This window comes from Lutimonas saemankumensis (assembly GCF_020171465.1).
GTDB lineage: Bacteria > Bacteroidota > Bacteroidia > Flavobacteriales > Flavobacteriaceae > Lutimonas > Lutimonas saemankumensis.
The window spans coordinates 115,344-173,014 of sequence record NZ_JAIUZR010000003.1 but is presented as its reverse complement, the minus strand read 5'-3'; the positions used below and the strand labels follow the sequence as shown (position 1 = coordinate 173,014).

Here is a 57,671-nt window from a genome sequence, read left to right as displayed (position 1 = left end):
TCTTATTTAGATTAATTACAAATTAGATATATCTGAGGCAAATGTAAAGTGAAATTTTGGTTCCACAATGGCTTATTTAGAATAATTTTAAATAAGATGACAAATATCATGTTTTGAGGGCCTCCCATCCAATTTATATTGAAAAAAAAACCTATTTTTAACAAATGTCAACACTTTCTAAAATTCTGGTTTTACTCCAGTTTTTATGTTTTTTTTATTTTGCCTTTTTCACGGAAATCCTGGTAAGTGGTTTTGGTTTATTTGTTCAGGTATTTGCGGCATCTTTATGTATTTGGGCCGTGATCGTAATGAAACCGGGTAGGTTCAATGTACAGCCCGAAGTAAAATCAAATGCCGTTTTTGTTTCCAATGGCCCTTATCGTATTATCAGAAACCCTATGTATTTGGGACTCATTCTATTTTTTGGCGTTATCGTATTTTATGAGCCTATTATTTTGAATCTATTGTTCTATCTGACTTTAGTAGCTGTATTCCTTCTTAAAATTAAACTGGAAGAACGGTTTCTGCTTAAAAATTTCGGACAGGTCTACAAAGAATATAAAACGAAGTCCTACCGGCTGGTTCCCTACCTCTACTTCATTCCCATACTGTTCACTATTTAATTAATCCATTAAACGGTATTCAGAAAATCATTATTTATGTATTTGATTTTTAAGGTTTTATATTTTCGCCTTTATTAGAAAAAGACACTAATGAATTAAATAATTACACCTCGGAATAAATTAATTGGTTATATTTACTTTGCTTAATCAAAAACATAATTATGAAAAATCTTTACACTTTACTGTTAGTTGCAGGCTTGTTTCTGGCAGTATCAGGCACAACATTTGCCCAGGAAAATCACGGAAATGTACTGAATGTATTTGTGAAATTTGGGGATAACTCGAGTATTTCTGCAAATTATGAATTTCAGGTCCACCCTGATATTACTGTTTCCCCTGAGGCCAGGATCTGGTTTAGTGGTAAAAACGACCTCGCCATTGGAGCCCGAGGTGATTATTATTTCGACAGATTGTTCAAACTCGCTGAGCCTTGGGACATCTGGGGTGGTGTGGATGCCGGATTTGTGGTATCAGGAGATGACAATAAAGATGATTTCAGCTTAAATCTTCACGCAGGTGCAGAGTATAAGTTCAACGATACTTGGGGACTTATCCTTGAAATTGGAGGAGGTACCACGGCTGCGGGTGGAATTGGTGTTGGAATCCATTTTTAGAACTTCTTAAGAAAACACAGAGGTCTTTATAAATCTTTAGAACCCTTTCAATTTTCTGAAAGGGTTTTTTTTGTTGATCTATCATTTTTTTAAATACTGTAAATTCTAGAATTTAATTAGTAAGTTTGAATCCCTTTAACAGGAATCAAATAAACATACTATTATGCAAATACTGGGTATTGACATAGGAGGAAGCGGAATCAAAGGTGCAATTGTTGATACAACAACCGGAGACCTGCTCACAGAAAAATTCAGATTGCCTACACCCAGGCCGGCCCTGCCAGGGGAAGTGGCCAAAGTGGTTCATCAAATCGTTGATCACTTCAACTGGAAAGGAGAGGTTGGCGCTGGTTTTCCCACACCTTTATCCCATGGTAAATGCTTAAGTGGAGGAAATTTACATCCGGACTGGAAAGGTGTTCAGGCAGATGAATTGTTTAGAAGTGTTACGGGTCTGGAATTTACCGTTATCAATGATGCTGATGCTGCTGCTGAAGCTGAAATGCATTTTGGTGCGGGAAAAGGCAAGGATGGCCTGGTTGCCGTGATCACCCTGGGTACGGGAATTGGTTCAGGCCTTTTCTTCAACGGAGCGTTAATTCCTAATTCTGAACTGGGCCATGTTACATATAAAGGAGAGCCTTTTGAAAAATATGCAGCCGATTCGATACGAAAAAAAGAAGACCTGAGTTATACAAAATGGGGGAAACGACTCAATAAATATTTCAAACATATTGAGTTGATCCTTTCACCGGATCTTTTCATTATTGGTGGGGGCGCCAGTAAAAAAATGGATAAGTTCAAAGATGAGATTAAGATCAGAACCCGGATTATTCCCGCAGAGAACAAAAATGAAGCCGGAATTATCGGTGCAGCGGTAGGTGCCTTTGACGAAGTCAAATAGTTCCAAAGTCTGATTTTTTAATAAAAAATATTCAAAGCTTCATTGAATGCGGTTTCAAAGCTAAGTGGATTGATACCTGTAGACACTTTATGTGTTGTAAAATAGGTCAGTAATTTTTCGGTGGGCATATTACCTGTCAATTCATCTTTAGCCATAGGACAACCACCATAACCTTTAATGGCGCCATCGAATCTTCTGCATCCCGCCTGAAACGCCGCATCAACCTTATCATGCCAATGGCCCGGATTCGTATGCAGATGCGCCCCGAATTCGATCTCCGGATATTTTGGTATAAGGTGTTTAAACAAATACCCGATCACCTCACCATCTGCTACCCCGATAGTGTCAGATAAAGAAAGGATTCTTACCCCCATGCCGGCAAGTGTATCTGTCCATTGAGCCACGATCTCAACATTCCAGGGATCCCCGTAAGGGTTTCCGAATCCCATAGATAAATAGGCCACGACTTCTTTCCGGTTTTTATCCGCCAGGTTAATTATAGACTCCAGGGTCCCTAAGGACTGATCTATGGTTTTCCCTGTATTTCTCATTTGAAAATTCTCCGAAATCGAAAAAGGAAAGCCCAGGTAATCGATCTCTTCAAAGTTACTTGCATCTTCAGCTCCACGTGTATTGGCAACTATGGCAAGTAATTTGGACGAGGTTTCAGATAGATCGAGCCTCGATAAAACATCTGCCGTATCGCGCATCTGGGGTATTGCTTTAGGAGAAACAAAACTTCCGAAATCGATCGTGTCAAAACCCACCTTCAATAAAGCGTTGATATATCTTGCCTTGGCGGCGGTAGGTATAAAATGACTTTTTATCCCCTGCATGGCATCTCTTGGACATTCTATGATCTTTACATCGCTCATCAAATCAAATATAATTAAAAATGAGAAAGGTCCGCAGGTGTTTGATCCCGCGAACCCTCCTATTTTCTGTAATGAAATAATATTTATTTCTCGATCAGCTGTCAGCCGCCATCAGGAACATCGGCTTCATTTCGAATCTATTATAATGAGGCCTTAAACGTTTAATATTGTAATATTTATCAACATTCACGATCTTTTTAGAGTTGGTTACCACATCTAAAGGTACATCGTCATATCGACCGTTCTTCAAAACCACCAGGCGGCCATGGAATCCTCCAAGAATCAGATCCAGAGCCAGGTTACCATAGGCCATTGGCACAATAGAGTCAACCGCATCCGGATCTCCTCCACGCACGAGATATCCCAGTTTCTGATTAATGATATTGATGGTTTTACCATGATTGTAATTGGCAGAAAGGGCCTTGATCTCAGAAGAAATAAGATCACCTATTCCCCCCAGTTTTGCATGTCCGAACATGTCCTTTTCAGAATCCTGGAACACCATTTCTCCTCCTTTAAACATGGCGCCTTCAGATACAAGGACCACGGAATATTTACTTGGGTTGTCATTTCTGTCCTGCACCAGAAGTTCGGTAAGATGATTGATGTCAAACTGGTATTCAGGTATCACACAGCGGTTTGCCGATCCGGCCATCGCCGGTAACATGGCGGTAAATCCTGCATAACGCCCAAACACTTCCATAACGAGGATTCTTTCATGTGATCCTGCCGATGTCCTGAGGTTATTGGTCATGTGTATGGTACGGGTCACACAGGTACTAAATCCTATACAGTAATCCGTACCAGGTACGTCGTTGTCCATGGTTTTGGGTATGGCAACAACCTTAACTCCTTCTTTATACAAACGTACCCCATAACTCAGGGTATCATCTCCACCAATTGGAATCAGGTAATCTACTCCCAGCCATTCCAGGTTCTTGATGATCTCCGGTGTCAGGTCATTAAAATCTTTATTATAGGAGTCCTTTAAATGCTCCGGAACATGTGCTTTTGGCATTTTACTCGGCTTCGTACGTGATGAATGTAAAAAAGTTCCTCCGGTACGGCCCGCTTTGTTGACGATATCATTGGTAAGGACCATATAACATTTGCTGTTATCAGCCTTTTTATCTCTTACCAGTTCGGTAATTCCAGCCCATCCGCGGCGCAGCCCAAGAACCTTATACCCTTCCCGATTGGCACGAATAGTAATTGCACGAATTGCAGGGTTCAGGCCGGGTACATCTCCCCCGCCGGTCAGAATAGCGATAACGCCTTTTATTTTTTTAGTATTTGCCATAAAACAATATTTAGAAATTAATGAACATAATTAACACTTAAAATCCACCATTTGCAATGCTGGATTTCAATAACTTAGTATAAAAAGTTTTCGTTAAATTTTAACTAAGGTAAATTTATGAAAACATTTAACACAAAAGCTGACAAATATTAGGAAAATAAAAATTCGGGAATCTTGCTATTTAAGCAAAAAAAAGCTGCCCCGGATGAGGCAGCTTTTCAAATTTTAGCTTCTTTCTATTACAAAGAAGCTGAGTACTCAAGAAGATCTACGATCTTGGTTGAATAACCGTATTCATTGTCATACCATGATACCACTTTTACAAAAGTATCGGTAAGGGCAATACCTGCTTTGGCATCAAAAACGGAAGTTCTTGGCTCACTCACGAAATCCTGAGAAACAACCAATTCTTCAGTATATCCAAGCACGCCTTTCAATTCGCCTTCAGAAGCATCTTTCATAGCTTTACAAACATCTTCGTAAGAAACGCTCTTTCCAAGGTTTACAGTAAGGTCAACCACAGAAACATCCATCGTAGGCACTCTGAAAGCCATACCTGTAAGTTTTCCGTTCAATGAAGGAATCACCTTACCAACAGCTTTTGCAGCTCCTGTTGAAGAAGGAATGATATTGTGAAGAGCAGCTCTACCACCTCTCCAGTCTTTCAATGAAGGGCCATCAACTGTTTTCTGAGTTGCCGTTGTAGCATGAATTGTAGTCATCAAACCGTCAGTGATCTCAAAATTATCATGAAGCACTTTGGCTATTGGAGCCAAACAGTTTGTTGTACATGAAGCATTTGAAAAGATTGCCTCATCAGCTGAAAGTTCCTTATGGTTCACACCCATTACATACATTGGTGCGTCAGCTGAAGGAGCGGAAATGATCACTTTTTTGGCACCTGCCTTTAAGTGAAGGCCTGCTTTTTCCTTAGTGGTGAACAATCCGGTAGCCTCTATAACATATTCAGCTCCGATCTCATCCCATTTTAAATCTTCTGGGTTACGTTCAGCACTAATTCTGACCTCATTTCCGTTAACAACTAATTTTCCATCCTTAACTTCAACTGTTCCGTCAAACTGTCCGTGTACGGAATCATATTTTAACATATAAGCCAGATAATCAACATCTAAAAGATCATTGATACCCACAACTTGAACATTTTCTCTCTGTGCGGCGATTCTGAAAGCAAGTCTTCCGATTCTTCCAAAACCATTAATTCCGATTTTTATCATTTCGTACTTATTTTAAAATTAAATTTATTTATACTGACATTATATCAGATATTCTCAATATTTCTGCTGGTATTTTATGATGCTCCTTTACCGCATTTTCAAGATCAACGGCTACCATTTGATTATTTTGGACACCAACCATTTTATTGGTGTGGTCGTCAATTAATAACTCTACTGCTTTTACACCCATTCTGCTGGCCAGCACACGATCAAAGCAACTTGGGGCTCCCCCACGCTGCATATGACCCAGAACAGAAACCCTGACGTCATACTGGGGCAAGTTCTTCTCTACGTAGTTTGCCAGTTCAAAAACATTTGAACCCGTCTTATCGCCTTCCGCTACCACTACAAGACTTGATGATTTTCCTGAACGTCTGCTCTTTTCAAGAGATTGTAACAAACGATCCAGCCCCATGTCTTCCTCCGGGATCAATATTTCTTCCGCACCTGCACCAATACCGGTATTCAAAGCTATAAATCCGGAATCACGCCCCATTACTTCAACAAAGAACAAGCGATTGTGTGAACTCGCCGTATCCCTGATTTTGTCAATAACTTCCATGGCTGTATTCAGTGCCGTATCATATCCAAGCGTAAAATCCGTTCCAAAAATATCGTTGTCTATGGTTCCGGGAATTCCAATAACAGGAAAATCATATTCCTGGCTAAAGATCATTCCTCCGGTAAAAGATCCATCCCCACCGATCACCACCAAGGCATCAACATTGTGTTTAACAAGGCTCTCATGAGCCTTTTTTCTTCCTTCAATGGTCATGAACTCTTTAGATCTGGCCGATTTTAGTACGGTTCCTCCTTTTTGGATAATGTGGTGCACATCTCTCGCAGTCATCGGTACGATATCTCCTTCGATCATTCCCTGATATCCTCTGTATATTCCAACGCTCTCAAGCTTGTAATAAGCACATGAGCGGACAACCGCTCTGATCGCGGCATTCATCCCGGGAGAATCTCCCCCAGATGTCATTACTGCTACTTTTCTGATAAATCTTTTCATATTCTTTTTAAAAACACACAAAAATAACAATAAAAAAGCGCAATATTAAATGAATGGCTAACTTTAAACGAAATCGATTTCGAAAGTGAAAATCTCCTTATTTTACAAAGGCTTCATAAGTATTTAAAGCCAAGGAGATTTAAAAAAATATTAAAAATTTCGGCCTGGATGTTCAGCTTTAAAGGTTTCAATACATCCTCTGCCCTGCATGGTCACAAAGCACTGCCTTCCGTCCTTTCCCCCAAAAGCAATATTGGTAGGTTTTTTCCCTGTTAAAAATATTGTCCGCAAATGTCTTGCATCAGGGCTTAAAACAACCACCTGGCCTGCATCATATCGACAAACATAGAGGTTACCTTGATTGTCACATCGCATACCGTCCATTCCGTGATCTTCAAATGAATAGAAAAGTGTTTTTTGACTCACCCCGCCTGAAGGATCAATATCATATTTCCATATCCTTCTTTGAACAGATTCATTGACATAAAGCGTTTTGCCATTGGGTGATACTTCTACCCCATTGGTTGTACCCATATTTTCTTCTAGAAGTTCAAACCCTTCTTTTGAAACTTTCCAGAGTTTACCCGTACTTTCCTTCCAGTTCGGATCACTGGCATACAAAATTCCATTGGGTGCAATAGCAAGGTCATTGGGTTGGTTCAGGCCCTTGTGATGCGCGTAAATACTGACATCTTTACTACCCTGTGGAATAAACAGTACATTGTGATTTACATAATCGGCAATATACATGTTATCATTTTTATCAAATCGGATTCCATTTCCCACACTTCCATTGGGGAGCTCAACAAAAAGAGAGGCTTCTCCTTTCATATTGACCTCTCCTATGGTGCCCTCTCTTTCAAAGTTAACGGCGAATAACAATCCATCCCTGTTCACTGCCGGGCCTTCGATCCCTGATGTAAAAAGACCTTCTTTCGTGAAATCACGACTTTTATCTTTCTCCTGATATCCCGCCAAAACCAAAAGGGAAAAAACTAAAAACCCAATGGTCCTCAGCACTCTGATTTTCTTATTTAACACAGTCATAAACATGATTATTTAGCTAAAAATTCAGCCAGTCTCTGAAAATCCTCGGAAAGGGCGAGTTCAACATCAAGATTTATCGCAGGGTCCTCCTTTTGACCTAACAAAGTTTTTAACCCTTCCAAATCACTCGCTGACAACATTCCTTCTTCCAGTCCTTTCCCGGTAAGGGTGGCAATATTCGAAACTCTTTTTGCGTAAGGTAAAACTCTTCCAACCAATGGAGCATCCGAAGCTATTGATTCCAGGGAACCTTCAATAGATGCATACCTTTCCAACATAGATACAAGTTTCTCTTTAGAAGCAGCATCCTGAATTTCTATATATTTTGTTACCAGTTTATTAAACCTTCTTTTGTCTTTTGCATCCGCTGTACAGGCATCTGCAAACAAGGTAAAAGGTGAATAGGTCTGATACTGTGTTCCCCCGTCATTTCTTGAATAGATTTCAAAGGGCTCACTGATATTGACCAGTTGTCGAAGCGCATGTGTGTCCTGATAATTCGAAATATTTCGCAGCAGGTATGCCTGAACCTGCTGATTTCTTATACCGATGAGTTCCAGGTACTGATTTACTACTTCAAGTCTGTTGTGCATGCTCTCCAGGTCACGAACTTCCTGAGGGGACCAGAATCGTTCCGCAATCGCCGCGGTTCTTGGCCAGATTCTCGAATCTACCGTTAAGGGAGTTACCAGTTCCGCCCACATGGTGGCCTCCCCACCCAGGATTCGATCAGACTGCTCCTTTGTCAACTCTACAGCGGGCATCGGATCTACTACATAATGCTCTTCTACTGAGAGCATCAGGTCAATATAATAGCCATTGGAAAGAATGGTTTGATATCCATTCTTTACGGCCTTAACCAGAGATTCCCCGGGCTGCATACCCTCGTTGACACCTCTCCATGAATGGATCAGAGCTGTTTTTGGCATATTTTCGGTCATGATCTCTTCCCAGCCCATTAATGATTTTCCGTATTTCTCGAGAATCTTTTGAAGTTTGATGTTAAAATAGGTCTGCAGCTCATGATTGTCTTTTAGATTATTCTCCTTCATAAATTGCTGGATCTTTGGATTCTCATCCCAGTGCCTGCCTGCATTCTCATCTCCACCAATATGAAAATAAACATCAGGAAACAAGGCAGTTACTTCTTTAAATAAAATATCAAGAAACTCATAGACTTTTTCATTGGTAGGGTCAAGTGTTGGATCAAAGATTCCTGAATTTCTTTCTACGCTATAGGTCATTCCTTCCTTGCTCCCAAATTCAGGGAACGCGGTTAGAAAAGCGGTTCCATGCCCCGGAACGTCCAGTTCAGGAATCACCCTGATTCCTCTGTCATCTGCATAGCGAACAATATCCCTTATTTCCTCTTGGGTGTAATACAATCCATCTGAGGCCTTTTCATACAATTCAGGAAGCGTCTTGGTCTCTATTCTAAACCCTTGATCATCAGAAAGGTGCCAGTGAAAAACATTTAATTTGACCAGCGCCATCGCGTCAAGGTTCCTTTTGACTACCTCAACAGGCATAAAGTGCCTGCTCACATCCATCATCAGTCCTCTCCAAACAAACCTTGGGCTGTCCTGAATTTCCACTCCTTTGAACTCATAATGACCTCCCTGGACCTCAATTAGCTGAAGTAAAGAGGAAAGACCGTGCATAGCACCAATATCCGTAACCGCGTGAATCTCAATTCCATCTGAACCCACGCTCAGTTTATAGGATTCATCGATTCCCTGCTCAACCTTGGCTTCCTGGTCAAAATGAATGTTCAGGCTCGCGGATTCCGAAGTGATGTTATCCGTATTCGGAAAGCCTTCTGCCACAAAAACACCTGTTTTGTCAGTGGCATTCCGGATAAATCGAACTGCCGCCTTGTAAATTCTTGAAGTTTCCGATACATCTCCATGAATATAGATGCTAAAATCATTGCCAATTTTGAATCCGCTGGCTTTGACCTCAACCTTCTCAGGCCATGGCATTAAGCTGATTTGCTTATCTTCCTGCATCCCATTTTCCTGTGCTTCTGAATTTAAAATCAAAGAGAAGAACAGAACAGTAATTACTAGTTTTTTGAACATGGATTAATATTTATCAATTAATGAATTGTTTGCTAAATAAAAAACCGTCAATCAGAGATTACTTAAAAAGCTACTCCGAGGGACGGTTTCAAAAAATACTCAAATAGAATTTTAATAATGATATCTTTTAAATGCCTCGAATGCAGCGTAATCCGCTAAACCGAGACTATTGTATTTCTTTGCCGTTTCTTTGTTCCTGTCTTCGGCACGTACCCAGAACTCTCTGGAATCGTCTCCCTGGAACATGACCCCGTCTTTCTGAGACTGGTGGTAGAAGATGGCTTGTTTCTTCTTCAATACCTGGTCCGGACTCATTGGAACCGCCATCTCGATGTCGTGAATATCCCATTCGTGCCAGGCACCTCGGTACAACCACACCCAGCAATCATCCATATACGATTCTTTTTTCAGGTCTTCCAGGGCAAGGAACAAGGAATCCAGACATACCTTATGAGTGCCATGTGGATCCGCCAGGTCTCCGGCAGCATAGATCTGATGAGGCTTGATCTCAGAAATGATGTCTTTCATGATAGTAACATCCTGCTCGCTCAGTTTATTCTTTTTCACCCTCCCTGTTTCATAAAACGGAAGGTCAAGGAAGTGCACCTGGCTATCGGGAATTCCCACATATCGGGTGGCTGCTACCGATTCCTTTCTTCGGATAAGGCCCTTTAGGTTTCGAACCTCCTTGGTATCGATTTCATATTCTTGTTTTGCATCGAGGTCCGCAACGATTTTTTTGGAATTTGTATCGCTGCCATTCAATTCAAGGGCAACTTCCGCAAATTTCAACGCTTCCTCATCAGAAACTGCAATATTCCCTGAAGTCTGGTAGGCAACATGCACCTCATGTCCTTGTTCAACCAGCCTGTCAAAAGTACCTCCCATGGAGATCACATCGTCATCAGGGTGAGGGCTGAAAATGATCACACGTTTTCTGGCAGGTGTATTTCTTTCGGGCCTGTTGGTATCATCAGCATTGGGTTTACCTCCGGGCCATCCGGTAATGGTATGCTGTAATCTGTTAAACATGTTGATATTCAACTGATAGGCTGATCCCTGTTCTACAAGCAAATTCGACATCCCGTGGAAATTGTAATCCTTGTCAGTTAACTTTAGAATCGATTTCTCTAATTTCTGGCTCAACCATACCACTGCCTTCAAAGTAAGGTCATCCGTCCAGATACAGTTTTTGACCAACCAGGGCGTTCTTTCTCGCGTCAGTTCTGTTGAGGCGCCTTCATCAAGAACAAAGGTCACATTATCATGACGTTGAAGATAGGTTGCCGGTACCTCGGCAGTTATTTCCCCTTCAATGGTTTCTCTGATCACAGAGGCCTTATTGACACCCCAGGCAAGCAAAACAATTCTTTTTGCTTTTCTGATGGTACCAATTCCCATAGTAATGGCTACTCTCGGTACGTGGTCAATTCCCAAAAACGCCGGCCCCGCATCGACTCGGGTTATATGGTCAAGCGTAATGTTTCTCGTTCCCGAATTGTAATGAGATCCAGGTTCGTTAAATCCAATATGTCCTGTTCTACCAATTCCCAGTAACTGAAAATCCAGGCCTCCCGCTTCCTTGATCTTCAATTCGTAATCAATACAAAACTGGTGGATTTCGTCCTGTTTTACCTCACCGCTCGGAATATTGATGTTTTCAGGTAAAATATCCACATGATTAAAAAGGTGTTCATGCATAAAATACCAATAACTCTGGGTATTCTCTTTCGTCATGGGATAATATTCATCAAGGTTAAAAGAAATTACATTCTTAAAACTCAATCCTTCCTCTTCATGCATTCTTACAAGTTCTTCATAAACCTTGATCGGTGAAGATCCTGTTGCCAGTCCTAAAACACAATGCTCATTTGCAGCCTGTTTGCTTCTGATCAGTTCTGCAATCTCCTTTGCAACCTCAATAGAGGCCACATCTGAATTTTCAAAAACTACATTGTGAATCTTTTCAAATCGTGTTTCTTCAAATTTTCCGGCTTCCGTGTATTTTAATTTATCGCTCATAGATTTTCAATTCTGAATATTTTTATGCAAAAATCCTTGTTTTAGGTCTTTATCTAAAAAATATTCGACAAATGACTTTAAAAAGCTTATAAATAACTTATCTTCATTCCCTTTGAACTAAAGAAACTTTATAAATGAATAAGATTGTTATCTGGTCGGTTATCGTGGCCATGGCTGGTTTTTTATTTGGGTTTGATACGGTAGTGATCTCAGGAGCAGATCAGCAACTACAGCAACTTTGGCAATCTTCAGATGTTTTTCACGGGTCCGTGGTCATGGCGATGGCATTATGGGGAACGGTACTGGGTGCCATGTTTGGAGGGATCCCTACCAACCGTTTGGGTCGTAAAAAGACACTGATCTGGATTGGTGTTTTTTATACGGTTTCTGCACTGGGCTCTGCCCTGGTTAATGACCCTTATACCTTTGCCATGTTTCGTTTTCTGGGAGGTTTAGGAGTAGGTGCTTCCACCGTTGCCGCCCCTGCATATGTATCCGAGATCGCTCCTGCGAAAGACAGAGGCCGCTTGGTAGGCTTTTATCAATTCAACATCGTTTTGGGTATTCTTCTTGCTTTTTTGTCCAATTATCTTTTGAGTAATCTTGGAGAAAATTCCTGGCGCTGGATGTTGGGTGTTGAGGCCATACCCGCCTTAATTTATACCTTGCTCGTAACTACGGTGCCTCAAAGTCCTCGGTGGCTTTTATTAAAGGGGAAACGAGAATCTGCTAAATCAATATTGCAAAAGTTGAATCCCGATGATGACATTGATATCCTGATGGATGAGATTGAACACGCACAAAAGGATCATCACAGCAGCAATGAGAATATCTTTATGAAAAAATACAGGTTCCCTTTGATTCTTGCCTTTTTAATCGCCTTTTTCAATCAGTTTTCCGGAATCAATGCATTTTTATACTACGCACCCAGAATTTTTCAGGCCGCAGGGCTTGGTGAGAGCACGGCCTTGCTGAGCAGTATTGGGATAGGAATAACCAACATGGTATTTACCCTGATTGGCATCTCCCTGATCGATAAACTGGGAAGGAAAAAATTGATGTATGTCGGTTCAATCGGATATATCCTTTCATTGTCTTTGGTGGCGATGGCCTTTTATCTGGAATGGGAAGGCCTTATGGTTCCCATTTTCCTTTTTGTGTTTATCGCTTCACATGCCATAGGACAAGGAACAGTAATCTGGGTCTTCATTTCTGAAGTCTTTCCTGATCAGCTGCGAGCCTCAGGACAATCCTTCGGGACCAGTACCCATTGGGTTCTGGCAGCAATGATCCCGTCGGCGGTACCTTTTTTGTTTGGCACCATTGGCCCCGGAGCAGTGTTTGCCTTTTTTGCCTTTATGATGGTGCTGCAATTACTCTTTGTGATCTTCCTGATGCCGGAAACCAAAGGGGTTTCACTGGAAAATCTTGAAAAGTTATTAACGAGAAATAAATAGTGTATGGCCTCTGAAATAGTTTGTTTTGGGGAAACCTTATGGGATATTTTTCCTGACCGTAAACATATTGGCGGTGCTCCGTTGAACGTGGCTTCAAGACTGAGTAGCCTGGGCGCGAAAGTTAGCCTGATCAGCAGAGTCGGCAAAGATCATCTCGGAAAAAAAATCAAAACTTTTCTGAAAGAAAATGATATTTCCGGAGCCTGTGTCCAGATTGATCCTGACCTTCCAACCGGAATGGTAACGGTAGATCTTGATCCCCATGGATCAGCTACGTATCAGATCAACTATCCTGTTGCCTGGGACCGAATCAGCAAGGCGGAAATGGCTTTGCAAACAACAAGAGATGCTTCTGTTTTTATCTATGGAAGTCTGTCGAGTCGTGACCCCAGGAGTCAAAACACCCTTACAGAACTGCTGGATAAAGCTAATTTCAAAGTTTTCGATGTAAACCTAAGGCCTCCGCACTACTCAAAAGAAACAATTATTAAGCTGTTACATCAGGCTGACCTGCTAAAAATAAATGACGAAGAACTGGAAATTTTGAGCAATTGGTTCGGAATTGAAAATATTTCTATGGAATCCGGACTCAAACATCTAGCTGAATCAACTTTAACCCCTTCTGTATGTCTAACGCGCGGGGCTCAGGGAGCCGTACTGTTTTCAGACAACACTATTTACAATTGTGAAGGATTGAAAATTGAAGTTGAAGACACAGTTGGCGCCGGCGATTCCTTTTTAGCTGGACTGGTGTATCAACTTCACATGAAAACTTCAAAAATGCAAGCGCTGAGATTCGCTTGCGCCCTGGGGGCCCTGGTAGCCAGCAAAAAAGGAGCGAATCCTCCGGTTCATTTAGATGAAATACATCAACTTTTAAAGTCACAAAAATAATAGATATAAAAAACAAAAAAAGACGACTAAAAAGCCGTCTTTTTGAGCTATTGGTAAGACCCGTATTATAATTCTTTGATCTTGATATTTCTGAACCATACATCATCACCGTGATCCTGTAATCCGATGTATCCTTTTGAAGCAACATCAGCCCAGTCTTCGTTTAAACCAGGGAATTTACTGCCGGCAACCATTTCGTTCCATTCTGGTGTCCACAAATGGTACTCAACAACGTTCACCCCATTTTGTTTATGAACCACGGTTCCTTTGTAAACAGTGATCTCCACCTGATTCCATTCACCTACCGGCTTGGCATTCTGAGGCTTTGCAGCAATAAGGTCATACAGCGATCCGGCCTGACGATTTCCGTCAACACCTAAAGCCGCATCCGGATGCTTTTCATTGTCAAGAATCTGCATTTCAGGAGCAGTTTTCCAAATAAAATCAAGTTCTTCCTGACCTAGATAGAAAATTCCTGAATTTCCACCTTCCGAAATTTTCCACTCAAGACTTAAAGTAAAATTCTGAAATTCCTTGTCATAAATAATGTCTCCTCCTTCTTTATCACCTGCTTCACCTCTTCCGGAACCAATCATATGAATTGTCCCGTCAACAATTTGCCAGGCTGTTGGAAAACTTTCCTTCCCATATCCTCGCCATCCTGTTGAAGTTGTTCCGTCAAACAACAGGACCCAGCCATCATTTTTCTCGGCCTCGGTCAAGGTATTTGGTGCTGCTTCCTCTGTGGCGGCAACTTCCTTAACCTCAGTTGCTTCATCAGTAGTTGCTTCTTTCTTGGCACCTCCTCCACAACTTACCATAAAAGCTGTTGTGGCAATTCCCAGTGCAAGAACAAAAATTCTTTTTTTCATCTTATTTGAATTTTGGTTGTATTAAATTATCGTTTTGTTTTTTATAATACTGAACCCTGAATTTTACATCATCGCAAAATCAAAGGTTCAGTATATGATCTGTATTAAAATAATATTAAATATTCTTAATTACTTTGAATTATGGCATAGGTGGCAATTCCCAACCATCTCTATACGTGTGTTTTACTAACTCTTCAGAATACGCAAGGGCATTCATGGGCTTCGTATAATCCTTGTTAAAAGTTGGGTGTCCATCATGAATTTCAAAACCGTCCTTAATAACATTTCTGATCTCTTCATTGGATCCAATATTCGTGAACTTCATATTCTCTCCATCCCATTCAAGTGTCTTGTTAAGGTCCTGAAGTCTAACAGCCAATACGCCCATAACAACCATTTCATTGAAAGGCCCTGCCTCAGCAAAATCAGAAGTACATGGAGTTCTGTTCTCCGGGCTCTCCTTACAGGCTCTTACCCAGTCCATTTCATGTGCTCCGTTGTTCCATGAAAGGCCCATTTCCTCTTCAACTCTTCTTTCAGTTTTTGGTATTGAAATTTTCTTACCAGACATCAATTCTGGCTCAACACCATAACATCCCGTATGAAGTATGTCTTTTGTACCATAGAAGAAGGTTCCTCCTCCGCTTTTATTCGGGTTTTTACCCGCCGGCCAGTTATCCGGTAATTCAGGCTTGATTCCTCCGTCATACCAGTGAACATCCACTTCAGGTAAATTGATTTTTCCAACACTGCCTCTTTCAGGGAAGGTCAGTTTTGCTGATTGAGCAACAGGAGCTGAATCATTCAACAATAATGATGAGCTCGCCTGAACTTTGCTAGGATAGCCCAGTTTTAATCCTTCAAATACAGGGTGAAGGATATGGCATGCCATATCACCTAATGCCCCGGTTCCGTAATCCCACCATCCTCTCCAGTTCCATGGATGATAAACTTCGTTGAACGGACGCATTTTTGCTGGCCCGGTAAATAAATCCCAGTTTAAGGTATCCGGAATCGGATCTACATTCTCAGGTGTATTCAATCCTTGTGGCCAGATGGGTCTGTCCGTAAAGGATTCTACTTTTACCACATCTCCAATGGCTCCGCTCCAAAGAATTTCACAGGTTTCAGCAACTCCCGCCCCGGAAGCTCCCTGGTTACCCATCTGTGTTGCTACTTTATGCTTTGCTGCTAGTTTTGTCAACAATCTCGATTCATAGACGGAATGCGTCAAAGGCTTCTGAAGATAAACATGTTTTCCCATGGTCATAGCATGTGCCGCAGTAATCGCATGGGTATGATCCGCAGTGGCAATGACTACCGCGTCAAACTCATTCTCCATTTCTTCATACATCTTACGGAAATCCCAGTATTTTTTGGCTTTAGGAAATTCATCAAAACATCCTTTTGCGTATTTCCAGTCAACATCACAAAGACCCACAATGTTTTGAGATCTTAAATTTCTCAGGTTTCTTAGGCCCATTCCACCAACACCTACACCAACAATATTTAATTTATCACTTGGTGCCACATGCCCCAATCCGCTAACTGCGAATGAAGGGACGATAGTAAACCCTGCCGATGCAGCCAAGGTTCTGTTTACAAAATCCCTCCTGGAAATTGAATTCTTTTTTGCATTTTTACTCATAATATTTCAATACTTAATTAATTAGAAAAAATCGGTGATCTATATTCGATTATTAAATCCTAAATTGTTTAAAAACTCTAACCTACGCTTTTGAGAGCATTATTTCTTCATTCCATTTTTTCGCCACATCTATAAACCGTTCAGCATAATGGACATGGGAATAATTCAAAAAACGTAAATATACTAACTAATACTCAATTATTTTGGGATAGAAAGTATAAAAAACCTCAATTATTGATTCCTTAGAACTTCCTGTCCCTGAGGAATTGGCCCAACCGGCAATTCCTTATAATTCTCTAATTTTAATGTTCCTGAACCAGACTCCGTAAGCGTGGTCCTGCAACCCTATACTCCCTGATCTTCTGATTCCAAACCCTTCCCATCCTTTGAATTTAGAATTCTCAACCAGGCTTTCCCATTCCACTCCATTTACCGGATAACTGATGATTTCCTTACCATTGAGCACCACTGAACCCTCATTTTTTTTATGATCAATACGGATCAAAAACCGGTTCCATTCCCCGGCCTTCCTGGAAACATCATTTTCCGGCCCCACAATACCGAATATGGCCCCTGACATCTGTTTATGATCAGAAAACTCAGGAATATTCGTATAATCTCTAATCTGTATTTCAGGTGCGGTCATATAGGGAACAACGTATTTCTCATCTTCAAGCACCCCATAAAAAACTCCGCTGTTTCCATCCACCGAGATCTTCCATTCCAGGGACAATTCAAAACTTTCAAATTTTTTGTCCGTTACAAGATTGTTCATTCCCTGATTCTTTTCGGGATCAGGTTCATAATACATGACGCCGTCTTCAATTTTCCATTGATCTGAAATACTGTCCGACAAATAAGTATGCCAGCCATTAAAGGTCTTACCATCAAAAAGCTCAACCCACCCTCCTTGGTCATATTCCGAGGCCTCTTCAATTTCAGTACCCGATGAATTGGTTCCGGTCCCAACGTCTGATTCTTTCTTGTCCTTACAGGAAAAAATCAAAACAATTAAACCCAGAATGATGACAATATTCTTCATGCAATAATTATATATTTTGAATTCTCAATCAAGCTCCTTCCAGACATTTCCATCTATATGAGAGGCTACGGTTTGCTCTATAAAATTCATACCTCGCATACCATCCTCCAAAGACGGATACTCCGCCTCATCATAAGGTTCCCCTTTTATGGCTCTGGCTACCCCTTTGTATATATTTCCCATGGCATCAAAAATTCCTTCAGGATGGCCCGGCGGAAGCTTAGTCCCGTCCAGAGACAATGCACTGTTGTAGGCATGCCCAGGTTTCAGGACCTTAAGGGCTTTCCCCTCTTGAAGGAACTCCACATAATTGGGATTTTCCTGATTCCATTTCAATCCCGCTTTCTGACCGTAAATCTTTACGATAAAGCTATTCTCTTCCCCGGTAGCGATCTGGCTCGCACGGATAACGCCTTTCACATTTTCAGAAAATCGGATTAAAACGGTTCCGTCAACATCCATTTGATTGTCCTGATAAACATAATTCAGATCTGACAGTACTTTCTTCACTTTCAAACCAGTAACAAACTCGATCATATCAAATGCATGCGTACCGATGTCACCAATACAACAACTTATTCCTGATTTATCGGGTTGCAACCTCCATGTTGCCGCTCTTTTATCAGCATCGTGAATAATAGGATTGATCCATCCCTGAAAATACTGAACATCTACCTTTTGAATTTCCCCGAGCACCCCTTCTTCAATCATTTTTCTCATTTGCCTGATCATAGGATAACCCGAGTAGGTATAGGTCACGGCAAAAATATTGTTAGACAAATCCTTGGTCTTTTTAAGATCAAGAGCCTCTTCATAGGTCGTGGTTAAAGGCTTCTCGCAGATCACGTGAAAACCATTTTCCAAAAGTTTTTTGGCCATTGGATAATGAAGAAAATTTGGCGTAAGTACCGATATGACCTCCATCCGTTCAGCCTTAGGAAGTTTTACTTCTTCAGATATCAGGGTCTCAAAATCTTTATAAACCCTGTCTGTTTTTAATCCAATCCGCTCTGCAAATCCGATATTTTCCTCCCAGTCAGGATTAAATACGCCTCCTACCAGTTCATATCGATCAAACATACTGGAGGCCACACGATGCAAAACCCCTATCAAAGAGTCTCCACCGCCTCCGATTATACCTAATCTGATCTTTGAACCCATACGAAAAATGTTTAATCCATATTAATGATGCTCAATTTAATCTTCTTTTCAAAAAAATATTAAAGCTGTTCTGCAGATTTCAACAGAAGTGCCTTGGTCGCATTGATCCCATCGATCTCAGATAAATTGCCTCCCTCATATTCAACTCCAACAAAACCTTCATATCCGGCATCCTTTACGATCTGAAGCATTTTAGCATAGTCGATCTTTGGTTGATTCCCGTCAGCATCAAAATCATAACTTTTTGCACTTACTGCTTTTGCAAAAGGCATTAGTTCTTCTACACCTTTATATATATCATAAGGATCTTCACATTCTTTACTGTTGATTGAACCATAACCTTCGGTCATACAAAAGTTTCCAAAATCCGGTAAGGTCCCGCAATTTGGCATGTTTACTTTTGACATGACTTCTGCCAGCCATTGCCCGTTTGAAGTATAACCTCCGTGATTTTCCACAAGTACGTTGATACCTTGGGTTGCAGCATAGGTTGAAAGCGCCGTCAACCCCTTTACTGCGGCTTCAGCAACTTCTTCGTAAGTACCCTCACCGTGTGCATTGACACGAATGGAATGACAACCTAAATATTTGGCGGCATCCACCCATTTTTTATGATTCTCTACCGTTTGAGCTCTTTCTTCATCATTCACCGTAGCTAAATGACCTTCGCCATCCACCATGATGAGCACATTGGCCACATTATATTTTTCGCTGTTTTCTTTAAGGGTTTTAAGCAAATTATCCATGGCTGCCTGAGGGTCATCTCCTTTTTCCAGCTCTTTTGTATACAACTGACTTACATATTCGATACCATCAAATCCTAATTCACTCGCTTTCTGTGCAAAGTCAAGCGGGCTTAGTTCTCCGGCAAAAATTGCCTTATGCAAGGACCACTGGGCCAGGGATAATTTAAAAAATGGTTTTTGAACTTCTACTGTTTCAGTACCTGTCTCTTCCTTTACAGCTTCTTTTTCCTTTTTCCCGCAACTGATCAGCGCGATGGACAATAAAACAATGAATCCATATTGTCTTAGCATTTTATTGGTGTTTCTCATTTTCGATAAATTTAAACTGAATTTAGGTCTGTGAAATTAAGCGATAAAAAGGGTAAAACTGTGTATTATTATTCAGTGAAAGAAATTATACAATTTTAACCCAGAGTTATTCATAATTAACTCTCGGCCAGACAAGGGGGTTACGATAAATTCAATTTATTACAAAAGTACCGTAATAGAATTCAGGTTTATCAGTGAACTATATTATACAGACTGAATCAAACCTGTTTTAAATTCCAGTGGCGTGCATTTTTCCTGCTTTTTAAAAACTGTTGAAAAGTACTGGCTCGTGGCGAAACCACAACTATAAGCCACTTCAGCCACACTTAGTTCGGGACTGTGCTGCATGATATCTTTGGCCTTTTCTATTCTTTTCATGGCCAGATAGCGCATAGGTGTCGTGTTTGTCAATTGTCTGCAATGGTATGTAAAACGGGTAAGCCCGACTCCCGCGGAATCAGCCATCTTTTCTATGGTCCAGTTTTCGGAAAGGTTTTTGTCCAGCTCGCTCAAAAACAATTTGACACTTCTTGAACTATCGGTCAGGGACTCATTGAGTACTACCTCCTTCGAATCTATCAGTTCCAAAAGAAGCAACAAAAGCTCATTGACCAGCAACCTGATCCTGGAGGCGCTGTCTCCCCTATCATCACCATCTACAGCAACCCCTATTTTATGAAAACATTCCCTGATTTTTGGATTTGATTTCCAGAGCCATTGATCATCCTGTCTGAGTATCTTCGTCAATCGGTCGAGGTCATTTTTTGTCATCATAACCCATTCCGGCCACTCCCATTCCTGGTGCGGCCTTCTTACCCCCAGGTCTATAATCACCCAATAAAATTTACCCATACCAATTTTTGGACTTCCTACTTTATGGGCCTCCCAGGGCCTTGTTATGGTCAGGTCGTTGGGCATCAAGACTGTCTGGCTCTTTTCCTGAGAATAAGGCATGGTTCCTGACTCTAAAAAATGTATTTCAATCCCCTCGTTTCTGTGCCAGTCAAGGCCCCAGTCCTGAGGTTCAGCTGCATCCCAGTATCCAATTGAATTTAAACCTTTGGTGTCTTCCGTCAAACGATCTCCCGGATAGGTATAACGGGCCAAAGCCTTGAACTTTAACTTTTCGCGGGCAACTGCATCGATAAGTGGTAAACAGGTGTCCGCATGATAAACGACACCCTCAGCTCGGTAAGGTTCAATTTTGTGTATACTGACTTTCACTGAAATATTTTGAACATGGTTGAAGGGCAAAGTAATTAATTTGGACGCAGTTTTACAAAATTTTTATTGAAAATCACCTTTGATTATTGTTAATATAAATTGTAAAACTTTACGAAATCGATTGAGTAGAACTATATGAAGGTTTTAAATTGCAGTATGAAATTGATACGTTAAAAGTAATGAAAGGCATTATTCAACATTACATTATTCTTATCATTTTTTCAATTTTATTAGTAAATTGCAAATCGCCAAAAGATAATGCTGATCAGAACACAGCAGATTATGAAAAATGGATACAACTGTTCAACGGGGTGGACCTGGAGGGCTGGAACGTGAAAATAAGCGGGCATCCTTTCAAAACAAACTGGAAAAACACCTTTATAGTGAGGGATAGCGCTATTTGTGTTAATTACAAAGAGTATGAAGATTTCGATAATTCATTTGGCCATCTGTTTTATGAAAAACCTTTCAGTAACTATAAATTGAAAATGAAATACAGGTTTGTGGGAAATCAGGCAAAAGGTGGAGAAAACTGGGCACACAGAAACAGTGGGGTCATGATTCATTGCCAGGATCCGCAATCCATGAAGATCGATCAGGCTTTTCCTGTTTCACTGGAGGTTCAGCTGCTTGGAGGATTGCAGAAAGGAACACCAAGAACCACGGCAAATTTATGTTCTCCGGGGACCCACGTACATATGAATGATGAGTTGGTAACTGCGCATTGTATCGATTCGGGTTCAGACACTTTTTATGGTGATCAATGGGTCGATTTGGAGGTTGAAGTAAGAGGAGATTCGGTGATAAAGCATTCCATAAATGGTGCTCAGGTTCTGGAATATAACAAACCTGTTATTGGAGGTGAATACAATACATTAGAGGAAAAATCCGGGGAACCCTTGAAAAACGGGTATATTTCGCTTCAAAGCGAGAGTCATCCGGTGGAATTTAAAAATATAATGTTATTGGAATTGAATTGATATATTTTATATATTGCAGGTTAAAATTTATGAAGAAATTAACGCTTAGGGTACAAATTCAATTTAATTGTTAAAAAAATGTTATCCATAGGGCGTTTTGTGTTATTTGTATATTAATTTTTAAAAACAAAATTTAAACTTATATCCTTATGCATTGAAAATATTTTTTGGTAGTTTTTCTCAAAAAACTGCACGCTTACAATCAATTTATTAATTAATAATTATTTATTATGGGAAAACAATTATTTAAAAGTTTAATCATTCTGGGGATTTTCTTCAGCTGTGGCTTTGCAATGGCGCAGAAGACGATCACAGGGACAGTTTCAGACGCTGACGGGCCGCTGCCCGGTGCTGCTGTAGTTGTTCAGGGCACCTCCACAGGTGTTACTACTGATTTCGACGGAAATTACTCTATTGAAGCCAATGAAGGCGACGTATTAGAGTTTTCTTTCATCGGAATGACCACTTCAACTGCAACAGTAGGAAGTGATTCTGTAATCAACATTACGCTTGCCGGAGGGGACAACACCCTTGAGGAAGTAGTTGTTACCGGTTATGCTGTTCAAACAAGAGGGGACATAACAGGATCGGTTGCTTCGGTTGATATGGAAGAAGCTTTAAAAGTTCCTACCGTGAACGCCGCAGAAGCGCTTCAGGGTCGTGTAACTGGTGTTCAGGTATTGAGCAACGGTTCTCCGGGTACTGCTCCTAATGTAAATATCCGTGGTATTGGTTCAACCAATGGTACAGGGCCTCTTTACATTATTGACGGAGTTCAGACTACGGACCCGAATGTATTAACTTCTATTAACCCTGCTGACATTGATCAGATGAACGTTTTGAAAGACGGTGCAGCTGCGATCTACGGATCTAGGGCATCTAACGGGGTTATCATTGTAACTACAAAATCAGGTAGCTACAATATGGAGAAATCAACCATCACGGTTGATATCTATACGGGTGTTGCGAACGCGATCGGTATTCCTGACATGTTAAACATCCAGCAGCATGCTGACATGCTTTGGGCAGGTTATGCTTATGACCAACAACAGTCAGGTGGAGATTTTAGAGGTCACGTACAATATGGTAGAGATCCTAACGGACCTGTGATTCCTGATGTTTTGGACCTTACCGGTTCTAAAGGAGAAGGCCTTACAGTAGAGGTTCAACCAGGCGGTACAGACTGGTGGAGTGAAATTACTCAGGCTGCTCCAACGGTTCAGGCTACGGTTTCTATGCAAGGTGGTACTGAAACGAGCAAATCATTTATGTCTGTTGGTTACTTGAACAGAGGCGGTGTTGTAAAACACACTGGTTTTGCAAGAGGTAACATCCAGGTGAACAATGAATTTAAGCCGGTTGAAAAATTAAAGATCGGTCAGCACTTGAACGCATCCTGGTCTACACAGCAATACGGAAACAGCGAAGCTCTGGAATCAGCGCTTAGAGCTACTCCGTTAATGGCGGTTTATGACACTGATGGTAATTTCTCTGGAACCTACTCTAACTCAACAGACTTGTCAAATACAAGACAGCCTTATGCGTTAGCTTACAGAGCAAAAGATAACTACATCAACAACTTTAGAGTTTTTGGAGACGTTTATCTTTCTTATGAAATTATTGAAGGTTTGACCTTTAAGACTACTTTCGCAGGTTCGATCCAGGCTTTCGACCAAAGAGGATTTACTCCTTTAGATCCGGAACATGGTGAAGCAATCACTGTGAACAACTTGTTCGAACAAGATCAGAATTTCTATTCTTGGACCTGGACAAACATGTTAATGTACAATACTACAATCGCTGACGATCACAATATCAGTGCATTTGTAGCGACAGAAGCCGTGGAGAATTTCAACAAAGGTAAACAGATCAGCAGAACTGATTACTTTAATGAATCTCCGGATTTTTATTTGTTGAGCAATGGCTTTGGAGATCCTGCCGTTGACTTTGCCTATGCAAATGGAAATACCCTATTCTCTGTATTTGGATCAGCTGATTACAATTACAAATCTAAATACTTCTTAACTGCAACTGTACGTTGGGATAAGAGTTCTCGTTTTGCTGGAGACAACAAATCAGACGTTTTTCCATCATTTAGTGGTGGTTGGGTAATGAGTAATGAAGACTGGTTCAATAACTCAGGTGTTTTAAACAGATTCAAGTTAAAAGCATCATGGGGAGAATTGGGTAGTCAAGACCTACCGGTAAATAACCCTACAAAAACCCTTTATGAGTTCAATCAAGGAAATGCTTTTTATGTATGGGGCGGACAGTCTAATGCTGCAAGTGGAGCGATCCTTTCACAAATTGGTAACGAAAACCTTCGTTGGGAAAAGAGTGTTACAAGTAACATTGGTGCAGAATTGGATTTCTTTGGAAGTAAATTAACGACTTCTATCGAATTCTATCAGATCATTACTGATGGTCTTTTTGCAAGAAACTCTAACTTGATTCCTACTACCGGTCCTGAATCACCACCACCATTTGTAAACTTAGGTGAGGTGAAGAATACGGGTGTTGACTGGTCAGTTGGCTATAACAATACCTGGGATTCCGGATTCTCATTTGGAGCGCAATTCAACTTGTCTCACTACAGAAACGAGGTTACCAAACTTATTAACGGAACACCGATTAACGGTAATGCGTTAACAAGCTGGGCAGGTGCTTACACAAGAACTGAGGAAGGTGAGCCTATCTCTTACTTCTTTGGTCGTCAGATTGCTGGATTCGATGAAAACGGAAGATGGGTTTACGAAGATGTTTCTGGTCCAGACGGAGTGCCAGATGGCGTAGTTGATGATAACGACAGAACTAAAATTGGTTCTCCTCATCCAGACTTTACGTATGGTTTGAACCTTAATGCTGGTTATAAAGGATTCGATGTTTCTATGTTCTTTAACGGATCGCAAGGAAACGATATCTACAACCACAATAAAGTTTTCGATTTCCCGATCTTCCCAAATGGAAACAGAACTACAAATGTTCTTGATTCATGGACTCCAAATAACCAAAATGCATATATGCCAGCCTTGAGTAACAGTTTGCAAGGAGTTGAAGTAAATGCAAACTCTTTCTTTGTTGAAGACGGTTCATTCTTTAGATTGAAAAACCTTCAGATCGGATATTCTCTACCTACAGAGACTACTGATAAAATGGGTATGGAAAGATTTAGAATTTACCTGCAAGGAACTAACTTGTTCACTGTAACAAGCTATAAAGGTATTGATCCGGAAGTTCTTCCTAGATCTATTGGAGGTCAGGCAGAGAACTTGAATATGGGGATTGACAGCAGAACGTATCCTCTGTCTCAGATATTTACTATTGGTTTAAATGTTAAATTTTAAAAAATGAAAAACAGAATATTTTATATAATGCTACTGTTAATGTCTGTATTGGCATGTAGCGAGGAATTTAGTGAAACGATTGAGATCGGAACACTAAACCCTGAAGCATTGGCGAATGAGGATGGTGTTAACTTTCTGTTGACAGCTGCTTACAGTTCTTTGGACGGAGTTTCGAATGCCTCAGGTGGATGGGAAGCTACCGGTGATAACTGGTGGATGGATGTAATTGCAGATGATGCCCATAAAGGTAGTAACGATGGTGACCAGCAGACTTTGTTCTTATTGGAAACTTTTAACTGGACTACCGGTATGTCTTATCTGGGATCTAAGTGGAGAGCTTTATATGCAGGAGCAAACAGGGCCAATGCCGTGATCGCTTTGATCAATGGTGCTGAAGATCCTTCTCAGTTTACGAATCAGTTGGCAGAGGCTCGTTTCTTAAGAGGGCATTACTATTTCCAGTTACAGATCATGTGGGGTGAATATGCCACTTATATCAGTGATGAAAATTATACTGCTATTGAATTTGCTCAACCTAATGGAACTGAGCTTTGGTCAAGAATAGACGAAGACTTTGATTTCGCTCAAAAAAATCTTCCGGACAACCAGTCTGATGTAGGTAGAGCAAGATCTTGGGCGGCTACTGCGTATCTTGGTAAATCAAAATTGTATCAAGGTGATTACGCTGCAGCTCTTGGATTATTGGAAACAGTAATCAACGGTGGGGCTTACTCTTTGTTGCCTGAATACGGTGATAACTTTAGACAAGCCGGTGAAGGTGGACCAGAAGCTATTTTTGCAATCGAATTCAGTACACTTGGTGGTGCCTTTGCACCTAACGGAAACCAGGGAGGTACATTGAACTTCCAGGGACCTAACGGATGGTGTTGTGGATTCTATCAGCCAACTCAGGATCTTGTTAACGTATTCCAGACTTCAGGTGGTTTACCACTAATGGAAGACTATAACAAAACTGATGTTAAAAATGATGCTGGTTTAGAAAGTACTGATCCGTTTGAGCCTCATACAGGGCCATTGGATCCTCGTGTAGATTATACTGCAGGTAGACGTGGTATCAACTATAACAACTGGGACGTCAATCCAGGTAAATCTTGGGTGAGAGCCGGTTTTGGAGATATTTCAGGACCTTATTTAGGTAGAAAGAATGTTTACTGGGCTGGTGAAGACGCGTTACAAGGTTCGGGTAACTGGGGTCAGCAACACTCTGGTGTGAACTACCACTTTATCAGATACGCGGACGTGCTTCTTATGGCTGCTGAGGCTGCTGTTGAAACAAGTGATTTGACAAAAGCCCTAGGTTATGTAAACCAGGTTCGTGAAAGAGCCTTGAACAGTACTACGATCAAAGCTGCTGACGGAGTAACAGATGCTGCAAATTATGACATTGGATTGTATCAGCCAGGTGATTTTGGTTCTCAGGATGCGGCTAGAACTGCAGTAAGAATGGAAAGAAGATTGGAACTTGGTATGGAAGGTCACCGTCTGTTTGATTTAAGAAGATGGGGTGTTATGCCACAGGTTATGAATGACTATATTGATAACGAGTCAAGAACAATTCCAAACTTTGGTCCTAAGACTTCTACTGTTGAAGCAAAACACACTTTGTTCCCTGTACCAGTTGGTGCAATTGACCAAAGTAGTGGTACATTGCAACAAAATCCTCTTTGGGGATCTTAATAAAGATATTTTATCTTAATTTTCGAAAACAGAGCATTGAAAAATGCTCTGTTTTTGTATTTTTAGGCCCTAAAAGAAATCTACCATGTTTATGAAAAATATTTTTGTTTTTCTTCTAACCATTACCCTTTTAATATCATGTTCTAAATCCGATTTGTCAAATAAAGATAAGATGTTCAGGCAACTCGATGCATCGGTGAGCAACATTGATTTTTCAAATGACCTGATCGAAAATGACAGTTTGAATTATATGGCTTATGCCTATATGTATATGGGTGGCGGTGTATCTGCGGGAGATATAAATAATGATGGTTTGATCGACCTTTATTTTACCGGTAATATGGTTGAGAATAAACTCTATTTGAATAAAGGTAACCTTCAGTTTGAAGATATCTCAGAATCGGCAGGAGTTGCAGGTGATAACAGATGGTTCACGGGTGTTACAATGGCTGACGTCAATAACGATGGATTCCTGGATATTTATTGTTCCGTAGCCGGAAAATTTGATCCAAAAGCCAACCTGTTATTTATTAACAACGGAGATAATACCTTTACTGAAAAAGCCGAATCATATGGAATTGCCGATATTGGAAATACGATTCAATCTACTTTCTTTGATTACGATCTTGATGGCGATCTCGATCTTTATGTGGCCAACTACCCTCCTACCAATTTCAATGCCCCTAATAACTACTATGCCTTTAAAATGGCAAATCCAAAGGACATTGAAACGGATAAATTATTCAGAAACGATGGTGATATTTTTACAGATGTAACCACAGAAGCTGAAATCCGGTCTTTTGGCCTGACAAACAGTGCAACTGTTGGCGACATCAATAATGACGGCTGGCCGGATCTTTATATATCAAATGACTTTAATGTGCCTGATTTTCTTCTGATCAATGATGGTGACGGTACCTTTAGCGAACATTCCAAGGAATTGACCAATCAAACTGCACTTTACGGAATGGGCGTTGATATAGCTGATTTTAACAATGATCAGCTTGTCGATATTATTCAAATGGATATGACACCAGGTGACAACCGACGGTCTAAAGCAAATATGGCAGGAATGAACCCTGATTTGTTCTGGGGCACAGTGAATGCAGGATTTCACTACCAGTATATGCAGAATCAATTACAAATGAATAATGGGAATGTCCACGATTCCCTCCCAGCCTATAGTAACGTAGCGAGAATTGCCGGTTTGGCCACTACGGATTGGAGTTGGGGGCCTCTTTTTGCAGATCTTGATAATGACGGCTGGAAAGACATTTTTATCTCAAACGGAACACGAAGAGAGATCAACAATAAGGACTATTTTAACAAACTTAAAAAAGAACGTATCACCAAAGATCAGTATCTCGAGAAATCCTTAGCCATTCCATCTGAAAAAATCGACAATTTTGTTTTCAGAAATAACCATGACCTCACTTTTGAAAAAATGAATGAGGCCTGGGGAATTGAATTCCCGGGATGGTCAAACGGATGCGTCTATGCAGACCTGGATAATGACGGAGATCTTGAAATTGTCATTAATAACATTGACGACAAAGCCGCCATATTTGAAAATTCAAGTTCACAGACAAATAACTTTTTAACCCTGAATTTCAAAGGTCCTGAAAAAAATGTCAATGGACTCGGTGTAAAGGCTCTTTTGAGCTCTAATGGCGTGAACCAGTTTCAGGAAATGACTCTTACAAGAGGGTTCCAGTCCTCTGTGGCACCTCAATTACATTATGGCTTGGCAGATGCTCAAATTGTTGATGAGATACAGATCACCTGGCCCGATGGCAAAATGCAGATTCTCAAAGATGTTGAAATAAATCAATTTCTAACCGTTAGCTATGAAAATGCGAATCACGATACAAAACGGGTGACCGATTCAAATGATCCTCTCTTTAAAACCGAAACTGATCCTTCTATCGTATCAAATCACAAGCACTCTGAAAATGTATATGATGATTTTAAGGATCAGGTGCTTCTTCCTCATAAAATGTCAAATTTTGGTCCCGGATCGAGTGTGGGAGATCTCAACGGAGATGGTTTGGACGACTTTGTTATAGGAGGTGCACACAATAACCAGACCGCAGTTTATTACCAGACTGAAAATGGGTTTGAACGTCAGCATTTTCCGGATGTGGATAACGACAGTGATCGTGAAGATCTGGGTAGCTTGATTTTTGACGCGGACGGAGACGGCTTCAATGACCTTTACGTGGTAAGCGGTGGCGCCGAATTTGATTATGATTCAGAATTGTTACAGGACAGGCTCTACCTCAATGACGGAAAAGGAAATCTATCCAAATCAACCACAGCCCTGCCCGAGATGATCATTAGCGGTTCACGGGTGGAAGCCTTTGACTACGATAAAGATGGTGATCTGGATCTCTTTGTTGGGGGAAGGGTTGTGCCAAAAAATTATCCCATGCCAACAAGTAGTTATATCCTTGAAAATGTAAGTACCCAAGGTCATCCAAAATTTATCAATGCCACGGAAAAAATTGCTCCGGGCCTTATCGATATTGGAATGGTAACTGACGCCAGCTGGACGGACTATGACAACGATGGCTGGACGGATTTGATTGTTGTGGGTGAATGGATGCCGATCACGGTATTTAGAAATAACCGTGGAAGCTTTGAAAACATTAGCCAGAAATTGAACCTGCAGGATGCAACCGGCTGGTGGTTCAGCATTACGGAAGGAGATTTTGACAATGATGGTGATCTTGACTTTATTGTAGGGAACCTAGGACTGAATTATAAGTACAAAGCCAATGAAGAAGAAACTTTTGACATCTATTTGAATGACTTTGATAAAAACAAGTCAAATGACATTGTTTTAAGCTACTATGATGACGGTGAAAAATTCCCGGTAAGGGGTAGACAGTGTTCCTCAGAGCAGATACCTGCCATAAAAAAGAAGTTTAAAGATTATGATGCCTTTGCCGTAGCTACTCTTGAGGATGTTTACACCAAAAAATCGCTGGAAAACTCACTGCACTATCAGGTAAGGTCATTTGCAAGTGTTTATATGGAAAATAAAGATGGAGAATTTGTCATTCATGCTTTGCCGAATTTGGCGCAGATTTCAAGTATTAACCAGATCCTGGTTACAGATTTTAACAAGGATGACCATCTTGATCTGGTTATTGCAGGAAACCTGTATGCATCAGAAGTGGAAACCCCTAGAAATGATGCCGGTGTTGGCTTGTTTCTTGCAGGAAACGGTAAAGGAGAATTCACAGCGATTCAGCCCTCTGAAAGTGGCTTGTATATTCCGGGAGATACCAAAGATATGTCCATGATCAATATCAGGGACAAAAAATATATCCTTGCCGCAAAGAATGATGATTATATACAATTCATTGAGGTCATGAGCGGTTCATAAACATATGTTCAGGAAATTATTTTCGGAATTTCGTATTCCACTTCGTTATCATCTGCTATTTTGGCTGATCTATTTTGTTTTCAATTTTTTTAGGTTCGCCTCCATAAACAATGACTACTGGTATTCATTGAAATCCAATTTGATCGAATTTCCATTGAACATTGTCATCACGTATTTTACGATCTATTATTTGATCCCGAGGTTCATCTTAAAGAAGAAGTACCTGCAGTTTTTTTTGCTGTTCATCCCTTCTTTGTTATTGTTCTATTTGATCCGAACTGGGTTGAATTATATTCTTGTTTCTGAAAACATCTGGCCTGAAGCCCAGGGTAATCAAGAACCCTTCACTGTAATTCATGTTGTAGAACTGGTCATAGGAGCCATTTATGTTATTGCACTTGTATCGGCCATAAAACTTACCTATGACTGGGCCAATGAAAAGAAAAGGAATGAAGACCTTCAACGAGTCCAGTTGCAGACCGAACTGAATTTTTTAAAATCACAGATACAGCCTCATTTTTTCTTTAATACCCTGAACAATTTATATGCCCTGGTGATAAAGCAGTCGCCTAATGCGGCCAATGTGGTGATGAAACTTTCAGAGATCATGCAGTACGTTTTGTACGAGGTTAAGGAACCCAAAATAAGCTTATTGAAATCCATCAATTACCTTTACAGTTATCTGGAACTGGAAAAACTTCGTTACGGAGACCGGGTAAAATCTGAAATTAGTATTGATGGAGATATCGATGAAGTTGAAGTTCCTCCACTCTTGTTTCTTCCGTTTATCGAGAATTGTTTTAAGCATGGTGCCCGGAATCAGGAAGATATAAATGTATTGATTAGCTTTGCTGTTCAAGACAATTTTCTTTACTTTACCGTTACGAATAATTACGTCAAACCTGTCGAAGCTAAGCCAAAACATGGCATCGGAATTGAAAATGTAAAAAGAAGGCTTCAACTTCTTTACGGATCTGAATACAGTTTAAAGATAAGAGCCAAGGTAAATGAATACAGTGTGAATTTGAAATTACCTCTCCATGAAGATTAAGTGCATTATAATTGACGACGAACCTCTGGCTGCAGAGGTTGTAGAAAACCATTTGAGAGAGTTTTCGAACATTGAACTACTGGGTAGTTTTACGAATCCGCTTGATGCCTTACAGATCATTGAAAACGGGGAAGTGGATGCCGTATTTATCGATATCAATATGCCTAAAATGAACGGGCTGGATTTCATCAGAACCCTTGATAATCGTCCTCACTTTATTATAACAACAGCCTACAGAGAATACGCTGTTGAAAGTTTTGACCTTGATGTCCTTGATTATTTGGTAAAACCAATTCCCTTTACGCGTTTTTTAAAATCCATCAACAAACTCTCTCAAAAGTTTATTGATGAGAAGTCAGCTGAATCCGCACCTTCAAGTACTGAAAAATCCTTTATTTTCCTTAAGGTTGATAAAAAATTGATCAAAATTAAATTCGAAGACATTTACTTTATAGAAAGCCTGAAAGACTATATCAAGGTTTTCACCAAAACAGGAGATTACCTGGCTCATAAATCCTTATCAGGAATCACTGAGGAATTACCTAAAAGCCAGTTTTTAAGGCTTCACAGGTCTTTTACAGTGGCTCTTGATAAAATACAGGCCCTGGAAGGAAATTCAGTATTGGTTGCCGATAAAAGAATACCAATTGGCCGTAAATACATAAATCACGCCAAAGACGTGATTTTGAATGCCCCTACTTAATAACCACCGTAGGATAAATTTTATAATATTCTTTTAGCTTCTGACCTGCCTTATACTTCCTCCGGAATTGTTGTTTTTTGAAACTCTGTCTGGATTTCCTTTATAACTTATTCCGGCTCCGCTCGTGGCTGTGGCTTCAAATTCATTGGATACACGAATATCAATGTCAGAACCACTGCTCGCATTGGCATTACAATTGGTTGTGCTAAGGTCGTAGGCGTTGATATTGCTCCCGCTGGAAGAGGAAGCTTTAAAATTATAGGCTTTTCCGCTCAGGTTTACCTCGGCCCCGCTGGAGCTGCTGCATGAAAGGTCTTCCACGTTCACATCAAGCCTGGTACCTGCTCCGCTGCTGACATGCAACTCAAGCCTATCGGCTGACAAAGTGTTTTCTGAATAAATCTCCGCTCCACTGTTTACATGGATTGCATTGATATTATTTGCAGACAGATGCACCTTTTTTGCACTGGCCGAATAGATATTTCTGGAAGACGTAATAAAGAGTGTACCATCTCTAACCTCGGTCTCAATCAGTTCATGAAGGTTCTGATCCGCTTCAACTTCTAAAGAAACCTTTTTGCTTTTGGTGATATATACATCCAGCCCTCTGCTGGCTTCTATACGAACAAAATCATCCGATATCTTTCTTTTTTTGGTTACTACTTCCCCGTCTCCTCGAACTCCATCGAACATACAAGAGCTCGTTCCTGCCAATACCAATAGAATAAGAGTTAGTTTGATAAATTTTTTCATGATTACAGATTTTTGATAGACTATATAATTTATATGACATCGCTACCCTCTGAATTGTTACAAAATTTAACTAAAAATTCAGAGGGTTGACGAATTGATTAGACACTGTCTTTTGCTTTGGTTACGATGACCCCGGAACCATCGATTTTGACTTCAGATTTATCCTTACCCTCTTCCTGTATTTCTATGTGCACGCCTTCTCCATTAATCTTCATATTAAAGGAATCATCATCGTTCCAGGTATTTATTTCATCCTTCGAGCAGTCTAGGCAATTAAATCCTTCTCGGGTCATTTGAAAATGATGCTTTGCCATATCATTGTCATAAACACCCTGGATATTGTCCACGTCATAAAGGAATGATCTGGTAGAATTATCCAGATATACAGTTTGCCCCTCCGGAAGATAAAGGTCAATATATATCTTCTGCTCAGTTGACCTGTTATTTAATTCGGCCAAAAAATAGCCGTCAAACTTAAGGACGTCGCCGTCAAGCTCATAACCATGGGAAATAAGCTCAGCATTGTCTCTGGCATCTTTACGGCTTCTGCCTTGAGAGAGTTTACGAACCTTGGCGTACATGGTTTCATTATCTGAAGGAAGAATATTAAATCGTATATTATTCGAATATAATTTCTCCTGATTATCCTCGTCTACAATGATTTCTGACCTCCAATGGCGCTTCAGCTCACTTCGGTTGGAAATAAGCTGATTATCCACCATTTTGATCTGGAGGGTATCAGAAGCGTCGAAATAAAGTTCCTGCGTATTTGTAATTGTTCCGTCATATGCAGAATTCATTACCTGACGAGTTCCAAAGAAAATGGCCACTAAAAGTGCTACGATCCATACGCCAAGAAGCGATAATTTAGCTGTTTTACCAATTGATTTGGTGTTATTTGATAAGATTCTCAATCCAAGAGCGAACAGGAAAAAGAATGGAATTCCTACAAGTACAAAGGTCAGTATGCTGATAACCCAGACAGGTAATCCTGAATTATTATAGATCATAGAATTCTGAAATACCCAGTCTTCATGAATAAAATCAAGTGATCCTAGTGTAAATAATCCTATCAGTAATGCCAATATGGTACTAACTGCAACAATGATCAATAAAACTCCTATGAACTTCCCTATGATCATGAAAAGTGTTACAAAGATCTTTCCCAGCGTATCAACCAGATCCTGCGACCCTGATTTTGCTCGTTCTCCATACTTTTTATAATCGGCATTTTTAACCTTTTCCGATACCTCATCAATTCCGCTTTTTACACGATGGGAAGCCTCGGTGATCTCGTCACGAATTTTTTTTTCTATGTTACTGATATTGACCTCGGCGCCCTCCATTTCCAGCTTTTCTGCAGTAGTATTTGCTTCAGGAAGAAGGATCCATAATAGTGGGTAAACAATAAACCCAAATCCAAAACCAAAAGCGGCTACCAACCAACCCAACCTGATCCAGATTACGTCTACATTGAGATAATGAGCCATTCCCGAAGATACACCACCCAGGAAGCGATCACTACCGTCACGATACAATTTACGGGGCTTTTTACGTCTGTAGGTACTGTATGAATCATCACTAAAGATTTCATCGTCTACCAGATAATCTTCTGGTTTACCCATGACGTCAATAACCTCTTCAATATCCTGCTGGTTAACAACCTGCCTTACATCTTTTACTTTATCTGATAATAATTCTCCTATTCTTGATTCAATATCCGTTATGATTTCGTCTCTACCTTTTGGGTCATCACTCAAAGAACGTCGAATAGCATCTAAATAACCTTTCAGTTTTTGATAAGCTATTTCATCGATGTGAAAAAATACGCCACCTAGATTAATATTTATTGTCTTGTTCATTTTGTTGTACTTTTTGATTTATTATTCTTTGTTATCAGGCTCACTGCTTTAACCAATTCACTCCAGGTCGTATTCAATCCTGATAAAAATATCTTTCCTGTTTCGGTTAAACCATAGTATTTTCTTGGCGGTCCGGAGGTTGATTCCTCCCAGCGATAGGTCAACAGTCCCGCATTTTTAAGTCTTGTCAGTAAGGGGTACACAGTACCTTCAACGACAAGCAGTTTTGCGTCTTTCAATTGGACCAGAATTTCAGAAGTATAGGCATCTCCATTTTCAAGAATGGAAAGGATGCAGAATTCCAAAACTCCTTTACGCATTTGTGCTTTTGTGTTTTCAATCTTCATGTTTTTCTCTTTTAATCATTATTATTGATTTTTAAGACTCATTGGCTTAAAACAAAATCGATTGTATCGAATTTGCAATATATATTACGATTGAGATTAGTATAGTTATCATAATTTTTATTTATTTAATGAACTTAATAGTTAAGGGGTATTTATAAACTTCACCGCGATTGGCCTTTAAAGCGGCAACAATTATCAAAACAAACTTTACAATAGCAAGAATTCCGATCAGGGAACCAACGCTTACGATTCCAAAAATATCCAGATGTTGAAAATCTTCCAATGCGATTCTTAAAATGAAGGGTACAACCGATAATCCGAGAATCATAGTATACAGTAAATAACTCAGATTAAAATTGATAGCCTCCTTACCATTCTGATCTATAAACTCACTTTTTCTTTTATTCAGTTCCCAAATTACAAGGGGGCCTACTACGGCACCAAATGGAAAAATATATCCGAAAAATGCAGATAGATGTAATAAAAAAGCGTTGTTATTATCGTTTCGATTTGACATGATATTTAAAATATATAATACTTTCTTATGCAAATATATATATAAAAGATATTACTATGCAATACAAAGTACTGAAATTTAACATTTTTTTAACATTTGAAACAAGTCATTTATTCGTGATTTTTGTTGTAAATTAGGGGCTTAAAGCACAAAAATGCCAAAATTCTCAGTTAGTAACCTAAATCGTTTTTTAGCCTTTAAACTCCCTTCCGCCTATATCTCGGGGATACGCGTAACACATTTATCAGATAAAGAAGCCGGTGCAAAAGTCAGGCACAGATGGATAAATCAGAACCCGTTCAGGTCTTTATATTGGGCTACCCAGGGAATGGCGGCCGAATTGGTGACCGGCATATTAATGATGAAGAAAATAAATGATTCAGGAAGAAAGATTTCTATGCTGGTAGTTCATCAGGAAGGAAGTTTCCATAAAAAAGCAACGGGAAAGATCACCTTTACGTGCGATCAGGGAGATGAAGTTGACCAGGCTCTTATGAAAGCTATTGAAACAGGCGAAGGCCAAAGTCTTATCCTAAAGGCCTCGGGGTTCAATGAGGAGAACATCATGGTATCTGACTTTTCATTTACCTGGAGTATTAAACTAAAAGAATAATTAAAATCTAAATACTATGAAGGCTCACGAAATTGATTATACAATCTATGGAGAAGAAATGCAATTCGTAGAAATTGAACTTGATCCGTCCGAAGGTGTTGTGGCTGAAGCAGGTAGCTTTATGATGATGGACGACCAGATAAAAATGGACACGATTTTAGGTGATGGTTCGGGCCAGTCGCAGGATATACTCGGAAGTTTGTTTTCAGCCGGTAAAAGGTTATTGACGGGAGAAAGTTTATTTATGACTGTTTTTACCAACACCTCACAAAATCTGAGAAAAGTTTCTTTCGCCTCCCCCTACCCCGGTAAAATAATACCCATAGACCTGACTAAATTTCAGGGAACTTTTATTTGTCAGAAAGATGCCTTCCTTTGTGCAGCCAAAGGGGTTACGATCAGTATCGAATTTTCAAGAAAACTTGGACGTGGATTTTTTGGAGGTGAAGGTTTTATTATGGAAAAGATCGAAGGCGACGGCATGGCCTTCCTGCATTCCAGCGGAACCGTAATCAAGAAAGAGCTCGCTGCGGGCGAAGTATTAAAGGTCGATACGGGTTGTATTGTAGGTTTTAGTAGTTCGGTTCACTATGACATTGAATTTATAGGAGGAATAAGAAACACCATATTTGGAGGTGAGGGTATGTTTTTTGCCACCTTAAGAGGGCCTGGTACAGTAGCCATTCAATCCTTGCCTTTTAGCAGACTTGCCGATAGAATCATTGCCAGTGCCCCGTCGGCTGGAGGTAAAAGAAAAGGCGAAGGAAGTATCCTTGGTGGTTTGGGTGACCTGTTAGACGGAGATAACCGTTTTTAAGAGCCCTGAGAATCTCTTATGAATTGATTTTTTTCTTTTAATTATAACTTTTACTGTTCAGTTGCCTTAATTTCCTTTACAAAGGCCTCGAGCTGCTTACCGTATTTTGACGCCCTGATCTCAGGTGTCATTGAATTGTTAACGGTATCCAGTAATTTGATGCTTGTATTTGTAAGCTCCGTAAGGGCAATATATGGGCCCACCTCGCGGTCAGCGTGTTTTACTGCAAAATTAGCGGTATAGAGTATTCTTCTTTTGTTCCAGTTACGCAGCTTACTCGCCACCAAATCTATCGAATCCTGACTGTTTTTCTTTCTTGCTTCAAATTCTTCCTTTACAAGGTCCAGCCTTTGGTCTTTAAACTTCTGTTGAAACTCATTGAACTGATTCAAAATATCCTGGTTATCGGAACCCTTGATTTTTGCTTTTACGGCAAAAAGATCAAGTTGTGAATTGATATAGACAGTATCCTTTTCTCCAAAAAAAGCGATTCGTTTTGAACTGTTTCCCAGAGTAAGGTAATACATTTCCGGGCTATCCACCTGATCGGTTAACACGAAATCCTCCTTGCCGTTTACCGAAACAGAATCCACTGAAACGATCAGAGAATCCATTTGTTTCTGCAGAAAAAAAGTTCCTTTCTTTAAGCCCTTTATCTGGGCTTTTACATACATGGTATTATCACTTTCCTTCGAACATGCTGCAATTGCCAGAGCAATTACGATAATCAGACCGGTCTTCTTCATTGTAATGGTTTTAAGGGCGCAAATATATTAGAAAAAATCAATTTATGTGTTAAAAGCGGTTTGATTTATTGGGAGACCAATTGCATCAAAATGGTACATCCAATAGCAGCAATGGTACCCACTGCATAACCAAAAACAGCCAGCAGAACCCCGACTGTAGCAAGAGAAGGATGAAATGCTGAGGCAACCACAGGAGCTGAGGCCGCTCCTCCTACATTTGCCTGGCTTCCAACGGCCAGAAAAAAGTAAGGTGCTTTGATCATTTTGGCCACAAGGATCAGAAGAATCGCATGAATACTCATCCACACAAAACCTATGGCTACCAGCCCTATATTGTCTAAAATAAGTCTCAGGTCCATTTTCATTCCAATAGAAGCCACCAGGATATAAATGAAAACGCTCCCGATTTTACTGGCACCTGCTCCTTCATAGTTTTTCGCTTTCGTAAATGACAGTAAAATTGCAGCAACCGTTGATAAGCTGATCATCCAGAAAAACGGAGAACTTAAAAAAGTAAATACATTTTTGGTAGTCTGGTTTTGAATGCCATTGACAAAATCGGCAAAAAAATCACTTAAATAACCCGCTCCAAGGTGAGCGAGGCTTACTGTTCCGAAAGACAAAGCTACCATGATCATCAGATCTGTAAGATTAGGGTTTCTTTCAACTTTTTTAGAAAATGTACTGACCTTTTCCTTGAGCTCCTCAATAGCTGAAGTATCTGAATTTAACCATTTATCAATTTCTTTTGATCGGCCAACCCCTATCAGGATAACTGCCATCCAAATATTGGCAACGACAATATCCACAAATACCATCCCCCCGTATAATTTGGGGTTATATCCATAAATTTCAAGCATGGCAGTTTGGTTTGCGCCTCCTCCGATCCAGCTTCCCGCCAGGGTTGACAATCCTCTCCATACAGCATCCGGTCCTGCTCCTCCCACAGTTTCAGGTGAAACCATTGAGATCAAAAGTATGGCTATCGGCCCACCAATGACAATACCAACAGTACCCGTAAAAAACATGGCCAGTGCCTTCCATCCCAGATTAAAAACCGCCTTCAAATCAATACTTAAGGTCATCAGGACAAGTGCAGCTGGCAGTAAATACCGGCTTGACATAAAGTAAAGGTTCGAGGAGTGTTCTTCAATACTTCCATCCGGATTAACCGTTTCCCACTCCGGTGCAATGAGACCTGAGGTGGTCAGTACAGCGGGTAACATGTAAGCCATGAATAAAGCAGGCACCACCTTATAAAATTTAAACCAAAAACCATCTTTTTTTGAGGATGTATAGAAAATGAATCCCAGGGTTATCGTAAGTAATCCAAATACTATGGTGTCATTTGTAAATACAGGAACATTGTTCATATTAATTCTATTATTTCTTTCGTTGATTATCTGCCCGAATACTTATCACGAGATAAGCAACAGGAATTCATAAAACAAGTATTTTCCAGTCAGATTATTCGCTTTACGGAGGCTAAATATAAAAAAACTAAAGCCAATAGAGCAGTTTTTATTTTCATTATAAAATTAACCTATATTTATGGCCAATACCTGAATGAGATTATGAAAAAGATCTGGATCATACTCTTTTTATCACCTTGGATTTCCTGGGCTCAACTGCAGGAAGACTATTCTGAAGGAGGCTATTTTCTCAAAATGAATAATACCCTGAATCTGAGGCTGGATCTTGACAACGACGTAAGGTCATTTGAGTATGATCTGGGTGAACAGGTCTATTCCATAGAACCGAATACGAACCTGAGATTGGGTGTTGCTTTTAACTATCGCTTTATTTCCTTAAAAATTGGCTTTTCTCCAAAGTTTTTACAAGCTGATGATTCGAGTTTAAAGGGGAAGACAAATATTTTTAAACTGGCCTTAAATATATTTTACAAAGATTTTTATCAAAATTTCGATTTTAATAAAGTAAAAGGATATTATGTCAACAGCCTGGAGCTTCCTACGCTTATCAATCTTCAAAATGATAATGAATATATCATCCTTCCTGATCTCAAAACCATGTCCATCACCGGAACTACCTGGTACAGGTTCAACGAGAATTATTCTTTTAAAGCAGTGATCAATCAAAATGAGATTCAAACCAAAAGTACAGGAAGCTTTGTTCCGAGTTTATATTATGGCTATTTCGAAATCACGGACGAAACCACCCCACAGGACATCAAAAGTTTCTTTGTACTCGCCAACGCAGGTTACTACCACACATTTGTTTTCAGTAAAAACTGGTATTCAAATCTGGGGCTTGCCCTGGGGATGGGACCTGAATTTAACAAATTGATCACCAGGTATTCTCAGGATGAACCAAGGGTTGTCACTCATCATACAGACTTGGCCGTCAATGTGAGTAGCCAGATCGGTCTTGGATATAATTCAACACGATTCTATGGGGGAACCAGTCTCAACGGAAGTGCCACTCATCGCGATGAAAAATCAGTAATTCAGTTTGACAGTGTCAGAGGATACTTTAAGATCTATTTTGGATACAGGTTCGATGCTCCAAAATCCTTTGAAAAAGCCATGGATTGGGTAGAAAGCAAAAATCCGTTCAAAAAGAAATAAGCATATGTATTTCATAGGCAAATCCAAGGTAAAATGCTAACTTTGAAAGTTTAAAATTCTAATATTAAATCCATGAAAATTATTAAGTTCTTATTATTATTTCTGGTTTTTCAGGTATCGGCTCAACAGGGCGGTATGTGGATCCCTTCGCTGTTGGAAGGCATGAACGAGAAAGAGATGAAAAGCCTGGGGAGCCAGTTAAGTGCAAAAGATATATATGATGTGAATAACTCGAGCTTAAAGGATGCTATTGTCCATTTTAACGGGGGATGCACCTCTGAGATCATTTCAGCCAGCGGATTGCTGCTTACCAATCATCATTGTGGTTATGGAGCTATACAATCCCACTCATCAGTTGAACACGACTATCTTGAAGACGGTTTTTGGGCAAAATCCATGTCCGATGAATTACCAAACAAAGGAATGGTCGCTACCTTAATCGTCAGGATCGAAGATGTCACAAAGGATATTCTTTCAAATATTCCCTCTGAGGCCAGTCTTCAGGAGCAACAGAATCTTATTAGTCAGCATATCGAAGCCGTAATCAAAGGCGCTGAAAAAGAAAGTTGGCAGGACGCAAAAGTTAAATCCATGTATGACGGTAATCAATATATGCTATTTATCACAGAAACTTTTAAGGACATTCGTCTTGTAGGTGCTCCCCCTGCTTCAATTGGAAAGTTTGGATCGGACACTGATAACTGGATGTGGCCTCGTCATACAGGTGATTTTTCCTTATTCAGGATTTATGCAAATAAGCAGAATCAACCCGCCGAATACAGTGAAGAAAATATACCTTATAACCCAAAACATTTCCTTCCTGTCTCTCTCGATGGAATTTCTGAAAATGATTTTACGCTCGTTTTTGGCTTTCCGGGTCGGACCAGTGAGTACCTGCCTTCTGTAGCCATTGATCAGATCGTTAACAAATTGAATCCTCCAAAGATCAAGATTCGGGATGAAGCTTTAAAAATTGTTGATGGATACATGAGAAAGGACACGGAGATCAAAATCCAGTACGCCTCTAAATATGCAAGAATAGCCAATTATTGGAAGAAATGGATTGGTGAGAGCCAGGGATTGAAAAAGTCACATGCTGTTCAAAAGAAACAAGATCTGGAAGCAAATTTTGTTGAAAAGAATAAGGATAATGAGACTTATAGTAAGTTGCTTCCTGAATTTGAAAGACTTTATGGGGAAATCGAAGAAGTTGCTGTCGCCAGAGATTTTTGGGTAGAAACCGTTTACAGGAATGTTGAATTACTCAACGCCTCAGTAAGACTTTACAGATTTGAAAATGCAGTTCTTAAAAATCCGGATGATTTTGAAATGCAAAGAACACGTTTACTCAATGCTTATAAAGGGTTTTACAAAAATTACAACGCCAGTGTAGATCGCGATGTTTTTGAAAGACTGATGGAGATGTACCAAAAAGAAAGTCCGGAGACATATTTAACGGAAGGGTTAAAAAATGCTGACATCAAAAAGCTGACTGCAAGTGTTTATGATAATTCATCACTTACCTCGCTGGAAAAAATGTCTGATATGCTTTCCGGTAATAAAGACGAAGTACTCAAAAAAATAAATGAGGATGTTGGGTATAAAACAGGCAATGAGCTCATTGACAATTTCTATCAAAACATCGATCCTAAATATCAGGCGCTTAACTTGGAAATTAAAGCGAATCAAAAAATTTACATGAAAGCACTTATGGAAACCTTTCCGGATGAAAGGTTTTTTCCCGATGCCAACGGCACACTCAGGGTAACTTATGGTAAAGTAAATGGCTATAAACCCAAAGATGCTGTTTATTACGAACCTGTCTCCTACTTAAGTGGTGTCATAGAAAAATACAAACCTGGAGACTATGAATTTGACCTTCCTGAAAAATTAATTGAATTGTATAACAACAAAGATTATGGAGATTACGGAGTAGATGGAAAAATGCCTGTTAATTTTATTGGTACCAATCACACAACAGGAGGTAATTCCGGGAGTCCTGTTATCGATGCAAACGGAAACCTTATAGGCCTGAATTTTGACAGAGTTTGGGAGGGAACGATGAGTGATTATAATTATGACCCTGAGATCTGTAGAAATATAATGGTAGATGCACGTTATATATTATTTGTTATAGACAAGTTTGCCGACAGCAAGCGTCTGGTGGATGAAATGAAACTGGTTCACCCTAAAGCCAAATAGTACACCATTAAATTATATAGTACACCATATTGGTTTATTACACTTAAAATAATTCACTGAACAGGGCCTCTAGGATTAGAGGCCTTCTTCATCCTGATTTTCCAAAAACCTTCCCGACTCTTTTACATGTTTGCTCAGCATCCATTCGATCTGGCCATTTGTGGAACGAAAATCCTCTTTGGCCAAAATTTCAATCGCTTTTAGCAATTCCTCATCAATTCTCAATGCAAAAGCCTTTTTACTTTTCATATATCTTACGTATTTGAGGAAACAAAATTCTTCTGTTTCCGATCATTCATCATTACTCTTCCTCTTTCTTGTCACGTTCTATCAGCGCTTTTAATATGCCACGATGCGTGAACATATTCACTACCCTCCAGTCCATTTTCGCATAACTATTAACCAGATCCTCAAAATTCTGCTGCGATTTTACTGCAGTACCCGTTTGTTTAATGATTTTATACTCTTTCATAAATGAATTATGGAATTTTTGATTTTTCCTTCTGAAAAATGAATTTATTTAATTGAAAACAGCTAAATCCTTAAATGATTTTCATCAAAAATAGAATTTCTCGCATTATACACTATTATTTTGATATCACAAATATATTGTAATTATACCATATAGCCATAATATTTCAATTTTTAATAGCAATACTATTATGAAATTGAAAAAAAACTCTTTTTTATTTTATATACCCCTTTTTTGAAGGGGGTATAATTTTCAATATCACAATAATTCACTCTTTACCCTATTTTTTTTGGGGGTAATGTTAATTAAATATACTTTTACCCCGATTAATCATAAAATTGAAACTCAAGTATTACTAACAAATTCTTAATTACTAAAAAAATTAATTATGAAAAATCTATTTACAATCGCTTTACTATTTATTAGCTTCCTTTCATATGCTCAGGAAGAAACAACAGGAAAAGCAGAAGAAGAAAAAAAGAAAAAATTCAGTTTTAGTGGAAGTGCGGATGTTTATTATAGAACAAACATCAATGCACCTAATGGAGGAGACAACCATCAGACTCCAAATACTTCATTTGCCAATGGAAATGGTTTTGCCATAGGTATGGCCAATGCTATATTTGCATATGAAGGTAAGAAAGTTGGTGCCGTAGCTGATTTGGTATTCGGTCCAAGAGGTACAGATGCTGTTTTTGGATCACTTCAGTGGGATATTGACGGAGACGGTGCTCCTGACCTGGGTAACAGTTCTCAAGTAGTTAACCAGTTATATGTATACTGGAATGTTTCTGATAAAGTTACTTTAACTTTTGGTAATTTCAATACTTTCTTAGGTTATGAGGTTATTTCTCCAACAGGTAACTTCAACTACTCCACTTCATATATGTTCTCATACGGACCATTTTCGCACACAGGTCTGAAAATGGACTGGGCGATAAATGATGACTGGTCTTTCATGGCGGCCATTATGAACGATAATGACTATACCAACTTCAACCCAACAAACAATTACACTTTAGGGGCACAGGTTGGATTCAAAGGAACCTATTTGAATTTTCTTTATGGACCACAATTCCAGGTTGATTTAACCACAGGTTTTGATATCACAGATTCATTCTATCTTGGTTTGAACTCTACGTACTATGTGGATAATGATACAGATGCCTCTTTCTATGGGGTAGCCATTTATCCACAACTACAGACTTCTGACTCCTTTGCACTTGGATTTAGAGCGGAATATTTCGGTGAAAGCAAGGAAGGTGTTGGAGCCATTGGAGGATACGATGATAACGGAGACGCCAATGCATTCGAATTTACATTAACAGGAAACTATGCAATAGGAGATTTGATGATCATTCCTGAATTCAGAATCGACACAACAAGCGAGGACACTTTCGTAAACAGCGATCTGGATCCAACGGGATCACTTGCATCGTTTCTAGTAGCAGCAGTATACAAATTCTAAACAATAATTAATTATGAAAAAAATCGAAGCAATTATCAGAAAATCAAAATATTCTGATGTAAAAGAAGCCTTGCACAGTGTTGGGGTAAACTTCTTCTCCTACTGGGATGCCACCGGACGTGGAAATGAAAAAGAAGGACATGTATATAGAGGTGTGTCTTACAGCACCAGCGATATACAAAGAAGGTACTTATCAATTGTAGTAAATGATGATTTTGAGGAAGTGACCATTAAGGCAATCCTTGAGGCAGGCTCAACCGGTGAGGTTGGTGACGGAAAGATATTCGTGTCTGAGATCGTTGACTGCTACAGAATAAGAACAGGAGAAAAAGGAGGCGATACGCTTAAATAATCTAACCAAAAAATTAACAGAGATATGGAATTACTTACTATAAACAATGTATGGATGATGATCTGTACAGCCTTGGTTTTCTTTATGCACTTGGGTTTTGCATTCTTGGAAATCGGACTGACCAGACAGAAGAACACAATTAACATTTTATTCAAAAATATATTTATCATAACAGTCGGCCTGCTTTTATATTGCCTTGTAGGATTCAATTTAATGTATCCTGGATTTGCAGAAGGATCATCAGGTTTCTTCAGTTTTGCAGGATTTGGAATTACACCGCCGGAAGGAGGTATGACCGCTGCATACGCTGATGGTGGTTACACCTGGTGGACAGACTTCCTGTTCCAGGGAATGTTTGCAGCCACCGCCGCAACGATCGTTTCAGGAGCCGTAGCTGAGCGTATCAAAATTGTACCTTTTATGATTTTCGTGCTGGTTTACGTTGGAATCATTTATCCTTGGGCCGGTTCATGGAAATGGGGAGGTGGATTCCTGGATATGAGAGAAACTCCTTTCTATGACTTTGCCGGATCAACCCTGGTTCATTCTGTTGGTGGATGGGCAGCCTTGGTAGCCGTTTGGTTATTGGGAGCAAGAATTGGAAAATTCAAAGACGGGAAGCCTATGGCAATTCCTGGCCACAATATTCCTTTAGCCACTGCAGGTGTGCTTATCCTTTGGTTAGGCTGGTTTGGATTTAACGGTGGTTCGGTCTTATCTGCTGACCCTGAGTTGACCTCGCTGACACTGGTAACAACTTGTTTGGCAGCTGCTGCAGGTGGTGTAGCTTCATTTATACTTTCAACGGCAATGTATAAAAACCTTGACCTCACTATGTACTTAAACGGAATACTAGGTGGATTGGTTAGTATCACTGCTGGTGCAGACCAAATGTCTCCAACAGACGCCATCCTGATCGGAAGTATTGGTGGTGCTATCATTGTTCTTGCCGTTGCCTTTATAGATAGAATAAAACTAGATGATCCCGTGGGTGCCATTGCAGTTCACCTTATTTGCGGAATCTGGGGAACTCTAGCCGTAGGAATTTTTGGAAGCCTTGCCGGTGTTGACCAGCTGATCAGCCAGATCGTAGGTATTCTATCATACGCTATTGTTTGTATCGTTTCCTCTTTTGTTATCCTGTTTGTCCTTAAGAAAACCATTGGAATCCGAGTTTCTGAGAAAGAAGAACTGGAAGGTCTTGACGGATTTGAACATGGTATGGATGCCTATTCTGACTTCAGAATGAATGAACATTAAAAGTTTGTCCCATTATATCGATCTCTTGACGTTAATTCGTTGATTAGATTAAATTTGTGTAACTCTGAGGGTCTGTGAAAACGGACCCTCTTTTTTTATACCTTTACCAATCAAAATTTAATTCACATGAACAAATCCTTTACCCTTTTTATACTGTCAATAATTGTTTATTGCGGTTCATACGGCAATACTGTTGACTGGGGAGCCACAGGGCATCGTACCGTGGGAGAAATAGCACAACAACACTTAAGTAAAAGGGCCGAAAAACAGATAAGCGACATCCTGAACGGCCAGAGCCTTGCCATGGTATCAACATATGGTGATGACATTAAATCAGATAAGAAATACGATAAGTACTATACCTGGCATTTCGTAAATTTTCCTTTTGACACAAAGTATGAGGCGAGTAAAAAAGATAAAAGAGGAGACATTGTAATGGGAATCCAAAAATGTATTGAGGCACTTAAAGACCCCAACACCTCTCAAGAGGACAAATCCTTTTACTTAAAGTTCCTTGTTCATCTTGTAGGAGACCTGCATCAGCCATTGCACGTAGGAAAAGCCGAGGACAGAGGTGGAAACGACATCAAAGTGCTCTGGCATTATGATAAATCCAATCTTCACAGGGTCTGGGATTCAGAAATGATTGAATCTTTTAACATGAGCTATACCGAGCTGGCGGCTAATTCAAAAAAGCTTTCTAAGGAACAAATAAAAATTATACAAAAAGGAAGTATTTTAGACTGGACCTATGAATCTCAGGCGCTTGCCAAAAAAGTATATGCATCTGCCAAAATGGATGAAAAACTGGGATATCGCTATTCTTACGACCATTTTGAAACAGTGCAATCTCAGTTGCAGAAATCCGGGATAAGACTTGCTAAAATCCTAAATGAAATTTTTGGATAAAGACTGATTTTACCTTGACAGTTTGTTACATATAAAGGTGAGCGGAAAAATGATTAAAAAAGATAAAGACCAGGCCTCTGGACTGATCGATGCAAAAGGAAGTGCAAAAAGCGCTGCAGAAGGTTCAGGTAATAGTTGAAAAAACATTTTCTTTTCTTCTTTTTCATTGATCTGCTCAGAAGTCAACTTATGCTTTCTGGCATAAACCCAGTTATAAACCCCTAAAAATCCTGCTAAAGCTAAAAAAACGCTTTGCATTTGAAGCGCTATGATGAGGCCTTCAAATTCCATATCAAAACGAACAAAATACAAATATAGCATCAAACAGATCATCTGGGCAACCCCTACCCCGGCATGAAACATTGAACTGCGCACCAAATTACCCAGTTGCTTATTGATTTGAATCCAATAGGTCACAATAAGAACCAGCCCGATCAGCATAACCATAAGCTTATCAATATTACCCTCGAATATCTGAGCCAGGGTATAGTATTCAAGTTCAGGATCCTCTGGCCTTGGCAAAATGAGAAAAGATTGAAAAATAAGAAGTGCAAACAACACGTTCATCAAAACCTTCAAACTAAAAAGCACTTCCCGACCTCTTTCTTTCTCGGCCTCGGTTGGCATTTTCTTACGGGATTTTCCTTTTACCATCTCATTGATACCTTAAATGAATTATGAATCTAAATTACAAAAGTTAAAAGCATATTAATGAATATTTTAGCAAATATTATCAATATAATAACTATAATCAAACCTTCATATCCCTACCACCGAAAAACAATATTTGAACCCTTATCAAAAAAACTCCTGGTAAAAAATAATAAATATGTTAAATCTTCGTTTTAAGACAAGCATTCTTAACAATTGCAATAATGAAATTGAATATCATTTTAAAAAGTTTGGCAGTAGTTGCACTGCTTAGTTTCACCACTTTAGGACAGACTTCAACAGAACGTCCACCGTCTAAAGAGGATTTTGTTGACTTAAAAGAAATTATGCCAAACTTACGATCAGACCTAAGGTATTATGGTGACAACAATTTTGTGGGAAGACCTATACAAGGTTACAAGGAACCAAAATGCTTACTAACCAAAGAAGCTGCCTATGCGCTTAAAAAAGTTCAGGACGAATTAGAACGTCTGGGATTTGGACTTATGGTATATGATGCCTACAGGCCACAGCAAGCTACGAATGATTTTGTAGAATGGTCAGAAGACATCAGCGACACCACCATGAAACCGCAGTTTTATCCTAATGTTGAAAAGAAAGATCTCTTTGCCAAAGGATATATTTCGGTTAAATCCGGACACAGCAGAGGAAGTACTGTGGATGTAACTATCGTTTCGCTTAAAACCAAACAGATTTTAAATATGGGCAGTCCATATGATTTGTTTGACGAAGTGTCCGCAACTGATCACACAGCGACAATCACCAAAAATCAGCACTCGCTTAGACTTTTGCTTAAAAGGCGAATGGAAAAACACGGATGGCAATCCTACCCAAAAGAATGGTGGCATTTCACCCTTAAGGATGAACCCTATCCAAATACTTACTTTGATTTCCCAATTGAATAATTGAATTCAAAAACATAAAAAAACCACTCAAATGAGTGGTTTTTTTATTCTGTCAAAATATCGAATTAATTGTTCATCAATTCATAACTTCTCCTGATAAAGTCAGTCATTTCTTTTCCCTGCAGTAGATTTTGAGACAATCGGGCCAGATCTAAAGCCTGGTTGATATACTCAGTTCGCTTACCTTTTGCTTTTAGGATCTTCTGCATCAGGTCACTGTTTGTATTGACTACAAGATTATACATCTCAGGGAATCCTCCCATACCCATCATACCACCGCCGCCGGTTTGCTGCATCTCTTTCATCCTTCTCATAAACTCAGGTTGTGTAATGATAAAAGGACTTGATTTTGAATCCATGGCCTCCAATTGTACGGTATATTTTTCCTTCGGCACGATTTCTTCGATATACCCTTTTAATTTATCCTGATCCTCCTGTGATAATTTTGAAACCTGATCTTCTTCTTTTTGAATCAATTTTTCCAGTGAATCTGAATCTACACGTGCAAATTTAACCTTATCACCATCACCTTCCAGCTTCTGGATCAAATGAGAAACAATTGGTGAATCAAGGAGTAAAACCTCGTATCCTTTTTCATTGGCTTCTTCAATGAAACCATGTTGAGCTTCTTTGTCGCTTGCATATAAAACAACAAGATTCCCGTCCTTATCAGTTTGAGCCGCTTTGATTTTATCTTTCAACTCATCAAAAGTGAGGTACTCATCCTTAGTTGTTGGGTAAAGTGCAAATTTCTGTGCCTTTTCAAAGAATTTTGGTTCCGACAACATTCCATATTCAATAACGATCTTGATATCGTCCCATTTCTTTTCAAAACCTTCTCTGTCATTCTTAAATAAAGAACTTAATTTATCAGCTACTTTCTTCGTGATATAAGATGAAATTTTCTTTACTGCCCCGTCAGCCTGCAAATAACTTCTCGATACATTCAAAGGAATATCCGGTGAATCGATAACCCCTCTAAGCATTTGAAGGAAATCAGGAACTATTCCCTCCACATTATCCGTTACAAACACCTGATTCTGGTACAGTTGGATTTTGTCCTTCTGCACATCCATGTTGGTTGTCAATTTCGGGAAGTACAAAATTCCTGTCAGATTGAACGGATAGTCAACGTTTAAATGAATATGAAAAAGGGGCTCTTCAAATTGCATTGGGTACAATTCTCTATAAAAGCTTTTGTATTCTTCATCCTTTAAGTCGCTTGGCTGTTTTGTCCATGCAGGGTTTGGATTATTAATGATTCTGTCAACAGTGATCATTTTTTGAGGCTCCTTGGTTTCCTTACCTTCCTCATCCTTGATCGTTTTAGGCTCATGCTCCGGATCAGCAACTTCCTCCGTACCAAACTTGATCGGAACCGGCATGAACTTGTTGTATTTATTAAGCAATTCATTGATCCTGTTCTCTTCAAGAAATTCAAGAGAATCTTCATCAATATGAAGGATGATTTCCGTACCTCTGTCTTTCTTTTCAGAATTCTTCAGTGTGTATTCAGGGGATCCATCACAGATCCAGTGAGCGGCAGGTTCATCTTCTACAAATGATTTAGTATGGATTTCAACCTGTTCGGCCACCATAAAAGCGGAATAAAATCCCAAACCAAAGTGCCCTATAATTCCTGCATCATTTTTTTCGTCCTTGAATTTTTCCAAAAACTCTTCTGCTCCAGAGAAAGCAATATCATTGATATACTTCTTCACTTCTTCTTTGGACATTCCAATACCCTGATCTATAATGTGAAGCTTTTTACCTTCCTTATCAATTTTAACCTCAAGTTTTACATTGTCAGCATCACCCTTGAATTCACCAATCGATGCGAGGTGCTTCAATTTTAAAGTTGCATCGGTAGCATTCGAAATCAGCTCTCTTAAAAAGATCTCATGATCCGAATATAAAAATCGTTTTATCAACGGGAAAATGTTTTCTACCGCCACATTTATTTTTCCTTTTGCCATAATTTAGTTTATTTATGATTTTAACATACACAGCAACTTTATCAAAATAAATACCAAAATCTTTATCCTGACAAGATGACATAATTCCGTTGATCCACCCCTGTTTCAGCGCTAAAAGGAGCCGCAAAATCTAAATTGAATTATGTATCTTTGCTTTAATCGTGCATGAACTTCACCTTTCCAGAACAGGACTGGAGCTTAGAATACTATGCCTTTTACTTACTGAAAACAAGACAACAACTAAATAATGGTACAACTATGTATAACTCAAAGATTACCGGATTAGGCTTCTATGTGCCGGACAATATTGTAACAAATGACGATCTTTCCAAGATCATGGATACCAGTGATGAATGGATCCAGGAAAGAACAGGAATAAAGGAACGTCGGTGGATTAAGGAAGGTAGTAATGAAACCTCAGCAACCATGGGTGCAAAAGCGGCTGAGACGGCTATTGAAAGGGCCGGACTTAACAAAGACGATATTGATTTTATCATTTTTGCTACGCTGAGCCCAGATTACTATTTTCCGGGTTGCGGGGTTCAGATTCAGGATATGCTTGGCATGAAAACCGTTGGGGCACTCGATGTAAGAAATCAATGTTCTGGTTTTGTATATGCCATGTCAACGGCCGATCAGTTCATAAAAACGGGCATGTACAAAAATATACTTGTAATCGGTTCGGAATATCACAGTAACGGACTCGACAAAACCACTCGTGGAAGAGGTGTTTCGGTCATATTTGGAGACGGTGCCGGGGCCTGCGTCCTGTCGAGAACAGAAGATAATAATAAAGGAATCCTTTCTTCTCACCTTCACAGTGAAGGCCGATTTGCTGATAAGTTAATTGTAGAATCACCTAGCATCAAGCACTGGGTTCCTGAAATTCTCAGTTCTAAAGAGGAAGACATCTCTTATTTCCCGTATATGGATGGAACTTTTGTATTCAAGAATGCGGTGGTACGTTTTAGCGAGGTGATCATGGAAGCTTTGGCAGCGAACAAAATGTCTGCTGAAGATATTGATCTTTTTATTCCGCATCAGGCCAATTTAAGAATTGCACAGTTCATTCAGCAAAAATTCAAGCTGAAAAACGAACAGGTTTATAATAATATCATGAGTTATGGAAATACTACGGCGGCTTCAATAGTTATTGCTCTTACAGAAGCCTGGGAAAAAGGAAAAGTAAAAGAGAATGATATTGTTCTTCTGGCAGCTTTTGGAAGTGGGTTTACCTGGGGAAGCCTTTTGATGAGATGGTAAAAGATTCCATAAATAAGAAGTAAAAAAAAGTGGCTAAGGCCACTTTTTTAATTTTATGATTTCTGGTAATTATCGTCCCAGTCTTTTACTTTAGGAACTCCAAGTTTTCCTTCGGATCTGGCTATTATAGTAGCCACCGTGGCATCACCTGTTACATTAACCACTGTCCTGCACATATCGAGTGGCCTGTCTACAGCAAAGATCAAAGCAAGTCCGGCCTCGGGAATTCCTGCCTGAGCCAGGACAATGACCAGCATAACCATTCCTGCCCCGGGAACCGCCGCTGACCCAATGCTTGCGAGGGTTGCAGTGGCAACAATACCCAGTTGTACCCCCAGCGAAAGGTCCATACCAAAGGCCTGAGCAATAAAAACCGCTGCCACAGCCTGATACAAACTTGTTCCATCCATATTTATAGTTGCTCCAATGGGCAAAACAAAACTCGAAACCTCCTCATCTACCCCTAAATGCTCATTGACACGCTCCATGGTAACCGGAAGTGTAGCCGCGCTGGAACTCGTTGAAAATGCCAGTAATTGAGCCGGAGATATCCCCTGAAGGAACTCCTTCGGCCTCTTCCCTGTAAACAGGAATACAACCGATGTATAGAAAGAAATCATGATCAACAATCCAAATAATACGGTTAAAGCATACCAGCCCAAGGCCTTAAACAGGTCAGCGCTGGGAGACTCTACGATTAGAGCAGCTAACAAAGCAAATACCCCGTAAGGTGCAGCCAGCATGATCAGATCGATCATTTTAAGGATGACTTCATTAAAACTCGAAAAGAAATCTTTAACAGGCCTGGCCCTTTCTTCGGGAAGCAGAATCAACCCCACCCCAAAAAAGATGGCAAAAAAGATAACCTGCAACATGTTCTTATTCTTGCCCGAGGCCCCAATGATATTGTCAGGAACCAGATCAACCAACGCCTGTAAAGGGCCTTGTTTTTTCTGATTCGCGGCTTCATCCTTATATTTCTGTGTGTTATCGGCATAATTCGAAACCAGTTCGGTTCGAGTATTTTCAGATATGGAGTCCCCTGGAGTAAAAACATTAACCAGCAACAAACCAATCGTAACCGCCACAACAGTTGTGATCAAATAGGTTAAAACGGTTTTCCCACCCATTTTGGACAACTTGGATATGTCTTTTAGATCCGAAACACCTGTTATCAGAGACCCCAGAATCAGAGGAACGGCAATTAACTTCAAGGCATTGATAAAAATGGTTCCAAAAGGTTTGATCCAATCCTGAACAATTTCTTTACCTCCGGAAAAACTAACCATCAGGAAGCCAAAAGCAACTCCTAATACCATACCTAACAAGATTTTCCAATGTAAAGCGAGTTTTCTCATGATTCGAAATTTGCGGGAAGATACTAAAAAATAACATGTAGGAATAAAATCAAAACTGACAAAAACCAATTTTTTAGAAACCGAAAATTCAAAAGGAGAATTTGTTGATTTACAGATATTACTTACATTTGCCGAAAATTAGGAAGCTCATGGAGAAATTGAAAAAACGATGGGGAATTAAATCAAACTGGCAGGTTATCGCCATTATCATCGTATTCGCAATTAATGGATCTTTTGCTGCCTGGGTTGCCGGACCTGTCACGAATTTTATCGGACTGAACGCAGAAAATACCAAACCCTATGCCCTTTATATTATTCTAAGACTGGTATTGATCTTCCCGATATATCAGATTACCTTGCCTGTAGTAGGATGGTTCTTTGGTCAGTTTAATTTCTTTTGGAATTTTGAAAAGAAGATGCTTCAAAGAATGGGCCTCGGTCGTTTTTTTAAGTAATTCAATTATTTTCCGACCTTTTGAATAGATAAACGTAGCACCAGGTCAGCGTAAACGAAGGGAAAAAATCCAGGCCTGGAATCGCTTCTTCAAGAAAAGAAACAAGGCCAGCTACTTTACCAACATTACCTTTGTAGAGCTTGATCATCAAATAGGCCGATAGCGGTGCCCAAACAATATCAACAGGAGGAAAAGCATAGGAAGCCATACCGATCAGGTCACAAATCAGTCCAAACCAAAGTTTTTGATTCTTGCTTAGATTCTCCATTTAAGAATATCTATGATATCGATTCATTGCTTAGGGATCAATGAAAATGAAGGTTTCCGTATAACTTAACATTCAATCTTCATCCCAACTCCTTTTTTGACGTATTTGTTTGTAAAGTTTAATACCCATCATAAGCAAAATTGAAATACCGACTATTCCGACCACCCCAAAAATCCAGCCCAAGGTTGTTTTTAAAACAACCAGAAAAACACAGGCAAACAGAATAATGGTAGCCACTTCATTCCATATTCTCAATCCGTAGGAAGAATAATTCAAATACCCTCTTTCAATTTGATTATACATATACTGGCAGGATCCGTGATACGCAAAAAGGAGAAGTACAAAAAATAATTTGATCCACATCCAGTTCGCTTCAAGCCAAAAAGGCTGGAGTACAAGAAGCCAGACAGCAAATATTGTGGTTAATACAGCTGAAGGCCACGTAATAATGTACCACAATCTCTTACACATCAGGGCGTACTGCTTTTTCAAGATCGATTGAGCAGGCTCTTCCTTTTCTTCTGCCTCTTTGTAGTAAATAAAAAGACGAATAATATAAAACAATCCTGCAAACCAGGTCGTTACAAAAATGATATGCAGCGATTTGACGTACAGATAGGTCATTATTTAAAAATTTATGAATACCATTCATTGATCCATTTAGCCATAACTTCAACCCAGGCATCATCCTCATTTAAACAGCTTATGTGTCTGAAATCCTCTCCTCCGGCCTCTAAAAATTCCTCCTTACCTTCCATAGCGATTTCTTCCAAGGTTTCCAGGCAATCTGATACAAAAGCCGGGGTGATAACGGCAAGCTTTTTAAATCCCTGCTCAGGCATGGCTTCCAATTCTTGGTCGGTATAAGGCCTTAACCAAGGATCCTTCAGAAGTCTTGATTGAAAAGAGTTCCTGTAAGTATCCTTCTTCAATCCCAGTTTTTTGGCCATCTCCTTTGTAGTTTCAAAGCACTGGTGCCTGTAACAGGTTTTGTGCGCAACAGAAGCCACCTCACAACAGGATCCGTCTAACTTACAATGCTTTCCTGTTGGATCACCTTTGTATATATGCCTTTCTGGTATTCCGTGATATGAAAACAGTAATTGGTCATATTCAAATCCCTTTAACTCCTTTTCCAAATGCTTACACATGACATCTATATATTCCGGATGGTTGTAAAACGGTTCGAGAACATCCATTTTCATATCCTTAAAGTCACTTTCAATTAAAGACTTCGCCTTTTCCACCACCGTTTCATAAGAAGACATGGCGTAATGTGGGTACAAAGGAACCAGAAAAACCTCTTTAACCCCTTGCCTCTTTAATTCTTGAAAGCCTTTTTTAATACTCATCGAACCATATCGCATTCCTAAGGCCACAGGTATATCCACTTTTTTACGAACCTTTTCAGTAAACCTTTCTGAGATCACTATCAGCGGAGAGCCTTCTTTCCACCATATTTTTTTGTAGGCAGCCGCCGATTTCTTTGGCCGGACATTCAAAATAATCCCCTTGATTAGTAAAAAACGTTTCCAGTATGGAATATCAATTACCCTCTCATCCATTAAAAATTCATCCAGATATCTTCTAACGTCCTTAACTTCAGTACTGTCAGGTGAACCCAGATTCACTAATAAAACACCCTTTTTTGTCACCTTACCTATCTTTTAATTAAAATTTTTGAAGCGTAAATATAAAGGTTTTGAAACTGTGTTATTCAATACCTTTCATTTTTTTTTCACAACCCTTAGCTCATACTTTTATCGTTATTTTTTTTATTTTAAACGATATGATTTCACAAGTGATCTGTCTATTTTTGCACGCAGACTATTTATAATGCCGTTACAAAACCCTTATGTTTATTGCCTTTATCGATAAATTCGAAGGTGAAAATAAGAAATTTTCCAATGTGACAAATATCATAGTGTGTTTAAATCTTGTAGCGTAATTTTGATTTTAAGTTCAGTGACGGACAGAAAATAAGTAGATCAATTATTAAATCAGGTATGACTAAAAATTCCGATTGTAAAAAATTTTATGTTATTGGCTTAAATTACAAAAAGGCGGACGTGGTGACCCGAAGTAATTTTAGCCTTAGCAAGGAAAAGCAAAAAGAACTTTTAGAAGAGGCTAAAAGGATCAACATTAAAAGTGTTGTAATCCTTTCTACTTGTAATCGAATAGAGATAATTGGATTTGCCAAACACCCATTTCAGCTTATTTCACTGCTTTGCAAATACTCAAAGGGCACAATGGAAGAATTTGCCAAAGTATCTTATGTGTATAAAAACAGTGAGGCTTCAGAACACATTATCAGAATTGCAACAGGAATAGATAGTCAGATTCTTGGAGATTATGAAATTGTGGGTCAGTTAAAAGAAGCTTTTTACCTGGCAAAAGAAGCAGGAACCGTCAATGCCTATTTAGAGAGATTGTTCAATGTATCCCTGGCAGCAAGTAAAGAAACTAAGAACAAAACTAGTATAAGCTCAGGTACAACTACAGTCTCTTATGCGGCTGTTAAATACATAAAGGATAACTTCAGCAAGAAGGATCCAAAAAAAATTCTTGTTTACGGCCTGGGTGACATAGGGCAAAACACGGCCAAAAGTTGTGCTGAATACCTCAATGCGCACAGTTTGACCTTGGTTAACAGAACTGAGGAAAAAGCAATCAAAATAGCCAATGAAATTAATGCAGAAATGGCTGCTCATAAAGATCTTGGAACAAAGATCAAGGAATCTGACATAGTAATTGTTGCAACCGGGGCTTCTACCCCAACGGTCACTGCGGATATGATTCATAAGAAAAAAGAACAATTGATCATCGACCTTTCCATACCCCGGAATGCTGACCCCGTCATTAATGATAGTGATAATATTTCGATGATAGATGTGGATGTGTTATCCAAAAAGACCAAAGAAACTATTGAAGAAAGAAAAAAACAAATTCCTTTGGTCGAAGATATTATTCAAAAACACAAATCTGAATTTTACGAGTGGCTCAACTTTAGAAGAAGCACTCCTGCGATAAATTCGCTAAAAAAATCACTGGAGCTTATTCAGAAAGATGCTATTACCTCACATTCTAAAAAGTATCAGGATATTAATTCCCAATTGGTCGAAGACGTTACTTCTCAAATGATCAATAAGATTGTTTCGAAATTTGCCATGCATTTGAAAGCAGAAAATACTCAGGCTAACCGGAGTATCAAGGTAATGAATGACGTATTTAACTTAGAGCCGTCTGAAAATTAGTATGAAAAAAGTTATTAGAATTGGAACCAGGTCCAGTGAATTGGCGCTTTGGCAGGCAAATACTGTCTCTAACCAGCTCCGGCATTTGGGGCATGAAACTAAAATTGTAAAGATCGATTCTATAGGTGATGAAGTCTTGAACAAACCTTTGTACGAACTGGGAACCACAGGTGTATTCACCAAAAATCTGGACATCGCCTTACTAAATAACAAAATAGACATCGCCGTCCATTCACTGAAAGATGTTCCTACCGTTCTTCCCAAAGGAATCGTCCAGGCAGCGGTTCTCAAAAGGGGCCTCTTCCAGGATATCCTCGTTTTAAAGGACAATGACGAATTTTTTACACAGAAATCGGCAATTATTGCCACCGGTAG

The 57,671-nt window shown here is 39.6% G+C and carries 51 protein-coding genes (1 of these 51 only partly in view); 24 read left to right on the top strand and 27 right to left on the bottom strand.

The genetic code is table 11. The annotated features are described in order from the left end of the window. Positions 1-164: 164 nt before the first annotated feature. The 3 genes from LCM02_RS02120 to ppgK all read left to right on the top strand — a co-directional run bounded on the left by LCM02_RS02120 (position 165) and on the right by ppgK (position 2,141). Positions 165-623, top strand: coding sequence for a methyltransferase family protein (locus LCM02_RS02120; protein WP_224926667.1), 459 nt, complete (start codon positions 165-167; stop codon positions 621-623). Between the two features lie 161 nt (positions 624-784). Then, positions 785-1,237 carry a hypothetical protein gene (locus tag LCM02_RS02115; RefSeq protein ID WP_224926666.1) on the top strand — a complete coding sequence of 151 codons (453 nt, stop codon included), beginning with the start codon at positions 785-787 and terminating at the stop codon, positions 1,235-1,237. Positions 1,238-1,400: 163 nt separating this feature from the next. Next, positions 1,401-2,141, top strand: coding sequence for a polyphosphate--glucose phosphotransferase (gene ppgK, locus LCM02_RS02110; protein WP_224926665.1), 741 nt, complete (start codon positions 1,401-1,403; stop codon positions 2,139-2,141). A gap of 17 nt (positions 2,142-2,158) precedes the next feature. Here the strand turns inward: ppgK and LCM02_RS02105 are convergent, their stop codons facing one another. The 7 genes from LCM02_RS02105 to nagB all read right to left on the bottom strand — a co-directional run bounded on the left by LCM02_RS02105 (position 2,159) and on the right by nagB (position 11,716). After that, positions 2,159-3,016, bottom strand: a complete 858-nt coding sequence (locus LCM02_RS02105; RefSeq protein ID WP_224926664.1) for a hydroxymethylglutaryl-CoA lyase — start codon at positions 3,014-3,016, stop codon at positions 2,159-2,161. A 94-nt stretch (positions 3,017-3,110) separates the two neighbouring features. Beyond that, positions 3,111-4,316 (bottom strand): 6-phosphofructokinase, encoded by a 1,206-nt coding sequence (locus LCM02_RS02100; RefSeq protein ID WP_224926663.1) that lies wholly within the window; start codon positions 4,314-4,316, stop codon positions 3,111-3,113. Between the two features lie 239 nt (positions 4,317-4,555). Next, complete coding sequence (gene gap / locus LCM02_RS02095; protein ID WP_224926662.1) at positions 4,556-5,551, bottom strand: type I glyceraldehyde-3-phosphate dehydrogenase; 996 nt, start codon at positions 5,549-5,551, stop codon at positions 4,556-4,558. Positions 5,552-5,579: 28 nt separating this feature from the next. Beyond that, the gene (gene pfkA / locus LCM02_RS02090) at positions 5,580-6,566 is read right to left on the bottom strand and encodes a 6-phosphofructokinase (RefSeq protein WP_224926661.1); all 987 of its coding nucleotides are present in this window, start codon (positions 6,564-6,566) and stop codon (positions 5,580-5,582) included. Between the two features lie 150 nt (positions 6,567-6,716). Continuing rightward, positions 6,717-7,613 carry an SMP-30/gluconolactonase/LRE family protein gene (locus LCM02_RS02085; RefSeq protein ID WP_224926660.1) on the bottom strand — a complete coding sequence of 299 codons (897 nt, stop codon included), beginning with the start codon at positions 7,611-7,613 and terminating at the stop codon, positions 6,717-6,719. A gap of 8 nt (positions 7,614-7,621) precedes the next feature. Further along, positions 7,622-9,694: a beta-N-acetylhexosaminidase gene (locus LCM02_RS02080; RefSeq protein ID WP_224926659.1), complete on the bottom strand. Its 2,073-nt coding sequence runs from the start codon at positions 9,692-9,694 to the stop codon at positions 7,622-7,624. Positions 9,695-9,805: 111 nt separating this feature from the next. Beyond that, positions 9,806-11,716, bottom strand: coding sequence for a glucosamine-6-phosphate deaminase (gene nagB / locus LCM02_RS02075; RefSeq protein ID WP_224926658.1), 1,911 nt, complete (start codon positions 11,714-11,716; stop codon positions 9,806-9,808). Positions 11,717-11,850: 134 nt separating this feature from the next. Here nagB and LCM02_RS02070 point away from each other — a divergent pair, with 134 nt between their 5' ends. Together LCM02_RS02070 and LCM02_RS02065 are read left to right on the top strand one after the other, a co-directional pair. Further along, complete coding sequence (locus LCM02_RS02070; protein ID WP_224926657.1) at positions 11,851-13,173, top strand: sugar porter family MFS transporter; 1,323 nt, start codon at positions 11,851-11,853, stop codon at positions 13,171-13,173. A 3-nt stretch (positions 13,174-13,176) separates the two neighbouring features. Beyond that, complete coding sequence (locus LCM02_RS02065) at positions 13,177-14,067, top strand: carbohydrate kinase family protein (protein WP_224926656.1); 891 nt, start codon at positions 13,177-13,179, stop codon at positions 14,065-14,067. 65 nt (positions 14,068-14,132) lie between these two features. Here the strand turns inward: LCM02_RS02065 and LCM02_RS02060 are convergent, their stop codons facing one another. From LCM02_RS02060 to LCM02_RS02035, 6 genes are all read right to left on the bottom strand, one after another. Continuing rightward, positions 14,133-14,939: a 3-keto-disaccharide hydrolase gene (locus tag LCM02_RS02060; protein WP_224926655.1), complete on the bottom strand. Its 807-nt coding sequence runs from the start codon at positions 14,937-14,939 to the stop codon at positions 14,133-14,135. A gap of 139 nt (positions 14,940-15,078) precedes the next feature. Then, a complete protein-coding gene (locus LCM02_RS02055) occupies positions 15,079-16,587 on the bottom strand; it encodes a Gfo/Idh/MocA family protein (protein WP_224926654.1) in 1,509 nt (502 codons plus the stop codon). Between the two features lie 286 nt (positions 16,588-16,873). Further along, the gene (locus LCM02_RS02050; protein ID WP_224926653.1) at positions 16,874-17,629 is read right to left on the bottom strand and encodes a 3-keto-disaccharide hydrolase; all 756 of its coding nucleotides are present in this window, start codon (positions 17,627-17,629) and stop codon (positions 16,874-16,876) included. Between the two features lie 24 nt (positions 17,630-17,653). Then, positions 17,654-18,790 carry a Gfo/Idh/MocA family protein gene (locus tag LCM02_RS02045; RefSeq protein WP_224926652.1) on the bottom strand — a complete coding sequence of 379 codons (1,137 nt, stop codon included), beginning with the start codon at positions 18,788-18,790 and terminating at the stop codon, positions 17,654-17,656. A 59-nt stretch (positions 18,791-18,849) separates the two neighbouring features. Next, positions 18,850-19,845 (bottom strand): sugar phosphate isomerase/epimerase family protein, encoded by a 996-nt coding sequence (locus tag LCM02_RS02040; RefSeq protein ID WP_224926651.1) that lies wholly within the window; start codon positions 19,843-19,845, stop codon positions 18,850-18,852. 204 nt (positions 19,846-20,049) lie between these two features. Continuing rightward, on the bottom strand, positions 20,050-21,069 hold the full coding sequence (locus tag LCM02_RS02035) for a helix-turn-helix transcriptional regulator (protein ID WP_224926650.1): 1,020 nt from the start codon (positions 21,067-21,069) through the stop codon (positions 20,050-20,052). A 179-nt stretch (positions 21,070-21,248) separates the two neighbouring features. Between LCM02_RS02035 and LCM02_RS02030 the strand changes: the two genes are divergently transcribed. From LCM02_RS02030 to LCM02_RS02005, 6 genes are all read left to right on the top strand, one after another. Beyond that, positions 21,249-22,049 carry a 3-keto-disaccharide hydrolase gene (locus LCM02_RS02030; protein WP_224926649.1) on the top strand — a complete coding sequence of 267 codons (801 nt, stop codon included), beginning with the start codon at positions 21,249-21,251 and terminating at the stop codon, positions 22,047-22,049. A 230-nt stretch (positions 22,050-22,279) separates the two neighbouring features. Beyond that, positions 22,280-25,393 (top strand): SusC/RagA family TonB-linked outer membrane protein, encoded by a 3,114-nt coding sequence (locus LCM02_RS02025; RefSeq protein WP_224926648.1) that lies wholly within the window; start codon positions 22,280-22,282, stop codon positions 25,391-25,393. A gap of 3 nt (positions 25,394-25,396) precedes the next feature. Continuing rightward, complete coding sequence (locus tag LCM02_RS02020) at positions 25,397-27,091, top strand: RagB/SusD family nutrient uptake outer membrane protein (protein ID WP_224926647.1); 1,695 nt, start codon at positions 25,397-25,399, stop codon at positions 27,089-27,091. A 91-nt stretch (positions 27,092-27,182) separates the two neighbouring features. Next, complete coding sequence (locus LCM02_RS02015; protein WP_224926646.1) at positions 27,183-30,482, top strand: FG-GAP-like repeat-containing protein; 3,300 nt, start codon at positions 27,183-27,185, stop codon at positions 30,480-30,482. Between the two features lie 4 nt (positions 30,483-30,486). Further along, positions 30,487-31,533: a sensor histidine kinase gene (locus LCM02_RS02010; RefSeq protein ID WP_224926645.1), complete on the top strand. Its 1,047-nt coding sequence runs from the start codon at positions 30,487-30,489 to the stop codon at positions 31,531-31,533. Beyond that, positions 31,523-32,236 (top strand): LytR/AlgR family response regulator transcription factor, encoded by a 714-nt coding sequence (locus tag LCM02_RS02005; RefSeq protein WP_224926644.1) that lies wholly within the window; start codon positions 31,523-31,525, stop codon positions 32,234-32,236. The genes LCM02_RS02010 and LCM02_RS02005 overlap by 11 nt, the downstream gene beginning before the upstream one ends. Positions 32,237-32,269: 33 nt before the next feature. Here the strand turns inward: LCM02_RS02005 and LCM02_RS02000 are convergent, their stop codons facing one another. The 4 genes from LCM02_RS02000 to LCM02_RS01985 form a co-directional block, all read right to left on the bottom strand. Then, entirely contained in the window at positions 32,270-32,989 is a 720-nt protein-coding gene (locus LCM02_RS02000) for a head GIN domain-containing protein (protein ID WP_224926643.1), read from the bottom strand. Positions 32,990-33,087: 98 nt separating this feature from the next. Then, on the bottom strand, positions 33,088-34,851 hold the full coding sequence (locus LCM02_RS01995; RefSeq protein ID WP_224926642.1) for a PspC domain-containing protein: 1,764 nt from the start codon (positions 34,849-34,851) through the stop codon (positions 33,088-33,090). Then, the gene (locus LCM02_RS01990) at positions 34,848-35,198 is read right to left on the bottom strand and encodes a PadR family transcriptional regulator (protein WP_224926641.1); all 351 of its coding nucleotides are present in this window, start codon (positions 35,196-35,198) and stop codon (positions 34,848-34,850) included. Before LCM02_RS01990 ends, LCM02_RS01995 begins: the two co-directional genes overlap by 4 nt. A gap of 121 nt (positions 35,199-35,319) precedes the next feature. Further along, positions 35,320-35,715, bottom strand: coding sequence for a DUF4870 domain-containing protein (locus tag LCM02_RS01985; protein WP_224926640.1), 396 nt, complete (start codon positions 35,713-35,715; stop codon positions 35,320-35,322). Positions 35,716-35,869: 154 nt separating this feature from the next. Here LCM02_RS01985 and LCM02_RS01980 point away from each other — a divergent pair, with 154 nt between their 5' ends. Beyond that, a complete protein-coding gene (locus tag LCM02_RS01980; RefSeq protein WP_224926639.1) occupies positions 35,870-36,328 on the top strand; it encodes a DUF4442 domain-containing protein in 459 nt (152 codons plus the stop codon). Between the two features lie 16 nt (positions 36,329-36,344). Next, positions 36,345-37,145, top strand: coding sequence for a TIGR00266 family protein (locus LCM02_RS01975; RefSeq protein WP_224926638.1), 801 nt, complete (start codon positions 36,345-36,347; stop codon positions 37,143-37,145). Between the two features lie 50 nt (positions 37,146-37,195). On the opposite strand, the gene LCM02_RS01970 is transcribed toward LCM02_RS01975, so the two are convergent. Both LCM02_RS01970 and LCM02_RS01965 read right to left on the bottom strand, forming a co-directional pair. Beyond that, complete coding sequence (locus LCM02_RS01970; RefSeq protein ID WP_224926637.1) at positions 37,196-37,891, bottom strand: DUF4369 domain-containing protein; 696 nt, start codon at positions 37,889-37,891, stop codon at positions 37,196-37,198. 65 nt (positions 37,892-37,956) lie between these two features. Further along, complete coding sequence (locus LCM02_RS01965; RefSeq protein ID WP_224926636.1) at positions 37,957-39,264, bottom strand: DUF819 family protein; 1,308 nt, start codon at positions 39,262-39,264, stop codon at positions 37,957-37,959. 201 nt (positions 39,265-39,465) lie between these two features. Here LCM02_RS01965 and LCM02_RS01960 point away from each other — a divergent pair, with 201 nt between their 5' ends. Together LCM02_RS01960 and LCM02_RS01955 are read left to right on the top strand one after the other, a co-directional pair. Beyond that, the gene (locus LCM02_RS01960) at positions 39,466-40,479 is read left to right on the top strand and encodes a DUF4421 family protein (RefSeq protein WP_224926635.1); all 1,014 of its coding nucleotides are present in this window, start codon (positions 39,466-39,468) and stop codon (positions 40,477-40,479) included. Between the two features lie 72 nt (positions 40,480-40,551). Continuing rightward, the gene (locus tag LCM02_RS01955; RefSeq protein ID WP_224926634.1) at positions 40,552-42,681 is read left to right on the top strand and encodes a S46 family peptidase; all 2,130 of its coding nucleotides are present in this window, start codon (positions 40,552-40,554) and stop codon (positions 42,679-42,681) included. 75 nt (positions 42,682-42,756) lie between these two features. Here LCM02_RS01955 and LCM02_RS01950 read toward each other — a convergent pair whose 3' ends face one another. Together LCM02_RS01950 and LCM02_RS01945 are read right to left on the bottom strand one after the other, a co-directional pair. After that, positions 42,757-42,930, bottom strand: coding sequence for an Arc family DNA binding domain-containing protein (locus tag LCM02_RS01950; protein ID WP_224926633.1), 174 nt, complete (start codon positions 42,928-42,930; stop codon positions 42,757-42,759). A 52-nt stretch (positions 42,931-42,982) separates the two neighbouring features. Further along, complete coding sequence (locus LCM02_RS01945; RefSeq protein WP_224926632.1) at positions 42,983-43,153, bottom strand: DUF4177 domain-containing protein; 171 nt, start codon at positions 43,151-43,153, stop codon at positions 42,983-42,985. A 388-nt stretch (positions 43,154-43,541) separates the two neighbouring features. Here LCM02_RS01945 and LCM02_RS01940 point away from each other — a divergent pair, with 388 nt between their 5' ends. The 4 genes from LCM02_RS01940 (at position 43,542) to LCM02_RS01925 (ending at position 47,142) form a co-directional block, all read left to right on the top strand. After that, the gene (locus LCM02_RS01940; protein ID WP_224926631.1) at positions 43,542-44,621 is read left to right on the top strand and encodes a porin; all 1,080 of its coding nucleotides are present in this window, start codon (positions 43,542-43,544) and stop codon (positions 44,619-44,621) included. A 13-nt stretch (positions 44,622-44,634) separates the two neighbouring features. Beyond that, positions 44,635-44,973, top strand: coding sequence for a P-II family nitrogen regulator (locus LCM02_RS01935; RefSeq protein ID WP_224926630.1), 339 nt, complete (start codon positions 44,635-44,637; stop codon positions 44,971-44,973). A 24-nt stretch (positions 44,974-44,997) separates the two neighbouring features. Continuing rightward, complete coding sequence (locus LCM02_RS01930) at positions 44,998-46,233, top strand: ammonium transporter (RefSeq protein ID WP_224926629.1); 1,236 nt, start codon at positions 44,998-45,000, stop codon at positions 46,231-46,233. A gap of 126 nt (positions 46,234-46,359) precedes the next feature. Beyond that, a complete protein-coding gene (locus LCM02_RS01925) occupies positions 46,360-47,142 on the top strand; it encodes a S1/P1 nuclease (RefSeq protein ID WP_224926628.1) in 783 nt (260 codons plus the stop codon). A 9-nt stretch (positions 47,143-47,151) separates the two neighbouring features. Here LCM02_RS01925 and LCM02_RS01920 read toward each other — a convergent pair whose 3' ends face one another. Continuing rightward, complete coding sequence (locus LCM02_RS01920) at positions 47,152-47,796, bottom strand: hypothetical protein (RefSeq protein WP_224926627.1); 645 nt, start codon at positions 47,794-47,796, stop codon at positions 47,152-47,154. A 221-nt stretch (positions 47,797-48,017) separates the two neighbouring features. Between LCM02_RS01920 and LCM02_RS01915 the strand changes: the two genes are divergently transcribed. Continuing rightward, positions 48,018-48,719 carry a M15 family metallopeptidase gene (locus LCM02_RS01915; RefSeq protein WP_224926626.1) on the top strand — a complete coding sequence of 234 codons (702 nt, stop codon included), beginning with the start codon at positions 48,018-48,020 and terminating at the stop codon, positions 48,717-48,719. Positions 48,720-48,784: 65 nt separating this feature from the next. Here the strand turns inward: LCM02_RS01915 and htpG are convergent, their stop codons facing one another. Beyond that, positions 48,785-50,695 carry a molecular chaperone HtpG gene (gene htpG / locus LCM02_RS01910; RefSeq protein ID WP_224926625.1) on the bottom strand — a complete coding sequence of 637 codons (1,911 nt, stop codon included), beginning with the start codon at positions 50,693-50,695 and terminating at the stop codon, positions 48,785-48,787. A 258-nt stretch (positions 50,696-50,953) separates the two neighbouring features. Between htpG and LCM02_RS01905 the strand changes: the two genes are divergently transcribed. Next, a complete protein-coding gene (locus LCM02_RS01905; protein ID WP_224927770.1) occupies positions 50,954-51,958 on the top strand; it encodes a 3-oxoacyl-ACP synthase III family protein in 1,005 nt (334 codons plus the stop codon). A 53-nt stretch (positions 51,959-52,011) separates the two neighbouring features. Here LCM02_RS01905 and LCM02_RS01900 read toward each other — a convergent pair whose 3' ends face one another. Beyond that, positions 52,012-53,316, bottom strand: a complete 1,305-nt coding sequence (locus tag LCM02_RS01900) for a dicarboxylate/amino acid:cation symporter (protein WP_224926624.1) — start codon at positions 53,314-53,316, stop codon at positions 52,012-52,014. A 149-nt stretch (positions 53,317-53,465) separates the two neighbouring features. On the opposite strand from LCM02_RS01900, the gene LCM02_RS01895 reads away from it, so the two are divergent. Next, positions 53,466-53,771, top strand: coding sequence for a DUF6787 family protein (locus tag LCM02_RS01895; RefSeq protein ID WP_224926623.1), 306 nt, complete (start codon positions 53,466-53,468; stop codon positions 53,769-53,771). A gap of 1 nt (position 53,772) precedes the next feature. On the opposite strand, the gene LCM02_RS01890 is transcribed toward LCM02_RS01895, so the two are convergent. The 3 genes from LCM02_RS01890 to hemH form a co-directional block, all read right to left on the bottom strand. Then, positions 53,773-54,039 carry a hypothetical protein gene (locus tag LCM02_RS01890; protein ID WP_224926622.1) on the bottom strand — a complete coding sequence of 89 codons (267 nt, stop codon included), beginning with the start codon at positions 54,037-54,039 and terminating at the stop codon, positions 53,773-53,775. Positions 54,040-54,111: 72 nt separating this feature from the next. After that, positions 54,112-54,663, bottom strand: a complete 552-nt coding sequence (locus tag LCM02_RS01885) for a CopD family protein (protein WP_224926621.1) — start codon at positions 54,661-54,663, stop codon at positions 54,112-54,114. An 11-nt stretch (positions 54,664-54,674) separates the two neighbouring features. Next, complete coding sequence (gene hemH / locus LCM02_RS01880; protein ID WP_224926620.1) at positions 54,675-55,694, bottom strand: ferrochelatase; 1,020 nt, start codon at positions 55,692-55,694, stop codon at positions 54,675-54,677. A gap of 351 nt (positions 55,695-56,045) precedes the next feature. Here hemH and hemA point away from each other — a divergent pair, with 351 nt between their 5' ends. Both hemA and hemC read left to right on the top strand, forming a co-directional pair. After that, positions 56,046-57,296 (top strand): glutamyl-tRNA reductase, encoded by a 1,251-nt coding sequence (hemA, locus tag LCM02_RS01875; protein WP_224926619.1) that lies wholly within the window; start codon positions 56,046-56,048, stop codon positions 57,294-57,296. A gap of 1 nt (position 57,297) precedes the next feature. Next, positions 57,298-57,671, top strand: partial view of a hydroxymethylbilane synthase gene (gene hemC / locus LCM02_RS01870; protein WP_224926618.1) — the 5' end (the start) only. It continues 1,207 nt past the right edge of the window; 374 of the gene's 1,581 nt are visible here — the first part of the coding sequence; its start codon is at positions 57,298-57,300; its stop codon lies beyond the right edge, outside the window.

Bases quoted from the DNA above. Each gene is read 5' to 3' on its own strand.
- LCM02_RS01985 (WP_224926640.1), bottom strand. From the start codon at position 35,715: ATGTCAAATCGAAACGATAATAACAACGCTTTTTTATTACATCTATCT.
- LCM02_RS01995 (WP_224926642.1), bottom strand. From the start codon at position 34,851: ATGAACAAGACAATAAATATTAATCTAGGTGGCGTATTTTTTCACATC.
- LCM02_RS01925 (WP_224926628.1), top strand. From the start codon at position 46,360: ATGAACAAATCCTTTACCCTTTTTATACTGTCAATAATTGTTTATTGC.
- LCM02_RS02080 (WP_224926659.1), bottom strand. From the start codon at position 9,694: ATGTTCAAAAAACTAGTAATTACTGTTCTGTTCTTCTCTTTGATTTTA.
- nagB (WP_224926658.1), bottom strand. From the start codon at position 11,716: ATGAGCGATAAATTAAAATACACGGAAGCCGGAAAATTTGAAGAAACA.
- LCM02_RS01890 (WP_224926622.1), bottom strand. From the start codon at position 54,039: ATGGAGAATCTAAGCAAGAATCAAAAACTTTGGTTTGGACTGATTTGT.
- LCM02_RS02015 (WP_224926646.1), top strand. From the start codon at position 27,183: ATGAAAAATATTTTTGTTTTTCTTCTAACCATTACCCTTTTAATATCA.
- gap (WP_224926662.1), bottom strand. From the start codon at position 5,551: ATGATAAAAATCGGAATTAATGGTTTTGGAAGAATCGGAAGACTTGCT.
- LCM02_RS02010 (WP_224926645.1), top strand. From the start codon at position 30,487: ATGTTCAGGAAATTATTTTCGGAATTTCGTATTCCACTTCGTTATCAT.
- LCM02_RS01915 (WP_224926626.1), top strand. From the start codon at position 48,018: ATGAAATTGAATATCATTTTAAAAAGTTTGGCAGTAGTTGCACTGCTT.
- LCM02_RS01960 (WP_224926635.1), top strand. From the start codon at position 39,466: ATGAAAAAGATCTGGATCATACTCTTTTTATCACCTTGGATTTCCTGG.
- LCM02_RS02115 (WP_224926666.1), top strand. From the start codon at position 785: ATGAAAAATCTTTACACTTTACTGTTAGTTGCAGGCTTGTTTCTGGCA.
- LCM02_RS01900 (WP_224926624.1), bottom strand. From the start codon at position 53,316: ATGAGAAAACTCGCTTTACATTGGAAAATCTTGTTAGGTATGGTATTA.
- LCM02_RS01935 (WP_224926630.1), top strand. From the start codon at position 44,635: ATGAAAAAAATCGAAGCAATTATCAGAAAATCAAAATATTCTGATGTA.
- LCM02_RS01965 (WP_224926636.1), bottom strand. From the start codon at position 39,264: ATGAACAATGTTCCTGTATTTACAAATGACACCATAGTATTTGGATTA.
- LCM02_RS02020 (WP_224926647.1), top strand. From the start codon at position 25,397: ATGAAAAACAGAATATTTTATATAATGCTACTGTTAATGTCTGTATTG.
- LCM02_RS02030 (WP_224926649.1), top strand. From the start codon at position 21,249: ATGAAAGGCATTATTCAACATTACATTATTCTTATCATTTTTTCAATT.
- LCM02_RS02000 (WP_224926643.1), bottom strand. From the start codon at position 32,989: ATGAAAAAATTTATCAAACTAACTCTTATTCTATTGGTATTGGCAGGA.
- LCM02_RS01920 (WP_224926627.1), bottom strand. From the start codon at position 47,796: ATGGTAAAAGGAAAATCCCGTAAGAAAATGCCAACCGAGGCCGAGAAA.
- LCM02_RS02050 (WP_224926653.1), bottom strand. From the start codon at position 17,629: ATGAAGAATATTGTCATCATTCTGGGTTTAATTGTTTTGATTTTTTCC.
- LCM02_RS01930 (WP_224926629.1), top strand. From the start codon at position 44,998: ATGGAATTACTTACTATAAACAATGTATGGATGATGATCTGTACAGCC.
- htpG (WP_224926625.1), bottom strand. From the start codon at position 50,695: ATGGCAAAAGGAAAAATAAATGTGGCGGTAGAAAACATTTTCCCGTTG.
- hemA (WP_224926619.1), top strand. From the start codon at position 56,046: ATGACTAAAAATTCCGATTGTAAAAAATTTTATGTTATTGGCTTAAAT.
- LCM02_RS01895 (WP_224926623.1), top strand. From the start codon at position 53,466: ATGGAGAAATTGAAAAAACGATGGGGAATTAAATCAAACTGGCAGGTT.
- pfkA (WP_224926661.1), bottom strand. From the start codon at position 6,566: ATGAAAAGATTTATCAGAAAAGTAGCAGTAATGACATCTGGGGGAGAT.
- LCM02_RS01975 (WP_224926638.1), top strand. From the start codon at position 36,345: ATGAAGGCTCACGAAATTGATTATACAATCTATGGAGAAGAAATGCAA.
- LCM02_RS01940 (WP_224926631.1), top strand. From the start codon at position 43,542: ATGAAAAATCTATTTACAATCGCTTTACTATTTATTAGCTTCCTTTCA.
- LCM02_RS02040 (WP_224926651.1), bottom strand. From the start codon at position 19,845: ATGAGAAACACCAATAAAATGCTAAGACAATATGGATTCATTGTTTTA.
- LCM02_RS01945 (WP_224926632.1), bottom strand. From the start codon at position 43,153: ATGAAAGAGTATAAAATCATTAAACAAACGGGTACTGCAGTAAAATCG.
- LCM02_RS02120 (WP_224926667.1), top strand. From the start codon at position 165: ATGTCAACACTTTCTAAAATTCTGGTTTTACTCCAGTTTTTATGTTTT.
- LCM02_RS01980 (WP_224926639.1), top strand. From the start codon at position 35,870: ATGCCAAAATTCTCAGTTAGTAACCTAAATCGTTTTTTAGCCTTTAAA.
- LCM02_RS01955 (WP_224926634.1), top strand. From the start codon at position 40,552: ATGAAAATTATTAAGTTCTTATTATTATTTCTGGTTTTTCAGGTATCG.
- LCM02_RS02070 (WP_224926657.1), top strand. From the start codon at position 11,851: ATGAATAAGATTGTTATCTGGTCGGTTATCGTGGCCATGGCTGGTTTT.
- LCM02_RS01885 (WP_224926621.1), bottom strand. From the start codon at position 54,663: ATGACCTATCTGTACGTCAAATCGCTGCATATCATTTTTGTAACGACC.
- LCM02_RS01905 (WP_224927770.1), top strand. From the start codon at position 50,954: ATGTATAACTCAAAGATTACCGGATTAGGCTTCTATGTGCCGGACAAT.
- LCM02_RS02005 (WP_224926644.1), top strand. From the start codon at position 31,523: ATGAAGATTAAGTGCATTATAATTGACGACGAACCTCTGGCTGCAGAG.
- ppgK (WP_224926665.1), top strand. From the start codon at position 1,401: ATGCAAATACTGGGTATTGACATAGGAGGAAGCGGAATCAAAGGTGCA.
- LCM02_RS02105 (WP_224926664.1), bottom strand. From the start codon at position 3,016: ATGAGCGATGTAAAGATCATAGAATGTCCAAGAGATGCCATGCAGGGG.
- LCM02_RS02045 (WP_224926652.1), bottom strand. From the start codon at position 18,790: ATGGGTTCAAAGATCAGATTAGGTATAATCGGAGGCGGTGGAGACTCT.
- LCM02_RS01990 (WP_224926641.1), bottom strand. From the start codon at position 35,198: ATGAAGATTGAAAACACAAAAGCACAAATGCGTAAAGGAGTTTTGGAA.
- LCM02_RS02085 (WP_224926660.1), bottom strand. From the start codon at position 7,613: ATGACTGTGTTAAATAAGAAAATCAGAGTGCTGAGGACCATTGGGTTT.
- LCM02_RS02065 (WP_224926656.1), top strand. From the start codon at position 13,177: ATGGCCTCTGAAATAGTTTGTTTTGGGGAAACCTTATGGGATATTTTT.
- LCM02_RS02060 (WP_224926655.1), bottom strand. From the start codon at position 14,939: ATGAAAAAAAGAATTTTTGTTCTTGCACTGGGAATTGCCACAACAGCT.
- LCM02_RS01970 (WP_224926637.1), bottom strand. From the start codon at position 37,891: ATGAAGAAGACCGGTCTGATTATCGTAATTGCTCTGGCAATTGCAGCA.
- LCM02_RS02055 (WP_224926654.1), bottom strand. From the start codon at position 16,587: ATGAGTAAAAATGCAAAAAAGAATTCAATTTCCAGGAGGGATTTTGTA.
- LCM02_RS01950 (WP_224926633.1), bottom strand. From the start codon at position 42,930: ATGAAAAGTAAAAAGGCTTTTGCATTGAGAATTGATGAGGAATTGCTA.
- LCM02_RS02025 (WP_224926648.1), top strand. From the start codon at position 22,280: ATGGGAAAACAATTATTTAAAAGTTTAATCATTCTGGGGATTTTCTTC.
- LCM02_RS02100 (WP_224926663.1), bottom strand. From the start codon at position 4,316: ATGGCAAATACTAAAAAAATAAAAGGCGTTATCGCTATTCTGACCGGC.